The 56,507-nt window shown below is 62.9% G+C and carries 54 protein-coding genes and 2 pseudogenes (1 of these 56 running past the window's edge); 35 read left to right on the top strand and 21 right to left on the bottom strand.

The window, feature by feature from the left end; translation table 11 throughout:
• From V7S54_RS25365 to V7S54_RS25350, 4 genes are all read left to right on the top strand, one after another.
• Window positions 1-1,480, top strand: partial view of a phosphoethanolamine transferase gene (locus V7S54_RS25365; protein WP_065374856.1) — the 3' portion only. It extends 233 nt beyond the left edge of the window; the window shows 1,480 of its 1,713 coding nt (coding positions 234-1,713); its start codon lies beyond the left edge, outside the window; its stop codon occupies window positions 1,478-1,480.
• A gap of 165 nt (window positions 1,481-1,645) precedes the next feature.
• Window positions 1,646-2,017: a hypothetical protein gene (locus V7S54_RS25360; RefSeq protein WP_065374800.1), complete on the top strand. Its 372-nt coding sequence runs from the start codon at window positions 1,646-1,648 to the stop codon at window positions 2,015-2,017.
• 265 nt (window positions 2,018-2,282) lie between these two features.
• On the top strand, window positions 2,283-2,951 hold the full coding sequence (locus V7S54_RS25355; protein WP_065374801.1) for a metallophosphoesterase family protein: 669 nt from the start codon (window positions 2,283-2,285) through the stop codon (window positions 2,949-2,951).
• An 80-nt stretch (window positions 2,952-3,031) separates the two neighbouring features.
• Entirely contained in the window at window positions 3,032-3,745 is a 714-nt protein-coding gene (locus V7S54_RS25350; protein WP_065374802.1) for an HAD family hydrolase, read from the top strand.
• Window positions 3,746-3,796: 51 nt separating this feature from the next.
• Here the strand turns inward: V7S54_RS25350 and V7S54_RS25345 are convergent, their stop codons facing one another.
• Both V7S54_RS25345 and V7S54_RS25340 read right to left on the bottom strand, forming a co-directional pair.
• The gene (locus V7S54_RS25345) at window positions 3,797-5,386 is read right to left on the bottom strand and encodes an ABC transporter substrate-binding protein (protein ID WP_065374803.1); all 1,590 of its coding nucleotides are present in this window, start codon (window positions 5,384-5,386) and stop codon (window positions 3,797-3,799) included.
• 169 nt (window positions 5,387-5,555) lie between these two features.
• A complete protein-coding gene (locus V7S54_RS25340; protein WP_234793035.1) occupies window positions 5,556-6,242 on the bottom strand; it encodes a GntR family transcriptional regulator in 687 nt (228 codons plus the stop codon).
• A gap of 240 nt (window positions 6,243-6,482) precedes the next feature.
• On the opposite strand from V7S54_RS25340, the gene V7S54_RS25335 reads away from it, so the two are divergent.
• From V7S54_RS25335 to V7S54_RS25320, 4 genes are all read left to right on the top strand, one after another.
• Window positions 6,483-7,514 carry an amino acid ABC transporter substrate-binding protein gene (locus V7S54_RS25335; protein WP_057248512.1) on the top strand — a complete coding sequence of 344 codons (1,032 nt, stop codon included), beginning with the start codon at window positions 6,483-6,485 and terminating at the stop codon, window positions 7,512-7,514.
• A 125-nt stretch (window positions 7,515-7,639) separates the two neighbouring features.
• A complete protein-coding gene (locus V7S54_RS25330; protein WP_058324940.1) occupies window positions 7,640-8,788 on the top strand; it encodes an amino acid ABC transporter permease in 1,149 nt (382 codons plus the stop codon).
• Window positions 8,789-8,791: 3 nt separating this feature from the next.
• Entirely contained in the window at window positions 8,792-9,898 is a 1,107-nt protein-coding gene (locus V7S54_RS25325) for an amino acid ABC transporter permease (protein WP_065374804.1), read from the top strand.
• Entirely contained in the window at window positions 9,891-11,333 is a 1,443-nt protein-coding gene (locus tag V7S54_RS25320) for an amidohydrolase family protein (RefSeq protein WP_065374805.1), read from the top strand. Before V7S54_RS25325 ends, V7S54_RS25320 begins: the two co-directional genes overlap by 8 nt.
• 41 nt (window positions 11,334-11,374) lie before the next feature.
• On the opposite strand, the pseudogene V7S54_RS25315 reads toward V7S54_RS25320, so the two are convergent.
• Both V7S54_RS25315 and V7S54_RS25310 read right to left on the bottom strand, forming a co-directional pair.
• Window positions 11,375-11,539, bottom strand: a pseudogene (locus V7S54_RS25315) (YqaA family protein); the annotation flags it as partial.
• Window positions 11,540-11,564: 25 nt separating this feature from the next.
• The gene (locus V7S54_RS25310) at window positions 11,565-12,467 is read right to left on the bottom strand and encodes an AraC family transcriptional regulator (RefSeq protein WP_065374807.1); all 903 of its coding nucleotides are present in this window, start codon (window positions 12,465-12,467) and stop codon (window positions 11,565-11,567) included.
• A 99-nt stretch (window positions 12,468-12,566) separates the two neighbouring features.
• Between V7S54_RS25310 and V7S54_RS25305 the strand changes: the two genes are divergently transcribed.
• Window positions 12,567-13,310, top strand: coding sequence for an SDR family oxidoreductase (locus V7S54_RS25305; RefSeq protein WP_065374808.1), 744 nt, complete (start codon window positions 12,567-12,569; stop codon window positions 13,308-13,310).
• 45 nt (window positions 13,311-13,355) lie between these two features.
• Here the strand turns inward: V7S54_RS25305 and V7S54_RS25300 are convergent, their stop codons facing one another.
• Complete coding sequence (locus tag V7S54_RS25300) at window positions 13,356-15,626, bottom strand: methyl-accepting chemotaxis protein (protein ID WP_065374809.1); 2,271 nt, start codon at window positions 15,624-15,626, stop codon at window positions 13,356-13,358.
• A 155-nt stretch (window positions 15,627-15,781) separates the two neighbouring features.
• Window positions 15,782-16,429 (bottom strand): TetR/AcrR family transcriptional regulator, encoded by a 648-nt coding sequence (locus V7S54_RS25295; protein WP_065374810.1) that lies wholly within the window; start codon window positions 16,427-16,429, stop codon window positions 15,782-15,784.
• Window positions 16,430-16,698: 269 nt separating this feature from the next.
• On the opposite strand from V7S54_RS25295, the gene V7S54_RS25290 reads away from it, so the two are divergent.
• The 7 genes from V7S54_RS25290 to V7S54_RS25260 all read left to right on the top strand — a co-directional run bounded on the left by V7S54_RS25290 (window position 16,699) and on the right by V7S54_RS25260 (window position 23,714).
• Window positions 16,699-17,295, top strand: coding sequence for an SIS domain-containing protein (locus tag V7S54_RS25290; RefSeq protein ID WP_065374858.1), 597 nt, complete (start codon window positions 16,699-16,701; stop codon window positions 17,293-17,295).
• Window positions 17,296-17,445: 150 nt separating this feature from the next.
• Complete coding sequence (gene ligD, locus V7S54_RS25285; protein ID WP_065374811.1) at window positions 17,446-19,908, top strand: DNA ligase D; 2,463 nt, start codon at window positions 17,446-17,448, stop codon at window positions 19,906-19,908.
• Window positions 19,909-19,934: 26 nt separating this feature from the next.
• Window positions 19,935-20,825, top strand: coding sequence for a non-homologous end joining protein Ku (gene ku, locus V7S54_RS25280; protein ID WP_065374812.1), 891 nt, complete (start codon window positions 19,935-19,937; stop codon window positions 20,823-20,825).
• Window positions 20,825-21,910, top strand: a complete 1,086-nt coding sequence (locus V7S54_RS25275) for a tetratricopeptide repeat protein (protein ID WP_336409049.1) — start codon at window positions 20,825-20,827, stop codon at window positions 21,908-21,910. Before ku ends, V7S54_RS25275 begins: the two co-directional genes overlap by 1 nt.
• Before the next feature lies 1 nt (window position 21,911).
• Window positions 21,912-22,553 carry an alpha/beta hydrolase family protein gene (locus tag V7S54_RS25270; RefSeq protein WP_336409050.1) on the top strand — a complete coding sequence of 214 codons (642 nt, stop codon included), beginning with the start codon at window positions 21,912-21,914 and terminating at the stop codon, window positions 22,551-22,553.
• 13 nt (window positions 22,554-22,566) lie between these two features.
• The gene (gene xth, locus V7S54_RS25265; RefSeq protein ID WP_336409051.1) at window positions 22,567-23,340 is read left to right on the top strand and encodes an exodeoxyribonuclease III; all 774 of its coding nucleotides are present in this window, start codon (window positions 22,567-22,569) and stop codon (window positions 23,338-23,340) included.
• 167 nt (window positions 23,341-23,507) lie between these two features.
• On the top strand, window positions 23,508-23,714 hold the full coding sequence (locus tag V7S54_RS25260; protein ID WP_034799649.1) for a TOBE domain-containing protein: 207 nt from the start codon (window positions 23,508-23,510) through the stop codon (window positions 23,712-23,714).
• Between the two features lie 58 nt (window positions 23,715-23,772).
• Here the strand turns inward: V7S54_RS25260 and tsaA are convergent.
• The 4 genes and pseudogenes from tsaA to V7S54_RS25240 form a co-directional block, all read right to left on the bottom strand.
• A pseudogene (gene tsaA / locus V7S54_RS25255) lies at window positions 23,773-24,290 on the bottom strand (tRNA (N6-threonylcarbamoyladenosine(37)-N6)-methyltransferase TrmO).
• Window positions 24,274-25,089 carry an ABC transporter ATP-binding protein gene (locus V7S54_RS25250; RefSeq protein ID WP_336409052.1) on the bottom strand — a complete coding sequence of 272 codons (816 nt, stop codon included), beginning with the start codon at window positions 25,087-25,089 and terminating at the stop codon, window positions 24,274-24,276. The pseudogene tsaA and the gene V7S54_RS25250 overlap by 17 nt, the downstream one beginning before the upstream one ends.
• Complete coding sequence (locus V7S54_RS25245) at window positions 25,086-26,093, bottom strand: FecCD family ABC transporter permease (protein WP_336409053.1); 1,008 nt, start codon at window positions 26,091-26,093, stop codon at window positions 25,086-25,088. The genes V7S54_RS25250 and V7S54_RS25245 overlap by 4 nt, the downstream gene beginning before the upstream one ends.
• A gap of 23 nt (window positions 26,094-26,116) precedes the next feature.
• The gene (locus tag V7S54_RS25240; protein ID WP_336409054.1) at window positions 26,117-27,154 is read right to left on the bottom strand and encodes an iron ABC transporter substrate-binding protein; all 1,038 of its coding nucleotides are present in this window, start codon (window positions 27,152-27,154) and stop codon (window positions 26,117-26,119) included.
• Between the two features lie 274 nt (window positions 27,155-27,428).
• Here V7S54_RS25240 and V7S54_RS25235 point away from each other — a divergent pair, with 274 nt between their 5' ends.
• The 17 genes from V7S54_RS25235 (at window position 27,429) to V7S54_RS25155 (ending at window position 46,003) form a co-directional block, all read left to right on the top strand.
• The gene (locus V7S54_RS25235; RefSeq protein ID WP_336409055.1) at window positions 27,429-28,448 is read left to right on the top strand and encodes an aldo/keto reductase; all 1,020 of its coding nucleotides are present in this window, start codon (window positions 27,429-27,431) and stop codon (window positions 28,446-28,448) included.
• 27 nt (window positions 28,449-28,475) lie between these two features.
• On the top strand, window positions 28,476-28,982 hold the full coding sequence (gene fae / locus V7S54_RS25230) for a formaldehyde-activating enzyme (RefSeq protein ID WP_065374822.1): 507 nt from the start codon (window positions 28,476-28,478) through the stop codon (window positions 28,980-28,982).
• A gap of 3 nt (window positions 28,983-28,985) precedes the next feature.
• The gene (locus tag V7S54_RS25225; RefSeq protein ID WP_336409056.1) at window positions 28,986-30,434 is read left to right on the top strand and encodes an NAD-dependent succinate-semialdehyde dehydrogenase; all 1,449 of its coding nucleotides are present in this window, start codon (window positions 28,986-28,988) and stop codon (window positions 30,432-30,434) included.
• A gap of 36 nt (window positions 30,435-30,470) precedes the next feature.
• Entirely contained in the window at window positions 30,471-31,421 is a 951-nt protein-coding gene (locus V7S54_RS25220) for a LysR substrate-binding domain-containing protein (RefSeq protein ID WP_336409057.1), read from the top strand.
• Between the two features lie 27 nt (window positions 31,422-31,448).
• Window positions 31,449-33,077, top strand: a complete 1,629-nt coding sequence (locus V7S54_RS25215) for an ABC transporter substrate-binding protein (RefSeq protein ID WP_336409058.1) — start codon at window positions 31,449-31,451, stop codon at window positions 33,075-33,077.
• Between the two features lie 62 nt (window positions 33,078-33,139).
• Window positions 33,140-34,099 (top strand): ABC transporter permease, encoded by a 960-nt coding sequence (locus V7S54_RS25210; RefSeq protein WP_336409059.1) that lies wholly within the window; start codon window positions 33,140-33,142, stop codon window positions 34,097-34,099.
• 9 nt (window positions 34,100-34,108) lie between these two features.
• Complete coding sequence (locus V7S54_RS25205; RefSeq protein WP_336409060.1) at window positions 34,109-34,954, top strand: ABC transporter permease; 846 nt, start codon at window positions 34,109-34,111, stop codon at window positions 34,952-34,954.
• Window positions 34,951-36,537: an ABC transporter ATP-binding protein gene (locus V7S54_RS25200; RefSeq protein WP_336409061.1), complete on the top strand. Its 1,587-nt coding sequence runs from the start codon at window positions 34,951-34,953 to the stop codon at window positions 36,535-36,537. Before V7S54_RS25205 ends, V7S54_RS25200 begins: the two co-directional genes overlap by 4 nt.
• A gap of 281 nt (window positions 36,538-36,818) precedes the next feature.
• A complete protein-coding gene (locus tag V7S54_RS25195; RefSeq protein ID WP_336409062.1) occupies window positions 36,819-38,588 on the top strand; it encodes a cytochrome c biogenesis protein DipZ in 1,770 nt (589 codons plus the stop codon).
• 10 nt (window positions 38,589-38,598) lie between these two features.
• Window positions 38,599-39,318 (top strand): peptide-methionine (S)-S-oxide reductase MsrA, encoded by a 720-nt coding sequence (gene msrA / locus V7S54_RS25190; RefSeq protein WP_336409063.1) that lies wholly within the window; start codon window positions 38,599-38,601, stop codon window positions 39,316-39,318.
• A 223-nt stretch (window positions 39,319-39,541) separates the two neighbouring features.
• Window positions 39,542-39,757 carry a hypothetical protein gene (locus tag V7S54_RS25185; protein ID WP_336409064.1) on the top strand — a complete coding sequence of 72 codons (216 nt, stop codon included), beginning with the start codon at window positions 39,542-39,544 and terminating at the stop codon, window positions 39,755-39,757.
• Between the two features lie 371 nt (window positions 39,758-40,128).
• Entirely contained in the window at window positions 40,129-40,929 is an 801-nt protein-coding gene (locus tag V7S54_RS25180; protein WP_336409065.1) for an SDR family NAD(P)-dependent oxidoreductase, read from the top strand.
• 88 nt (window positions 40,930-41,017) lie between these two features.
• Complete coding sequence (locus V7S54_RS25175; RefSeq protein WP_336409066.1) at window positions 41,018-42,361, top strand: epoxide hydrolase family protein; 1,344 nt, start codon at window positions 41,018-41,020, stop codon at window positions 42,359-42,361.
• 53 nt (window positions 42,362-42,414) lie between these two features.
• A complete protein-coding gene (locus V7S54_RS25170) occupies window positions 42,415-43,053 on the top strand; it encodes a VOC family protein (RefSeq protein ID WP_336409067.1) in 639 nt (212 codons plus the stop codon).
• Window positions 43,054-43,131: 78 nt separating this feature from the next.
• Window positions 43,132-44,073, top strand: coding sequence for a GlxA family transcriptional regulator (locus V7S54_RS25165; protein ID WP_065374832.1), 942 nt, complete (start codon window positions 43,132-43,134; stop codon window positions 44,071-44,073).
• A gap of 162 nt (window positions 44,074-44,235) precedes the next feature.
• Entirely contained in the window at window positions 44,236-45,288 is a 1,053-nt protein-coding gene (locus tag V7S54_RS25160) for an alpha/beta fold hydrolase (RefSeq protein ID WP_065374833.1), read from the top strand.
• A gap of 298 nt (window positions 45,289-45,586) precedes the next feature.
• Complete coding sequence (locus tag V7S54_RS25155) at window positions 45,587-46,003, top strand: organic hydroperoxide resistance protein (protein WP_336409068.1); 417 nt, start codon at window positions 45,587-45,589, stop codon at window positions 46,001-46,003.
• A gap of 141 nt (window positions 46,004-46,144) precedes the next feature.
• On the opposite strand, the gene V7S54_RS25150 is transcribed toward V7S54_RS25155, so the two are convergent.
• The 7 genes from V7S54_RS25150 to V7S54_RS25120 all read right to left on the bottom strand — a co-directional run bounded on the left by V7S54_RS25150 (window position 46,145) and on the right by V7S54_RS25120 (window position 51,758).
• On the bottom strand, window positions 46,145-47,479 hold the full coding sequence (locus tag V7S54_RS25150) for a sensor histidine kinase (RefSeq protein ID WP_336409069.1): 1,335 nt from the start codon (window positions 47,477-47,479) through the stop codon (window positions 46,145-46,147).
• Window positions 47,476-48,216, bottom strand: a complete 741-nt coding sequence (locus V7S54_RS25145; RefSeq protein WP_058324920.1) for a response regulator — start codon at window positions 48,214-48,216, stop codon at window positions 47,476-47,478. The genes V7S54_RS25150 and V7S54_RS25145 overlap by 4 nt, the downstream gene beginning before the upstream one ends.
• Before the next feature lie 240 nt (window positions 48,217-48,456).
• Window positions 48,457-48,696 (bottom strand): tautomerase family protein, encoded by a 240-nt coding sequence (locus V7S54_RS25140; RefSeq protein WP_065374836.1) that lies wholly within the window; start codon window positions 48,694-48,696, stop codon window positions 48,457-48,459.
• Between the two features lie 121 nt (window positions 48,697-48,817).
• Window positions 48,818-49,531 (bottom strand): SDR family NAD(P)-dependent oxidoreductase, encoded by a 714-nt coding sequence (locus V7S54_RS25135; protein WP_336409070.1) that lies wholly within the window; start codon window positions 49,529-49,531, stop codon window positions 48,818-48,820.
• Between the two features lie 143 nt (window positions 49,532-49,674).
• Window positions 49,675-50,607 (bottom strand): LysR family transcriptional regulator, encoded by a 933-nt coding sequence (locus V7S54_RS25130; protein ID WP_336409071.1) that lies wholly within the window; start codon window positions 50,605-50,607, stop codon window positions 49,675-49,677.
• Between the two features lie 124 nt (window positions 50,608-50,731).
• Window positions 50,732-51,250 carry an NAD(P)H-dependent flavin oxidoreductase gene (locus tag V7S54_RS25125; RefSeq protein ID WP_336409079.1) on the bottom strand — a complete coding sequence of 173 codons (519 nt, stop codon included), beginning with the start codon at window positions 51,248-51,250 and terminating at the stop codon, window positions 50,732-50,734.
• Window positions 51,231-51,758 carry an NAD(P)H-dependent flavin oxidoreductase gene (locus V7S54_RS25120; protein ID WP_336409072.1) on the bottom strand — a complete coding sequence of 176 codons (528 nt, stop codon included), beginning with the start codon at window positions 51,756-51,758 and terminating at the stop codon, window positions 51,231-51,233. The genes V7S54_RS25125 and V7S54_RS25120 overlap by 20 nt, the downstream gene beginning before the upstream one ends.
• A gap of 242 nt (window positions 51,759-52,000) precedes the next feature.
• Here V7S54_RS25120 and V7S54_RS25115 point away from each other — a divergent pair, with 242 nt between their 5' ends.
• A complete protein-coding gene (locus V7S54_RS25115; RefSeq protein WP_058324916.1) occupies window positions 52,001-52,195 on the top strand; it encodes a hypothetical protein in 195 nt (64 codons plus the stop codon).
• Window positions 52,196-52,210: 15 nt separating this feature from the next.
• On the opposite strand, the gene chrA is transcribed toward V7S54_RS25115, so the two are convergent.
• The 4 genes from chrA to V7S54_RS25095 form a co-directional block, all read right to left on the bottom strand.
• A complete protein-coding gene (gene chrA, locus V7S54_RS25110; RefSeq protein WP_336409073.1) occupies window positions 52,211-53,617 on the bottom strand; it encodes a chromate efflux transporter in 1,407 nt (468 codons plus the stop codon).
• 1 nt (window position 53,618) lies between these two features.
• Window positions 53,619-54,440: a sulfurtransferase/chromate resistance protein gene (locus V7S54_RS25105; RefSeq protein ID WP_336409074.1), complete on the bottom strand. Its 822-nt coding sequence runs from the start codon at window positions 54,438-54,440 to the stop codon at window positions 53,619-53,621.
• Between the two features lie 203 nt (window positions 54,441-54,643).
• Window positions 54,644-55,399, bottom strand: a complete 756-nt coding sequence (locus V7S54_RS25100; protein WP_065374840.1) for an alpha/beta hydrolase — start codon at window positions 55,397-55,399, stop codon at window positions 54,644-54,646.
• 196 nt (window positions 55,400-55,595) lie between these two features.
• Window positions 55,596-55,862 (bottom strand): hypothetical protein, encoded by a 267-nt coding sequence (locus V7S54_RS25095; protein WP_057248480.1) that lies wholly within the window; start codon window positions 55,860-55,862, stop codon window positions 55,596-55,598.
• 130 nt (window positions 55,863-55,992) lie between these two features.
• On the opposite strand from V7S54_RS25095, the gene V7S54_RS25090 reads away from it, so the two are divergent.
• Window positions 55,993-56,244, top strand: a complete 252-nt coding sequence (locus V7S54_RS25090) for a transcription initiation protein (RefSeq protein ID WP_336409075.1) — start codon at window positions 55,993-55,995, stop codon at window positions 56,242-56,244.
• Window positions 56,245-56,507 lie beyond the last annotated feature (263 nt).

Raw genomic sequence — 56,507 nt, 5'->3', positions numbered from 1 at the left:
CATCATGGTGTCGGCGTCGGCCTCCTATTTCATCGACACCTTTGGCGTCATCATCGACAAGGACATGATCGGCAATGCGGCCGTAACGACGCAGGCGGAAGCCGGTCATCTGCTGACCGGCAGCCTGGCGATGCACCTGCTGCTCTATGGCTTGCTTCCCTCGCTTGTCGTCCTCTGGCTCAAGGTTCGCCGTCGCCCCTTCCTCGCCAATGCCGCAGTCAATCTTGGGGTAATCATCCCCTGTCTCATCGTCAGCAGCGGGCTGGTCTATGCGAACTTCGCGAACGTCGCCTACGTGATCCGCGAGCACAAGGACCTGATGAAGCGGTTCAATCCGACGGGGCCGGTCTCGGCGGCCGTGCGGTATGCCGCGTCGACCTACAAGGAGCGCAACATCGTCGTGCAGCCGCTCGGCACCGACGCCCGCCAGGGCTCGCGGATTGCGGCGGCCGGCAAGCCGGTGGTAGTTGTCGTCGTTGCCGGCGAGACCGCGCGCGCAATGAACTTCTCTTTGAACGGCTATGCGCGCGAGACCAATCCGGAACTGAAGGCGCTCGGCGTCGTGAACTATACGGACACCACGAGTTGCGGCACGGCAACGGCGATTTCGCTTCCCTGCATGTTCTCCGTCTATCCGCGCAATGAATACAGCGACTGGAAAGCGCGTTCGACGGAAAATCTGATGAACGTGCTGACGCGTGCCGGCGTCTCGACCACCTGGTGGGACAACAACACTGGCAGCAAGGGCATTGCCGATCTCATCAACTTCGCCAGCATGACCAACCAGAAGAACAGCCCCCTGTGCAAGAACGGGGAATGCCTGGATGAAATCTTCCTCGGCGAACTCGACAAGAAGCTCCAGGCTACCACATCGAACAGCGTGATCGTCCTGCACCAGCTCGGCAGCCACGGCCCGTCCTACTATCTGCGCTACCCTGAGAAATTCCGCCGGTTCACGCCGGATTGCCGTACACCGGAACTGATGAAGTGCTCGGTCGCCGAGATCACCAACGCCTACGACAATTCGATCCTTTACACCGACTACGTGCTGGCAAGTGTTGCCCGTCTCTTGGAAAAGCACCAGGACCGCGTCGCCGGCGCGATGATCTACATGTCCGACCACGGCGAGTCGCTCGGCGAAGACGGTATCTATCTGCACGGTGCGCCCTACGCGATTGCCCCGCGGGAACAGACGCAGGTACCGTTCGTCGCCTGGTTTTCGAAGCCCTATCAGGCGGCCATGGGGGTCGATACGGCCTGTCTCGCCAAGGACACGGCGCAGCCGAAGTCGCACGACAATCTCTTCCATACTGTTCTCGGCATGATGAACGTCGAGACGAAGGTCTACAAACGTGACCTCGACGCTTTCGCAAATTGTACGCGGAAGCCGGCCGGTGGCCCGATATTCCAGTCGGCAGATACCGCCAACGATCTGCCGGCCAATACAACGCGCGCCGTCGCATTGCCGGGCGCACTCTGAGCGCAACCGCGACCGGTTGCCGCGATTTTTCCAGGGTCTCGGAACAAAAGCGCGTTTCGACGCTTCCTTGCTTACATGTCCTCGACTCCGCGCGGACGGTCGGCGACCCCATTTGCCATATCAGTCCGGTGGACAGAGGCGCCAATCCGTACGCAGGAGGATTAGATGCGCGTCGTCGGTATACAGGTTTCCCCGGAAAGAGCCGGTCGAGCCGGATTTAGCGTCGAGTTCGTCGGTGATGGCGGGGAAGTGGTGACCGTGATGTGCCCGCAGGATGATGCCGGCTCCTTGAACCGGCTGAACGCCATCGCAAAAGCAAAGGATATGCTCAGAACGGCGCTCGACGCAGACGAAGCGCTTCAGGCTGCGGGCGGTGCGAAGGGGGCCTTTCGCGGACCGCTGCCGAATGCACGTCACGCGCATGATCGGGATGTGATGGAAGAGCAGCTCAACGAGGGGCTCGAGGATACATTTCCGGCGAGCGACCCGGTATCGATCGCCGCTTCGACGATCGCAAAGGGCCATTCCCGCCGCTGACGGCTCAGCGACGGTGCCGCCTGTCCCTACAGACGGCGAATATGGCTTTCGTGATTTCGTTCGAAAGCGTCCCTCCGCCCAGTTTCGGCCACCTCGGCGGACTATCGGCAAAATTGTCGGGCACTTTGGCGTGAGTCGGTTGTTTCGATCGACATCGCGCGCATACGTTTCGACGACAGACTTGTTATAGTGTTTTGATTTATCGATATTTTCCCCCTGGATCAGCCCGGTTCGAGGGTTTGGAGTATGTGTGGAGAGTAGACGCATGGCCGGCCGGCAACTCACTTTCGCTATCGGCGACATTCATGGTTGCCTCGACCAGTTGCGCGTGCTTTTGGGCGAGATCGAAACCTATGCGCCGGCGGGCAGGGTCATTTTTCTCGGAGATTTGATCGACCGGGGGCCGGACAGCCGTGGTGTCGTCGAGTTTGTCATGGCCGGCCCGTCAAAACCCGGTTGGACCTGGCTGACACTCAAGGGCAACCATGAAGAGATGTTATGGGGCGCCAGCAGCGGCGAGAGCGACGTTGATTGGTGGCTCATGAACGGTGGCCAGGAGACGCTGGTTTCCTACAATGGCGTCGTTCCCGGTCGGCATCTGAAGTGGATCAAGGAGCTTCCCACGATCCTTGTCGAACGGCATCGCATTTTCGTGCATGCGGGTATCGATGAGACCTTGCCGCTCGAACAGCAAGGCGACGAGATCTTTCTCTGGATCCGGCGTCCAGAGGACTATTCGGGCGAGTACTTTGGAAAACATCTCTGCCATGGGCACACACCCAGCGCAGCCAATCCACGCACGATCGGAAACCGGACCAATGTCGATTCCGGCGCCGTCTTCAGTGGCGTGCTGTCCTGCGCGGTCTTCGATGACGATCAGCCCGGTGGCCCGATCGATTTCCTCATGACAACGCAGATCCAGGCCGCAAGCTGAGCGACGTCGCTGGTGGTTGCGGCGCAAATGTCATTGTGCGTCTGGCCGTGCAGTAGTAGGTGTGCCTTCTCCATAGGGCGATGTTGCTGCCGCCCGTTTCACCATCTCAGGGGATTGCCTTGGACGCCGCGCCTTCATCCGTGTTCACGAAGAATTTTGCTGCTCTGCTGTTCGATATGGATGGCACCTTGCTGAACTCCATGGCCGTCGTCGAGCGCGTCTGGGGCGCCTGGGCGGTGCGCAACGGGATCGATCCGATCGAATTCATAAAGACCGTTCATGGCGTCCGCGCCGTCGATACGATCCGCAACCTCGAACTGCCCGATATCGATCCGGAAAAGGAAGCCTATGACCTGGCGCTCGCCGAGATCGCCGACGTCGAGGGCATCGTCGAAATTCCCGGCGCCGTCGCCTTCCTGAATTCACTGCCGCCGGAAAAATGGGCGATCGTCACGTCCGCGCCGCTCGACCTGGCGGTGCGTCGCCTTGCTGCTGCCGGCATCCCGACGCCGCAGTTGATGATTACGGGCGAAGATGTTTCGGTCGGCAAACCCGATCCGCAGGGCTACCGGATGGCTGCCGAGCGCCTGGGCGTGCGGCCGGAGGACTGCCTGGTCTTCGAAGACGCACCCGCTGGCATTCTCGCGGGCATTGCTGCCGGCGCCGACGTCGTCGTCGTTACGGGGGCCCATGAGGCTGCCGCCGACACCCCGCACATGACGCTTGCCCGCTACCATGACATCGCGGTCGAACTCGCAAGCGACGGCATGCTTTCGCTGCGTCAAACGTTCTGAGCGCTTCAAAGAAGCCGAAGGTCGGCGACGGCCCTCGGCTTCCCATTTGATTCAGGCGTTAAGCCAGCACTTCGTCAGTGCATGCCCGCCCATCAGTTCGCCGTTCGGATCATCGATCCAGCCGCCGACCCTGTCGCTCGTCGCGTCGATGTAGTTGTTGAACATCGGCACGATGACCCCGCCTTCATCACGCAAAATCATCGCCGACTGGCGATAGAGCGCCTTGCGCTTGGCTGTGTCGAGTTCGCCGCGCGCCGTAAAGATCAGCTTGTCGAAATCCTCGCGGAGGAAGCGCGTGTCGTTCCACTCTGCCTTCGACAGATAGGCGATGGAATAGACCTGGTCCTGCGTCGGCCGCCCGGTCCAGTAGGACATGCTGAAGGGCTGCTTGTTCCAGACATCCGACCAGTAGCCGTCGCCCGGTTCGCGCTTCAGGTCGATGGTGATCCCGCATTTGGCGGCGCTCATCTGGAAGAGCTGCGCTGCGTCGACGGCGCCCGGGAAGGCGACGTCCGAAGTTCTCAGCAGAACCGAGCCGCTGTGGCCGGACTTCTTGTAGTGGAACTTCGCTTTGTCCGGATCGAAGACCCGCTGTTCGATGTCGTTGTCGAAGAGCGGATAGCCCTTGATCATCGGCGTGTCGTTGCCGACGGTGCCGTAGCCGGCGAGCACCTTGGCGACCATCTCTTCGCGGTCGACAGCGTATTTCAGCGCCAGGCGCAGGTCGTTGTTGTCGAAGGGCGCCGTATTGCAGTGGGCGATGAAGACATAGTGACCCTTGCCCGGCACGTTGCGGATGACGACCCCGGGCAGGCGCTGGATCAGGGCCACGACCTTGGGCTCGATGCGGTTGATCATGTGGATCTGGCCGCTCTGCAGCGCGGCGGTGCGCGCCGTCGAATCGTTGATGACGGCGATTTCGATCTGCTCGGCATGGCCGCGTTCGGCGGAGCCCCAATAGCCTTCGTGTCGTTCGGCGATGTGTTTGACGCCTGGCTCATTGGAGACCACCTTGTAAGGACCGGTGCCGATGCCTGCCGTCGGATCGTCCTTGCCACCGTTCGGTTGGATCATCAGGTGATAATCGCTGACGACATACGGCAGGTCGGCGTTGGGTGCGCGCAGCGTGATGACGACGCTGTCGCCGTCGGCCTTGATCGTCTCGAATTCCTGGACGAAGGGCAGGGCCGCCGATTTGGAATCGGCGTCGCCGTGACGCTCGAGTGTCGCCACCACGTCGGCCGGGGTCAGGTCCTTGCCGTTGTGAAAGGTGACGTCCTTGCGGATCTTGAAGCGCCAGGTCTTGGCATCAGGTGTTGCCTCGTAGGATTCCGCAAGCCGGTACTCGATTTCACCGGCCGGTGAGACCTCGAGAAGCTGCTCCCCCCAGCAACGCCCGAGTGTGTAGGGGACCTGGCTTGCCCAGGTCGCGGGATCGAGGCTGTTCGTCGATTCGCCGCCGACGAGGCCGGCTTTCAGTGTTCCTCCTTTGACGGGCCCGGCCGCTCGGGCTGCCTGGCCGAGCAGCAGGTTCGCTGACGCGACCGTAACGCCAAGCGCTGCGGCGCGCCCGAGAAACTCCCGTCGCGACAGCCGCCCTGCGGCCACCTGTTGGCTCATGAATTCCAGTTCTCTTGGCATGGCTCACTCCCTCCCTTGTAAGACCCGCCCGGCGCACCGGTATCGTTGCAGGATATTGGAGGCAGATATCGCGTCTGGATTCTTGCCGCGCGACAGTTGGTGCCGCAGATCGACTTGAGAACGTCGTATCCTCGACTACCCGCGCTGCCGATGGCGAGGGGCGGCAGCGTCAGCCCTTGCTCGCGTAACGTTGCAGAACGGCGGAGATATCCGGCTCGGCCTTGTCGATATCGAGTTCGGCGCGTAGCTCGACGGCGTGGAGATGCTCGAGCATGATCCGCTCTGCCGTGGCAGTGTCGCGCGACCGCAGCGCGCGGATGATCTGCACGTGTTCATCGACTGCGCATTCCGGAGAATGCAGCCGTGCGAAACGCGCTAGGATCAGCGAGCAGCGCGAGACGATCTCGCGGACAAAGCGCGCCAGGGCCTGCGAGCCCGTGAGTTCGGCGAGCAAGATGTGGAATTCGCCTGCGAGGCGGATCGAAAGCGGGCCGTGATCGGAAAGGGCTGCTTCTTCTTGCCTCACGTGCTGCTCCAGCCGCTTGACATCGGCGCTGCCGAGATCGGCCACCAGCCGGCGGATCACTTCGGCTTCCAGCATGCGCCTCAGCGCGAAGATATCGCGGGCTTCTTCCAGCGTCGGCTCCGCGACGCAGGCGCCCTTGTTGGCTCTGAGATCGACAATGCCCTCGGCGTTCAGCCGGACCAAGGCTGCGCGCACGCTGGTGCGGCTGACCTTGAAATGATCGGCGATCGTGTCTTCGGCAAGCTTCGTTCCCGGCCTTAATGCCTGCTCCAGGATCGCCTGGCGCAGGAGCCTGTAGACAACGTCGCTGCGGCTCGATTTCTCAGACAAGGTTGCCTCCCCCGACGGGCCGATCGAGGATCGGCCAAACATGTCCTGCACTTCGATAACGCCCGAATATTTCGTCGTCAATATTGTATACAATCATGTTGATGTTTGTATCCGTCTATCGTATGCAATTGATGGCGCTGACAATTACGGGTTGGTGTCGATCGGTTCGGGAGGAGGCGTGCGACGAAGACCGCACGACCAGGACCGGTCAGGACAAGGATAACCAAAGGGAGGGAATTCATGAAAAACAGGATCCTACAGCTTTGCGCGACCGTTGCGGGCATCGCAGTCGGGCTTGTGGCCGCAACGTCTGCGAACGCGGCGACGACGCTTGAAACGGTCAAGGCGCGCGGCAAGCTGATCTGTGGCGTCTCGATGAGCACGCCGGGCTTTGCCACCGCGGATGCCAAGGGTCACATGGGGGGCTTCGACGTCGACGTCTGCCGTGCCGTGGCCGCCGCCGTTTTCGGCGATCCGGAAAAAGTCGATTTCGTCCTGACGAACATCAACACGCGCTTCCAGGCGCTCCAGTCCGGCGAGATCGACATGCTGTCGCGCCAGACGACCCTTACCTTCTCGCGCGAAGTCTCGCTTGGCCTCGATTTTGGGCCGACCGTCTTCTACGATGGTCAGGGGCTGATGGTGCCGAAGTCGCTCGGCGTCAACAGTGCCAAGGAGCTGACGGATGCCGCGATCTGCACGCTGCCGGGCACCACGACCGCGCAGAACCTCAGCGACTTCTTCCGTTCGATCGGCGGCAAGTTCGAACTGGTCGTCTTCGAAAACCCGGACGAAAACCGCAATGCCTTCTTCTCCGGTCGTTGCGAAGCGATCTCGTCCGACCGTTCGGACCTCGCTTCGATCCGTGCGGTTGCCAACAACCCGGATGATTACGTCGTTCTGCCCGAAACCATCTCCAAGGAGCCGCTGGCGCCTGCTGTTCGCCAGAACGATTCCAACTGGCGTGACATCGTATCCTGGTCCGCCTGGATGCTGATGGCGGCCGAGGAGCGCGGCATCACCCAGGCCAATGTCGACGAGATGGCCAAGAGCGAGGATCCGGAGATCCAGCGCATGCTCGGCGTCAACGAAGAACTCGGCAAGATGCTGAACCTCGACAACAAGTGGGGCTACAACATCATCAAGGGCGTCGGAAACTATGGTGAAGTGTTCGAGCGCAACCTCGGCACCAAGACCGCTCTCGGCCTGACGCGCGGCCCGAATACGCGGTGGAGCGAGGGTGGCCTGCTCTACGCACCGCCGTTCCGTTGAGGATTGACGGGCCCGCGCTCAAGCGCGGGCCTACCTTTCTGCTGCAGAAATTCAAAGTGCCAAAGCGACCTCTGCGCCCGGCAAGACCCGCGGCGCTGTAGATCCTGTCTAAGGGACGGGTGCCGATGCCCCTGTTTTATGATGCGCGCATTCGCGCCTATCTCTATCAAGTGATCGCCGTCGGCGTCGTGCTGCTCATCGCCTGGGTGATGTTCAGCACCGCAAGCGCCAATCTTGCCAAGCAGGATATCGCGACCGGTTTCGGCTTCCTGGCGCGCCAGGCCGGTTTCGTCATCACGGAAACCGCGATCACCTACGAGCCGACCGATCCGATCGGTCGTGCGATCCTCGTCGGCATTGCCAATACGGTCAAAGTCTCGCTGCTCGCGGCACTGCTGGGCACCATTCTCGGTCTGCTGGTCGGCATCGGGCGGCTGTCGCACAATCCCGTGCTGTCGCGACTGATGCTTGCCTATGTGGAGGCCCTCCGCAACGTGCCGCTGCTGCTCTACCTGCTGCTCTGGTACTCGCTGATCATCTCCACCTTTCCGCCGGTCAAGCAGGCGATCCAGATGCTTCCGGGTGTGTTCCTGTCGAACAGCGGCCTGGTCATGCCCGCCCTGCACTGGGAGAGCGGATTTTCGGCAATGGTCACGGCTCTCGTTGTCGGCATCGCTGCGGCCGCTTCCGTTGCACGGATTCTCGGCCGCAGGCGCGTCGTCACCGGCAAGGACAGACCGATTGCCTTGATCGCGACGATCGCGCTTCTTCTGCCGCTCGTGGCAGCATTGCTGCTCGCCAACATTTCCGTCACCTGGGATGTGCCTGAGCTCGGCCGGTTCCGCTTGAGCGGCGGCTATCATCTGCGCCCGGAGTTCGTGGCGCTTCTCCTCGGGCTGACGCTTAGCGTGTCGGCCAACGTTGCGGAGATCGTCCGGGCCGGCATCCAGGCGGTCAGCAAGGGACAGTGGGAGGCCGCGACGGCGCTTGGTCTGTCACGCGCGCGCACCCTGAAGCTGGTGATCCTGCCGCAGGCGCTGAGGATCATCATCCCGCCTCTAACCAACACCTATCTGACCGTCTTCAAGAACAGCTCGCTCGCGATCGCCATCGGCTATCCGGACCTGGTGATGGTTTCGAACACGATTATGAACCAGACCGGGCAGGCGATTGAATCTATTGCCATTTTCATGGGCGTCTATCTCGGGCTGTCGATCCTCATCTCGCTGGTGATGAACTGGTACAATGCCAAGGTCGCGCTGAGGGAGCGCTGAGCAATGACACAGGTCGATACCCTCATCGGCGACGCATCGCTTACGTCCCATCGCGAGGCGCCACCGGCACCGAAAGGTCGCTGGCTCAGCGCCTATTTCGGAACACCCGGCAACGCGCTGATCACCATCCTTTGCCTCGGCACGATCTTCGCGGTTGCGAAACTGGCGATCGGCTGGCTGTTCATCGATGCCACCTTTGTCGGCACGCCGGCGGAATGCAAGGTGACAAATGGCGCCTGTTGGCCGTTCCTGTCGGCGAAGATGCGCTACATCTTCTTCGGCTTCTATCCGTTCGAGGAGCAATGGCGACCGCTGACGGCGATGCTCTTGTTTCTCGGCGCCTGTGTCGTCTCGATGGTCCCGAAGGTCTGGGGACGGGCGCTGTTGATCGCCTGGATCGCAGTCGTCCTGCCGGTGCTCTATATGCTGATGGCGGGCGGGTTCTTTGGCCTGACGGTCGTGCCGACGACGCAATGGGGCGGGCTGCCGCTCTCCTTCATGCTTTCCTTCATCGGCCTCGCCTGCGCGCTGCCGCTTGGGATCGCGCTCGCGCTTGCGCGCGCCTCCAGCCTTCCGGCCATCCGCATCCTGGGAGTGAGCTTCATAGAGATCGTGCGCGGCGTGCCATTGATCAGCATCCTGTTCATGGCAACGGTCATGCTGCCGCTGTTCATGCCCGATGGCATCACCATTGATAAGCTCATCCGCGCACAGGTGGCGATCATCCTCTTTGCCGCCGCCTATATCGCCGAGATCGTCCGTGGCGGCTTGCAGGCGGTGCCCAACGGGCAGGTGGAGGCCGGACACTCGCTCGGCCTGCACTACTGGCAGATCATGCGCAAGATCGTGCTGCCGCAGGCGTTGAAGAAGGTCATCCCGCCGCTCGTCAGCCTCTTCATCGGGTTCTTCCAGGATACGACACTGGTGACCATCGTCGGCCTGCTCGACTTCCTCGACACCGTCCGCACCGCCATGCGCGATCCGGAATGGCAGGGCATCGCAGTGCTGGAAGGTTATGTCTTCGCGGCCGTCGTCTATTTCATTTTCAGTGCTCTCATGGGAGCTTACAGCCGTTTCCTCGAACAATACTTCAGGACCTCGCATGACTAAAGAGATCCATGTCATCCGCAATGTGCACACGCTCGTCGCCTTCGACAGCGAGCGCGATGGCCACGTCTATCTGCACAACGCCGACATCGCCTATGACGACAAGGGCTTCGTCCATGTCGGCGGTCACTACGAAGGTCCGTTCGACAGCGAGAGTTCCGGCCGTGACCGGATGATCATGCCGGGCTTCGTCAATGTCCATTGCCACTCCGGCGAAGAGCCGATCTCCAAGGGCATCTTCGAGGACATGGGCACGGCAGGCCTTTGGGGCAATGCGCTCTACGAATACTCCAACCTTCTGGAGATCGACGACGACGCGATCGAGGCATCGCTGACCGTCATGGTCGGCGACCTGATGCGCAGCGGCGTCACCACGCTGCTCGATATTGCCGGCCCGCATGAAAGCTGGCTGCCGACGCTCGCGCGAAGCGGCGCACGCGCCTTCGTCGCGCCAGGCTTCCGCGAGGCGCAGTGGCATGTCGAAGACAGCCACCGTCTCGATTTCCGCTGGGACAAGGCGCGTGGGCGCGACGCTTTCGCTCGGGCTCTGGAGGTCGTCGATGCCGCGACAGCGCACCCCTCCGGTCGGCTTGGCGGCGTCGTCGCGCCATCGCAGATCGAGACCTGCTCGCCGGAGCTGCTGCAGGATGCGGTGGCGGCGGCGCGCAAGCGCGGCGTTCCGGTCACCATCCACGCCGCCCAGACCATGGCCGAGCACGAGGAACTGTTGCGCCGGCACGGACTGACGGCCGTGCAATATCTCGAAAGCCTGGGCTTGCTCGGCAAGGACCTGATCCTCGGCCATTGCATCTTCGTCGACGTCCATTCCTGGACGCGCCAGCGCACGGAGATCGACCTACGTCTTCTGGCCGATCGCCAAACGACCGTCGCCCATTGCCCCGTCACCTTCTCGCGCAGCGGCATGGCGCTGGAATCTGTCGGCCGTTACCGTCGGGCCGGCGTCAACGTCGCGCTCGGAACGGACAGCTATCCTTTCAACATGCTGGAAGAAATGCGCCAGGCGATGATCTGCGCACGATTGTCCGGCAAGTCCGTCTTCGATGTCGCGACCGGTGATATCCTGGAGGCTGCGACCATCGCCGGCGCCAGGGCGCTCGGCCGTGATGACATCGGCCGCATCGCCGTCGGTTCCAAGGCGGATTTCCTCGTGGTCGATCTTCGCCACCACGCGATGCAGCCGGTCTACGATCCGCTGCGCAATCTCCTGCATTGTGCAGCCGAGCGGGCGATCGAGCGGGTCTATGTTGACGGAACCTGCGTCGTCAGCGGCGGACGGCCGACCCTGATCGACTATGACGGTGCGCTTGCGAAGCTTCAGGAGGCGCAGGACTACGCCTGCCGGAAGGCGCCCGAAAACGATCCGAAGGGCCGCGGGATGCGGACGCTCGCGCCGCTGTCCTTACCCATCGCCGGTTAGTCTAGGGAACGTCGTAGCCCCAGAAAGCGGATGGGAAAAGATCAGTAGAAAAGGCGGTGGGCGGCGAAGAGGCAGATCAGGATCGCCGCCGCCCCACCGGCCAACGCGCTCAGCCGCCGCTCGAGAAAATCACGGATCTCCTCGCCGAAGCGGCGCAGCAGCCAGGCAAGCAGGAAGAAGCGCGCGCCACGTGCAACGATCGCCGACACGAAGGGCGAGGCGTGGCCGCCGCTAAGCATCAGCCATGCGTGCATAACGGCTTGGCGGCTGCCCAACATGACGGCTGAAGGCTGTGCTGAAGGTACTGGCTGAACTGTAGCCGACACGTTCGGCGACGGAGGCGAGATCGACGTCGCGTTGCCGCAGCAGATCCTTGGCGAGCGCCATGCGCCAGACGAGCAGATATTCCATCGGCGGCACGCCAACAGCGCGGGTGAAGCGCTCGAAGAACACGGAGCGGGAGAGTGCCGCCTCGCGCGCGAGTTCCGCCACCGTCCAGGCATGGGCCGGATCGGCGTGGATCTGCCGAATGGCCGCCGCCAGCCGCGGGTCACCCAGGCCGCGCAACAGGCCGGGCGTTGCGCTTTCGCCTTGAATAGACCGAAGGGCCTCGATCAGCATGACTTCCACAAGCCGTGCCAGCACCAGGTCCCGGCCTGGTCGTTCGTCACGCGCCTCTTCGCCCACCAGACACACGAGTGTCGAAAGTCGGTCGATCCCGCGCAGATGCATCAATGTCGGCAGCAGCGAAACAAGCAGTCCGGCATCGGGCGAATCGAGGACGAAATAGCCGCCGAGCAGGCGCACGTCCGGTTCGCCGTGTTGCCTGCCGTGGCGAACCTCGCCGGTCGGCGCCGGCATCCCCTTGGGGTCGATGAAGGTCGGCTGAACCGGATCGAACCCCGAAAGGGTGAAACCCGGCGTTGCCGGCAGCAGCACGAAATCTCCGGCCTCCAATGTGGCCGGTACCTCGCCATCGACAGCCAGCCGGCAAGCCCCCTCGATGACGGTGCAGAAGCTCGGCTGCCCGAAATCGGCATAGCGCACGGCCCAGCGGCCGGCGCCGCTGATACCCTTTGTGAAGACCGTGCGCGGACGAAGAAGCTGAATGAGTTGCGAGAGTGGATCGACCATGTCAGGACGATAGCAAATGAAATCAGGACTTCAAGCTGTAGAGCGTCCAGAGCGGAGGCGATATCTCTTTTCCATCGAAACAACTGACAGGAAATCGCGATGAATACCGTACTGATTACCGGCTGCTCTTCCGGTTACGGGCTGGAGACGGCGCGGCGCTTTCATGCCGAGGGCTGGAACGTGATCGCCACGATGCGCCGACCGCAGCGAGACATTCTGCCGAACTCCGACCGGTTGCGTGTCTTGGCCCTCGATGTCACCGATCGCGACAGCATCGCGGCTGCGATCGAGGAAGCCGGTCCGATCGATGTGCTTGTTAACAACGCCGGTATCGGCGTGGTTGGCGCCTTCGAGGCGACTCCGATGTCCCATATCCGCAAGGTTTTCGACACCAATACCTTCGGTGTGATGGCCATGACCCAGGCGGTGATACCGCAGTTCCGTGCCCGCCGGTCGGGCGTCGTGGTCAACGTTACGTCCACCGTGACGCTTGCTTCCATGCCGCTCGCCGCAGCCTATACCGCCAGCAAGTCGGCGATCCAGGGCTTCACCGGCTCGCTCGCCCACGAATTGGAAGCGTTCAAGGTGAGGGTTAAGCTGGTCGAGCCCGGCTACGCACCGACTACCCGCTTCGCCCACAACACCACTATGCGCGTGGAGGATCTGATCCCGGCGGCTTACGCGGATCTCGCCGCACCCATCTTCGCGCAGTTTGCCGCCCCGCCCTTGGTCACGACCGAGACCGATGTGGCGGGCGCTGTTTGGCAGGCGGCGAACGATCTGTCCGGCCAGCTCCATTTCCCGGCCGGCGCCGACGCCCTGGCGCTTGCCAAGGCGAGCTGATCTCGCCTTCCTTTGAGAGCCACGGCAGCCCGGTTCGGGCAGGTGTCAAGCGATCAGACGGAGACGAGCGTCCGTCTCCGTTTGGTTGCGCGCGCCGGATGTCGTGCGGAAGCGTTCGACGAGATCGAAGAGGCCGGATGCCTGGTTTGAGAGCCGAAGAGTCATGGCGGTGCTGTCTTCGACCATCGCATTGTTCTGCTGCGTCACGGCGTCCAGCGACAGCATGGTCTGGTTGATGTGCTGCAGGTCGTTCGCCTGGTCGCGCGCGTCGCCGGCAATCTGCTGTGTCTGCTCGTTGATGGCATGGATCTGGCCGGAGATCTCGTCGAGCGCATCGCCTGCCGCCCGCACCAGCGAAACGCCCTTCGTCACTTCCTCTGCCGACGTGGTGATAATCGCCTTGATTTCCCGGGCGGCGAGGGCGGATTTCTGTGCCAGCTCCCGCACTTCATGCGCGACGACCGCAAAGCCCTTGCCCGCTTCGCCGGCACGGGCCGCTTCGACCCCCGCATTCAGGGCCAGCAGGTTGGTCTGGAACGCGATGTCGTTGATGGTGCCGATGATCTGGGAAATGGCGACCGATCCCTTTTCTATCTGGGCCATGGCGCCGACGGCGTTGATGACCACCTGACCGGAGCGGTCGGAGCTCGCTTTAGCCGCAGCGGCGATTGTCGTGGCCGATGAGGCGTGTTCGGCCGTGCGCCCGATGGTGGCGGTGATGGCGCTCAAGGCCGCAGTTGCTTCCTCCAATGTCGCCGCCTGATGTTCGGTGCGCTTGGCGAGCTGGCCGATGGCGTCGCGCATCTCGCCGGTCTCGCCGTCGATCTCAGCGCTTCTCGCCTTCACGTCACCAAGCGTGACGGCAAGGCTTTCCAGCGACAGATTGAAGTCCGAGCGCAGACGGTCGAAACCGGCTCCGAAGGGCCGGTCGATGCGTGCGGTCAGGTCGCCTTGTGACAACCGTTCGAGCCCCGACGCGAGCATCTCCACGGCCTCGTTGATCTGGCGCGACACCTCGGACTGGGTCATCTCTCGGACTTGTCGTTCCTCTTCGATCATCGTCCGTGTTTCCGCCGCCTCGGTTTCAAGGCGGGCGCGATCGAGAAGCGCGTCGCGGAAGACGAGGACGGAACGGGCCATGTCGCCGATCTCGTCCTTGCGGTCCCGGCCGACGCCGCCGATCGTCGTGTCGCCGTCGGCGAGTTGGCTCATGTCCTGAACGAGACCGGTGATCGGGCGCGTCAGCCGGCGTGAATACCAGATGGAAATTGCCAGCGCCGCCGCGAGGACGGCCAGAGCCGTCGCGAGCGTCCAGTTGCGCAAGGCGGTGACGGCGGCAAAGGCTTCCCGTGAAGTCATGACCGCGGCCATGGTCCAGCGGGTGCCGAAAGCATCGAGGCTGGTGGCAGCCATCTGCGCTTCCTCACCACGGAAATCGGCGAGCTTGCTGCTGACGATGCCATCTTTCGCCGGCTGGTCCGGCGCGATTCGGGCCTTGAGGATATCGTTGTCGGGTGTGGTAGCGCTGTCAGTGAGGAAAAATCCGTTGCCGTCGAGAAGGATCGTTTCGCCAGTCTCGCCAAGGCCCGTGCGGTTGCCGACGATCTCTCCGATGCGCGCGTCCGGCATCTCCAGGATCAAGGCGCCGATCTTGCCGTCGATCGATTCCAGCGGGATGGCGATGAACGCCGCAGGGCTGTCGCCGAGCGGCGCATAGGCCTCATAGGACGCAAAGGCCAGTTTGGTCTTGTCTGTTCCCTCGGCCGTCTCGCGGAAGATGCGGCCAAGCCCCGTGTCCTTCCAGGATCCGTCCTTGAGGCTGACGGCAAAGTCGCCCTTCTTGTTGAGGGAGTAGACAACGTCACCGCTGAGATTGGCGAGCAGCACGTCGCGATAGCCGTGGGCTTCCGCGAAGCGGCGGAAAAACGGGTGATAGCGCGCATGCAGCACGTCGTAGTCATCGACGCCAGCGGTACTGTAGAGGGCGCGCTTGTCATCGGGATTGGGGTTTTCCGTCAGATAGCGGCGCTGCAATTCGCTCTCGGTCTTGTCGCCGAACTTGGCGGCAGCGCCATTCAGGTCGCTGAGCGCCTTGGCGACAGATTTCTGCGCTTGCAGATTGCGCAAGTCGTTTTCCACGGTGGTGAGATAGTGGCGAAGCTCGTTGCGGCGGGCATCGGCGAGCGCCTCCAGCTTCTCGATTGCCGCGCGCGACGACAGGTCGCCGCTGACCGTCAGGCTGGCAAGACTGGTGGCAGCAATGGAGAAGGCAGCCAGAGCCGCCGCTGCGAGGGGTAGCTTCGCGGACAAACGCATAACAATCACCGGGCTTGAAGGGGAGGAGGCCATGCCAAAGGGCTGGTCGCGACGCCTCATGCGCCCGGCGGGACAGCTCCCGCGCGGAGAGTTATACGGTCGCATGTTACAGTTTGATGACGTCCGGATGACAAGGCGAAAGTTTAGCCGTGGACTTATCTCGGCAGGGTGCCGGTCAGAAAGACCTGCGCGCAGCTCTCAGCGCGCGCCATGATCGTCGCTTCGTCAATGCTGCCGATGCGGCCCATCATGACGGCGCGTTGCGGCTCCATCGCCATCATGCCGCGCAGCATGCCCGCCGCCAGATACGGATCGTCGATCACGAGGCGACCGAGAGCCGCTTGCGCCCTGAGCCAGCGCTCCAGCGTGGCGTTTGTCCGCTCGATTGCCTGCTCCCAGAAGGTGGCGGCGATCTCCGGAAAGCGCTCCGCCTCGGCGAGCACCAGACGTATGATGGCGATCGTGTCTGCCGCCAGCACGAGGTGCCCATAGGCGGCAAGCAACTGCACGAGACCGGTCTTCACGCTCACGGCGTCGAGATGCTCTTCGTCGGCTTCGAGCGCGAACTCAGAGATCCTGAGCGCGATGACACGTTCGAAGAGATCGGCCTTGGTGGGAAAGAGGCGATAGAGCGTCTTGGTGGAGACGCCGGAATTCTGGGCGATGACGTTGATGTTGGCTGTCTCATAACCGAGGTCGCAGAATTGCCTTTCGGCGGCAAGGATGATCACCTTGCGGGTCTCGTCGTCGGATCGGACCTGGGGTCGGCCGCGGGAACGCGGCGATTTCTTCTTTTCGACCATGATGACTTTCCAAATTCCTTGGCGATTTTTAGTCGTTGCCAGATGGGAAAGCAAATGTTTTCCGAAGTCGGCGTGTGGATAGCCGCACAGTTCCCCGGTGGCGGATATTCTGGTAAACGGGCCGATTGTGCCGTGCCGCGTTGATTGTTGCCGGATCTCTTTCGATGTGCGTAACGTGGCAGACGCCTTTTGCAAAGAATAGTTGTAATCAGCTTGGCGCGGTCCTTGGGGGAGCCCCGGCAATCGTCCTCGTAAGAAAGGCTATATCATTGGATATAAAGCAACGTATGCGAAAGGTGCTCGAGGCCGAAGCCTCGGCAATCCTTGCAGTAGCGATCGATGAGCATTTTGAGGAGGCGGTCCACGCCATCTTGGGATGCCAAGGAAAAGTACTCACCACCGGTATCGGCAAGGCAGGGCATATAGCCAACAAGTTTGCAGCGACGTTGTGCTCCACCGGTACACCTGCTGTGTTTCTGCATCCGGCCGAAGCGGCACACGGCGATTTGGGAGTCGTAGGTAGGAACGATATAATGATCGCGTTCTCGACCAGCGGCAAATCCCGCGAAGTGTTGGAGATCATCGAACTTTCGAGCCATCTGGGTGTAGCGAAGCATATCGGCGTCACATCGCACCCAGACTCTTCGCTTCGAGAAAGCTGTGACGTCATCCTCAACATGGGAGAAGTTGAAGAGTCGGGATGCCCGATCGGCATGACGCCCACCTCCAGCATCGCGGTTATGTTGGCGGTGAGCGATGCCATCGCCATGGCCGTTATGGAAACCAGAGGATTTACCAGGAGCGAGTACGGAGCGCGCCATCACGGCGGCTATCTGGGGCGTTCGGCTCGCATAGACAACGTGTAGCGCGGTAATCGGGCGGGTTGGCCCACCCACGGCTCCGCCCCCTTTTCTCGCCCGCTTATGCATAGGTCAGCGCGGCGGCGGAGAGGCCGCCACCCAATCTACTCCGGCTACGATATTGCGACCTCCGCGAACACGCCCTAGCTTTGCGATATGGCGACGTCGAAGCTCACGGCCTACCGCGCAAAGCGGGATTTTTCCAGGACGCCGGAGCCTGCTGGGAGAACCGGCGGGGAGGGCAACCGTTTTGTCGTGCACAAGCACCACGCCACGGCCGATCACTATGACCTCAGGCTTCAGGTCGGTGATGTGCTGAAAAGCTGGGCGGTCCCCAGGGGGCCGTCGCTCAATCCCGCCGACAAGCGTCTGGCGGTCGAGACCGAAGATCATCCGCTCGACTATATCGACTTCGAGGGCGTCATTCCGGAAGGCGAATATGGCGGCGGGCCAATGATCGTCTGGGATACCGGCGTCTGGGCGCCGATGGACGATATCGACAAGAGCCTCAGGACAGGCGCCTTCAAATTCCGCCTGGCCGGTGAAAAGCTCAATGGCGGCTGGATGCTGACGCGGCTGAAACCGAAGCAGGGGGAGGAAGACCAACGTAACTGGCTGCTTTTCAAGGAACATGACCTTGCAGCCGAAGCTGATGTCGACATCCTGACGTCGCGTCCCGAAAGCGTGAAAAGCGGCAGGCGGATCGAGGAACTGGTCGAGCCGCCGAAGAAGCCGGCAAAGCGGGTAGTTCTCAAACCCGGCGCGCTGCCGGGTGCGGTGAAGGGCCCGAAGCCGCAGCGGATCGAGCCGCAGCTTGCCAGCCCAACACCGAAGCCGCCGGGCGGCCTGCCGGACGGCCAAGTCTGGCTGCATGAAATCAAGTTCGATGGCTACCGGACGATGGCGGATGTCTCGGACGGCAACATCAAGCTGATCACCCGCAGCGGGCTGGACTGGACGAAGCGCTACGGCGACCTTCCCGATGCCTTCCGGAAGCTGCCCTGCCGCGAGGCGATCATCGACGGCGAGATCGTCGTTCTCGACGACAAGGGCATCAGCCGTTTCGCGCTGCTGCAGGACGCGCTTTCGACCGGTGTCGACAGCAAGCTCGTCTTCTATGCTTTCGATATCCTCCATCTCGATGGGTGGAATCTGACCGAGGTCCCGTTGGAAAGGCGCAAGGCGCTGCTGGCGCAACTGCTCGAGGGGCAGGTCTCCAGCCGTTCGGCCATCCAGTTCAGCGACCATGTCGAAGGCGATGGACATGGGCTCTACGACCAAGCCTCGGAGCTGGGGCTGGAGGGGATCGTGTCGAAGCGCGCCTCGGCACCCTACCGGAGCGGTCGCACGCAGACCTGGGCCAAGACGAAGGCGCTCCAGTTCGGTGATTTCGTGATCGCCGGATACACCACTTCCGAGGCGGCCGAAGGCCTTGCTTCTCTCGCTCTCGGCGAATGGGAGGAGGGCGAGCTGCACTATCGCGGCAAGGTCGGAACCGGTTTCGATGCGGCGACGGCCAGGCAGTTGCTCATCCGGCTGGAGGCGCTGCGCGGCGACGCGGCGGCGCTGGAAGGCGCGCCGAAGGAAATCACCTGGGTTCGGCCGGTGCTGAGCGCCCGCATCCATTATTCCAACCGGACGACCGACAATGTCCTGCGCCATGCGGTGTTCAAGGGGCTGCGCGACGTCGAGCTTTCGGCACCGGCGCGCGCAACGCGCAAGCGGCTGATCACGGATGCCGATCTCGCGAGTATCCAGGTCACCAATGCTGATCGCCGGGTATTCGGCAGATCCGGACCGACCAAGCTCGATATAGCCGTCTACTACGCGCTCGTTGGCGACTTCATGCTGCCGCATATCCTCGGTCGGCCGGTGTCTCTCTTCCGTTGCCCGACGGGAAAGCGTGCAGACTGCTTCTTCCAGCGTCATCCCTTTACCGGCATGCCGCCCTCGATCATCAGCTTCAACTCGACCAACTCCGAAGGCGAAACCAATTCCTTCCTCTCGATCGAAGGCACGAAGGGCTATCTCGCGCTCGCTCAGTTCGGCGTGATCGAGCTTCATAGCTGGGGCACGAAGCGTGAGCGGCTGGAAAAACCCGACCGCATCGTCTTCGATCTCGATCCCGGCCAGGGCATCGCCTGGCGCGATGTGGTCGAGGCAGCCGTCCATATCCGCGGTGAGCTGGAAGCGCTCGGCCTCGTTCCCTTCGTCAAGACATCCGGCGGCAGCGGCATCCATGTGGTCGTGCCGGTCACGCCGAAACTCGACTGGAAGAAGACGCACCAGGCGACGAGCGCGATCGCGACACGGCTGGCTGCGACCGCGCCACAAACCTTCACCACCACCATGGGCAAGGAAAACCGCATCAAGCGCATCTTCATCGATTTTCACCGCAATGCCCGCAGCCATACGGCGGCCGCACCCTATTCGCTGCGGGCGCGCACGAACTTACCCGCCTCGACGCCGCTCGCCTGGGCGGATCTGGAGACTATCGACGCTCCTGAGGATTTGAACTATTCTTCGCTGCCTGGACTTCTGGATACATTCGGCGATCCCTGGGCGGATATCGACGACTTTGCCAAGGATTTGCCGCTTCTGTCCGAAACGAGGACGTAGTGCGTTTGGCCGCGTAGGAGACAATCATGGCGCCCAGGGCAAGTTGGAAAGGTTACCTTAAACTCAGTCTCGTCAGTTGCCCCGTGAGGCTCTATCCGGCGACCAGCTCGAGCGAACGCATCAGCTTCAATCAGCTTCATAAGGACACCCACAACCGGATCAACATGAAACCGGTCGACCCGGAGCTCGGCCTCGTCGAGCGCTCGGACCTAGTCAAGGGTTACGAATACGAAGACAAGAAATACATCATCATCGAGGACGCTGATCTCGATAGCGTCAGGATCGAGTCCAACCACACCATGAACATCGAGGCCTTCGTCGATGAAGGGTCCGTCGATGTGATCTACCAGGACGCGCCCTATTACCTGGCGCCCGACGGCGCGATGGCGGAGGAAACCTTCGTCGTGCTGCGTGAGGCGTTGAAAAAAAGCGGCAAACTCGCGATCGCGCGTCTGGTGCTTTCGAGCCGCGAGCGGGTTGTGACGATCGGTTCACGCGAAACCGGAATGTTCGTGTGTACTCTGAGAAATCCGAGCGAAGTGCGTGGAACTGCTGAGTATTTTGGCAACATCCCTGTCGGTCATCCAGATCCGGAAATGCTGCAGCTTGCCGAAGCGCTGATCCAGCAGAAGATGACGGTCTTCGATCCGAAGAACTATGAGGATCGTTACGAGATCGCGCTGATGAAGATGATCCGCGAGAAGCTCAAAGGTCATAAGCCGATCATTGCGGCAGCACCGGAACGTGGCAACGTCATCAATCTCATGGATGCCCTGAAGGCGAGCCTGTCGCAGTCGAAGCCACCGGCGAAGAGCAAGTCCAAGGCCGAGCCGGCGGCGAAGGAAACGGCCAAGGCGGCAACCCCGGCTGCGGCCAAGCGGACGGCGGCAAAACCGACCGCGAAGAAGAAAGCCTGATGGCCGTTGCAGGCCAGACATTCGGTATCGTCGGGGGCCTCTCGGCCTTCCCGCGGCGACTTGTGGCGCGGGAAGTGGAGCGACAGTTCGGTCACTTGCGGCGCGGCGTCACGCGCCAGACGACGTATCTGGTGTTCGGCCGGAACCTGCTAGCGAAGTCGAGCGAAGCGGAGATCGAAGCCCGTTTCGATGCGGAACATGCGGCGGGGCGATGGCTCGTCAGCGAGAACGGATTCCTTCGTCTCCTCGGGCTGATGTCGGTGCCTATAGCGTCCGCACTCACACGTCAGTCTCTGATCGATCAGGCCAAACTTTCTCCGCGGACCTTCGATCTCCTATGCTTGTTCGATGCTTTCGAGCATGACAGCGAGCCCTTTTCTTTCCGCGACCTCATCCTCGCCAGAAAGTATGCGGAACTGATTGGAAGCGGCGCGAATTGGAGTGCAATCGCCCGATCCGTTCATCGTTCGGGACAGGTCGCTTCGTTGACGGCGCTTTCGCTGCATAGTGGCGGTCCCGATGCGATCTACGCGCGGAGTGCCGAGGGGCTGAGCGAGCTCAACGGGCAATTGCTCTTCGATCTCGGCACGCCCGATGATGCCGCCCTGGAAGATCTCTTCGACTTGGCCGAGGAGGCGGAGGCGAATGGCGACTACGAGGAGGCTGCCGCCTTCTATCAGCGCTATCTCGCCATGGACCGGACGGATTCGGTTGCGGCTTTCAACCGTGCCAATTGCCTGAAGGCTGCGGGACGGGAGCTGGATGCGGCGCATGACTACGCCCGCGCCATCAAGCTCGATCCATCCTTCGTCGAGGCGTGGTTCAACCTTGCCGGGCTGATGAGTGAACGGGGACGGATCGACGCTGCCCGCAGGCACCTCAGGAAGGCAATCGAGCTCGACGGCGACTATGCCGACGCCATATTCAATCTGGCGAAACTCGAATTCGATGCCGGTGATCTCGGCGAAGCCAGGCGCTGGTGGAGCCGCTATCTCGAACTCGATAGCGATAGCGAATGGGCGCGAACGGCGGAACGCGGCGTGCAGTATGTCGATCTGCAAGGCCGTCCAAGGACAGCGGGCTGATATGGGCGACAAATTCCTTTTCGACGGACCTGATGATGCTGATGTCACCATCCTTCTAGCCCATGGCGCCGGCGCGCCGATGGATTCCGCCTCGATGACCGCGACCGCCAGGGCGCTTGCAGCCGTCGGCTTCCGCGTCGCCCGCTTCGAGTTCGGGTACATGGCGGCGCGGCGGACGTCGGACGGGCGCAAGCCCCCGCCGCGCGCCGAGACGCTCAATCCGGAATATGTCGCCGCCATCGAAGCGCTTGATTCGAAGGGGCCGCTCATCATCGGCGGCAAGTCGATGGGTGGGCGAGTTGCGAGCATGGTCGCCGACCAACTCCACGCGTCCGGCAAGATCACCGGGCTGCTCTGCCTCGGCTATCCCTTCCACCCGCCGGCAAAGCCCGAACAGTTGCGCACCAAACATTTGGCTGGGCTGAAGACGCCAACCCTGATCTGTCAGGGGACCCGTGACGAGTTCGGCACCCGCGAGGAGGTTCCGGGCTATACGCTTTCCGACGCGATCGAAGTCCTGTGGCTCGAGGACGGCGACCATGACCTGAAGCCGCGCAAGAGCCTTTCCGGCTTTTCGGCGGCCGATCACTTAAGGACCGTGGCCGATGCGGTGGCGGCCTGGGCCGCCCGACTGACGCGCTGATCTGACCGCCGGGATGAAGATCGCCACCTTCAACATCAACGGCATCAACAAGCGGCTCGATAACCTGATCGCCTGGCTAGACGAGGCGAAGCCTGACATCGTTTGCCTGCAGGAATTGAAAGCGACCGACCGCCAGTTTCCGCGCTCGGCGATCGAGGCGGCCGGCTATGGCGCGGTCTGGCAGGGGCAATCCGCCTGGAACGGCGTGGCGATCCTCGCTCGCGACAGCGAGCCGGTCCTGACCCGCGTCGGGCTCGACGGTGATCCCTCGGACAACCAGGCTCGCTATATCGAGGCTGCCGTCAGCGGCGTCCTGGTTGCCTGCCTCTATGCGCCCAACGGCAACCCGCAGCCTGGCCCCAAGTTCGCCTATAAGCTCGCCTGGCATGAGCGCCTGGCCAAACATGCCGCCGAACTCTTCGCTCTCGATGTGCCTGTTGTGCTTGCCGGCGACTACAACATTGTGCCGGAGCTGCGCGACATCTACCCGACAAGCTCCTACGACGACAACGCGCTGGTGCAGCCGGAAAGCCGTGAGGCGTTCCGTGCGCTTCTTGATCAGGGCTGGCTCGATGCGCTGCGCAAGGTCTATCCGAAGGAACAGCTTTTTACGTTCTGGGATTATCGCCGGAACCGGTGGCAGCGCGACGCGGGGCTCCGGCTCGATCATATGCTGCTCAGCCGCAAGCTGTCCCGCAAGCTCATTGGCGCCGGCATCGACCGCGAGGTTCGCGGCATGGAGGGCGCGAGCGACCACGCGCCGGTATGGATCACGCTGCGCGATTGATGTGGCGATATCGCGGGAGTGAAGCTGAGAGTCTGCGCGCAGCGATGACAGTGTTTCGCATCGTCAGCGGCTATTCGCAGACTTCATCCGGATTACACCCGGTCCGGCAGGTGGATGGATGCGCCGAACCGCGAACGTCCAAGCTAACCAACACAAAGGAGAACCGCATGAAAATCAGTGCACGCAATCGCCTCAAGGGCAAGATCGTCGAAGTGATCAAGGGCGCTACCACCGCCCACGTTCGTATCGACGTCGGCGGCTCGATCGTGACTGCAGCAATCACCAACGAGTCGGTTGACGAGTTGGGTCTGAAGGTCGGCGGCGAGGCCTACGCGGTCATCAAGGCTTCGGACGTCATGGTTGGGATTGACTGACAAGTCTAAGGAAGGGCGCGTGGGGTCTTCCGTCGCGCCCATCCGGATCGGCATCGGATCACGCCTTCTGGCAATGATGCGGGCCGCGGTCGTCGGTCTCGAAGTCGCCGCGCTGAGGCGGCGCGATCGGCTTGAACAGGGTCCGGTCGGGCTTCAGGTCAATAAGGGGTGTGCCGTCGAGGCAGTCGAGACCGCGCACGAGCAGCGTTGAGCCTTCCACAGCTTCAAGCTTGACGATCGACGTGCCGATCGGATTGGGGCGCACGGGCGAGCGCAGCGAAAACGTCCCATGCACTTCACCGTTGCTGGCGGGGCTTTGCAACACCAGGTCGCGCCGTGATCGGTCGAGCCAGTAGAGGATCTCCAGCCGCTCGAACGCTTCCACGCCCTTCAGCGCCAGAACCCAGGGATCGAAGATTTCGATGCGAGCGGACCGTCATGGCGGCCCTGGCGCGGCGTTTCCATGCGCGAGGTCCAGGGTGTCGCGATGCGGCCGATGAAGACGAGGCCGGCATCGGTTGCCGCGGGCGGTTCCACCGCCACCTCGTTCTCACGGATTTCATTCTGGCGAACCATAGTCTGCTCCTTTCCCTATAGAGTGTTCGGCCAACCGTGGCGCACACAGGCAGGCCGCGCTGCCGTCGATCGAGCCGATCACCACATCGATGTCGTAGAGTTTTTTCAGGGCAGCGGGTGTCAACACGGCCTTCGGCACGCCGAGTGCTGCAAGCTTCGAGGCGTGGAGGAGGGCGACGCGATCTGCGACCAGAAAGGCATGATCCGGATTATGCGTCGAGAGCACGACCGAGAGCCCGCGCGCCGCCAGCGCCCGGATGTGCGAGAGAACCCGCATCTGGTTGCCGTAGTCGAGATTGGCCGTCGGCTCGTCCATGACGAGGATGGAGGGTTCCTGCGCAAGCGCGCGGGCAATCAGAGCCATCTGGCGCTCGCCGCCACTGATCTCGGTGTAGGGCCGTGCCGCGAGCTGAGTCATGCCAAGCCCGTCAAGCGCTTCCATTGCGATCCGGTGATCGCGGGAGTCAGGCGAAGAAAACGGTGCGAGGTGAGGGGCTCGGCCCATCAGCACTACCTCCAGCACTGTGAAGGGGAAGAGCGCCGCATGCGCCTGCGGAACATAGGCGATTTGTTTGGCGCGCTCACGTCGGGACCAGGCGGAAAGCGGCTTCTTGTCCAGGAGAATGTCGCCGGCCTTGACCGGCAGAAGGCCGAGAACGGTCTTGAACAGCGTCGTCTTGCCGGTGCCGTTGGGGCCGAGCAGGGCCAGAACCTCTCCGGCCGCAAGCGACAAGGAGATATCCTCACCCACGGTCCGAGCACCATAGCCAAAGGCGAGATCCCTGATCTCGAGCGTCATTGCCAGGCCCTCCGGCCGGAAGCGAGCAGCCACAGGAAGAACGGCGCGCCGACGGCGGCCGTCAGGATGCCGAGCGGCACTTCGATAAGCGCGATGCTGCGCGCCAGCATGTCGACGATCAACAGGTACGCGCCCCCTAAAACCATCGAGGCGGGCAGCAGCCGGCGGAAATCCGGACCGACCAGCATGCGCGCAATATGCGGGATGACGAGGCCGATCCAGCCGATGATGCCGCAAATGGAGACGGCGGCCGCGGTGATCAGCGTTGCCGCAGCGACAAGGGCCGCGCGGGTGAGGCGCGTGTCGATGCCTAGCGTCTGGGCCTCCTCGTCACCGAGCGTCATCAGGTTCATGCGCCAGCGAAGCAGCACAAGCGGCACCAGCCCGATCAGCAGCGCCGGCAGGATCGATGCCACGTCGAGACGGGTGATCGCCGTCAGGCTGCCGAGCAGCCAGTAAGTGATCGCCGGCAACTGGTCGTAGGGATCGGCAAGGATCTTGATCAGCGCTATGCCTGAGCCGACCAGGGCGCCGATGGCGATCCCCGCCAGCACCAATGTCAGGGCCGGATCGCGTCCGGGGATCGCCACGCCCACGGCATAGACAGCGGCGACCGCCAGCAGCCCTCCGGCAAAACTCATCGCCTGGATTGCGAGGACCGGCACGGAGAGAAAGATGCCGACGACGGCGCCGAGGCTCGCGCCGCCGGAAACGCCGAGAATGTCGGGGGAGACAAGGGGATTGCGGAACAGTCCCTGATAGGTGGCGCCCGCTGCCGCGAGCGCCGCGCCGACCAGCAGTGCTCCCACGACCCGCGGCAGCCGCACGTTCCAGAGCACTGTTGAGAGCACGGGGTCGGTTGCCTCCCCCGAGGCGGCGGCGCGTAGCGCGCGCCAAATCTCCGACGGGCCGGCATATTTACCGATCGACATCGACACCAGAGCCAGCAAGAAGAGCCCGCCGACGAAAAGCCAGAGGCGGCCCTTGCTCTCGTCCGCGATCATTTCCGACGTTTCCTGTCTCCGGTTCATTTCGAAGCGGGCACCGCCCCCTTCAGCAGCATGGCCACTTGTTCGTCCGTCAGATCGACCTGGTAGAACAGCTTGTAAAAATCGCGGGTCTCAGCCACGAGATCACCGTTGAAGCTATCGGGATAGAACAGCTTCTGCAGCCACACGACGCCAATCAATCGGTTGATGGCGGGCGGCGAATCGAACCAGCCATAGGGCAGGGACGGCGCGGTGAACACCCGGCCGTTGGCGACTGCCTTGACGTCGCCCCAGAGCGGATCCTTCTTCACCGAGGCCGCAAACTTGCCGCTTGCGGCGATGACGAAATCCGGGTTCCAAGACAGGACCTGTTCGAGTGAGACCTGAGTCAAGCTGCCCTTGCCCGCGGCAGCCGCCACGTTCTCGGCGCCAACGGCTTCGAGGATCTCGACATTGATCGAACCGGAAAGGCCGGTTTCCAGCCCTTCCGGGCCGCGGCCATAGTAGACGCGTGGCCGCTGATCCCCAGGGATTTTGGCAAGGCTGGCGTTCAGGCCCTTGATCCGCTGATCGGCATAGGTCGCGAGCGTTTCTGCGCGTTCGGTCACGCCAAACAGGGCGCCTACATCGCGCAGCGTCTTGCCGCTCTCGGCGAAGCTGCCGTCGATCAGCACGTAAGGAATGCCGGTCTGCGCCTGCACCTTGTCGGCGAGCGAACGGTAGGTCTCGTTCACAGCACCGACGTCGAGAATGATATCCGGCTTGGCGGCGAGCACCGCCTCGACATTGGCGCTGCCACCTTTACCGGTCAACTGGCCATAGGTCGGCAGGTCGCGGACCGACGGCATCAGGTATGCCTTTTGCTCATCTGTTGGCTCACGCACCCAGCCGGCGAGCTTGTCCGGCGCCAGTACATAGGTCAGCACCGAAGCCGGCGGACCGGCGGCAAGCACGCGGGTGATGGTGTCTGGAATCTCGACTGTTCGTCCGGCGGCGTCGGTGATCGTACGCGCCTCGGCAGCGGCCGAGGCAAGGCCGAGCATGGCAGAGAAGATTATCGCAAGAGATTTCAACATGGAGGCCACGATAGCGAGAGGGATCGGTCGGTGCGCACTATGGCACGCCGTTATATCTCATGGAATATATTGCCTGAAAAATCGCAGCGAACGAACGGAACGATGCGGCGCAGGCGGTGCGCATTGCGGCATCCCGGCAAGCGGCGGTCGGCCGTTGCCATCCTCTTCTTTTCCAATCTCTTTTTGAGATGGCGCGATCGAATAAGTCTATTTGTCAAATCGGCGAGCCATCGACATTGTCCCGGTCGAGGAGAAACTCTTTTAGGACATCGCCGTGGAATACACTCGCTTTGGCCAGACCGGCCTGAAGACGTCATCCCTTTGCCTTGGCACCATGGGCCTCGGTTCTTCCAAGTGGAAGGGCTGGGTTCTCGATGAAAGCCGCTCTGTGCCGGTCTTGAAGGCCGCGCTGGACGCGGGCATCAATTTCTTCGACATGGCCGACTGGTACTCGACCGGGCTCAACGAACGGGTCGTCAGCCGCACGCTGCTGTCGATGACCAGCCGCGAAAACCTGGTGCTGACGACCAAGGCCTTCTATCCGATGAGCGACAGCCCGAACGACAAGGGCCTTTCGCGCAAGCACCTTTTGAAGTCGATCGACCGTTCGCTGGAGCAGATGGGCACCGACTATGTCGATATTTACATGGTCCATGCTTTCGATCCGGACACGCCGATCGAGGAAACCATGTCGGCGCTGCACGACATCGTCAAATCCGGCAAGGCGCGCTACCTCGGTGCCTCGACCATGTATGCTTGGCAGTTCGCCAAGATGAACCACATTGCCGAGAAGAACGGCTGGACGCCGTTCATCAACATGCAGTGCCAGTACTCGCTGCTCTACCGCGAGGAAGAGCGCGAGATGATGCCCTACTGCAAGGACGAAGGCATCGCGGTCACGACCTTCTCGCCGCTGGCACGCGGCTATCTTGCCGGCGGCGGCTCCGCCCCCCGCATCGCGCATGATCTTTACCTCGATTGGTTCGGCGACGAGATCGACCAAGAGATCGCCCGCCGGGTGAACGAACTGGCGCGCAAGTACGGCAAGACCGCAAGCCAGATCGCCCAGGCCTGGGTCATCGGCTCCGGCAACAGCACGGTACCGATCTTCGGCGCCGAAAGCGCCGAGCAGGTCGGGGGCGCGCTCGAGGCGGCGAAGATCGAACTCGACGCCGGCGACCGCGCCTATCTCGAGGAGCCCTACCGGCCGCGCGACATGATCAACGATTACAACCCGGTCCGCCGTCCGCGCGCGCTTTCGGTGCCGGCTGCGCCCCTGGCCGTGGCGTCCTGATCGATTTCCTCATTCTGGAGAATACCCGTGCTTTACATCGGCGAAGGTTTCGAGGGCTCCGGCCCCAATGCAGCGCATATCAATCTCTATCTCGGTCCGAAGGATGGTCCGATCGCGGGCGCTCTGGCGACCGCTGCGGCAAGCCCTGGCCCCGGCCACCTGCCTTTCCAGGCGATCCTGAAACCCAACCTGCCGGCAAAGCCGGTGACGCTCTTCATTGCCAAGGCCGTGCTGCAGCCCGGTACGCATGAGACGATGACCTGGGGCCCGGCCCAGGCGGGCGTTGCAGCGGGGATCACCGCGGCACTGCTCGACGGCACGCTGCCCGCCGAAGCCGAGGATGATTGGCTGGCGATCGCGGCGGTTTGGGTGAACCCGACGGCCGATGACGCAGAAGCGGTATACGCGCACAACAAGACTGCGACGCACATGGCCGCCAAGCGCGCACTGACGCGCAACTGGCCCTCGCGCGACGAGTTGAAGCAGGGTCTGCTGACCGTCGGCAATCCTTTCTTCACGCCGAAGGCTGCCTGATCCATGCAGCTTATCGAACGCCAGGCCCTGGTGGGCGGAGAGTGGAAAGACGCCACCTACGAGAAGCGGTTTTCCGTCCTCAACCCCGCCGACGGGAGCGAGATCACACGGGTTGCCGATTGCGGAGCCACGGAGGCGCAGCAGGCGCTGGATGCTGCTGAGATCGCATTTCGGAGCTGGCGGCAGACCACGGCCGCCCAGCGCTCCGACGTGCTGCGCCGCTGGGCCGGGTTGATGCTCGCCCGGCAGGAGGAGCTTGCACGCCTCCTGACTGCCGAGCAGGGCAAGCCGCTGGCGGAGGCCCGTGGCGAAGTCGCCTATGCCGCCGGCTTCCTGACCTGGTTTGCGGAAGAAGGCCGCCGCTCCCACGGCGGCGTCGTGCCGCCGCACCGGAGCGACGCTCGCATCGTCGTTATGAAGGAACCGGTTGGCGTCGTCGCGGCGGTCACGCCCTGGAATTTCCCGCTGGCGATGATCACCCGCAAGATCGGTCCGGCGCTTGCGGCCGGCTGCACGATCGTCATCAAGCCTGCTGAAGACACGCCGCTTTCGGCACTGGCGCTCGCCCGTCTTGGCGAGGAGGCCGGCGTTCCCGCCGGCGTCGTCAGCATAGTCACGACCAAGAGCCCGGCAGACGTCGTCGGCGTCTGGATGGCAAGCCCGGTCGTGCGCAAGTTTTCCTTCACCGGGTCGACTGCGACCGGCAAGCTGCTGATGCGGCAATGCGCCGACACGGTGAAACGCGTCAGCCTCGAACTCGGCGGCAACGCGCCGCTGATCGTCTTCGACGATGCCGATATCGAGCTTGCGGTTCGCGGCACGATCGCCTCGAAGTTCCGCAACACCGGACAGACCTGTGTCTGCGCCAACCGAATCCTGGTCGAGGACGGGATCTACGACCGCTATGCCGCCGCCCTCAGCGAGGCCGTCTCGGCGCTGAAGGTTGCACCCGGTGTGGAAGATGGTGCCGCGCAGGGGCCACTGATCAACGCGGTCGCACTTACCAAGGTCGAGCGCCACGTCGCCGATGCGACGGGCAAGGGCGCGCGCGTCTTGACCGGAGGCAGGCCCCACCAGCGCGGCGGTCTGTTCTACGCCCCGACGGTTCTTCGCGACGTGACGCCGGACATGGCATTGGCGCAGGAGGAAACCTTCGGACCGGTGGCCGGTCTCTTCCGGTTCCGCGGCGAAGACGAGGCGATCGCGCTGGCAAACGCAACGGAAACAGGACTTTCTGCCTATTTCTTCACACGTGACATCGGCCGCGCCTGGCGTGTTGCCGGTGCGCTCGAAGCGGGCATGGTCGGCATCAATGAAGGGGTGATTTCGACCGAAGTCGCGCCCTTTGGCGGAATCAAGCAATCGGGTCTCGGCCGTGAAGGCGCAAGCGAAGGCCTCGATGAGTATTTGGAAAGCAAATACGTGCTCTTCGGAGGGCTCTCGGTACTGTAAGAGATCGCTCCCCGCCCGAACAGAAAGGATCCGACCATGGATCGCCGTCGCCTCCCTCTCAATGCCCTGCGCGCCTTCGAGGCCGTGGCGCACTACAACAGCTTCACCGACGCCGCGAATGCTCTCAACATTTCGCAGAGCGCGCTCTCGCGCCATGTCATCGGGCTGGAGGAAACGCTCGGCCACAAGCTGTTCGAGCGGGGGCACAAGTCGATCGCGCTGACGGTCGAAGGCCGGGCGCTGCTGTCAGGCGTGGTCAAGGGTTTCGACCGGATCGAGCAGGCGCTCCGGGAGGTTGGCCAAAGCGACGGGCAGAAGCGCAAGCTGCGCATCAACCTGCCGCCGAGCTTCGCCATGAAGCTTACCGTGCCGCTGCTCACCGATTTCCGGCGCAGCTTCCCGGAGGTGCTGCTTGAGGTCTCGACGCCTTATGGCGGGCCGAACAGCGAGTTCGATCTTGCCGTGGTCTATACGCGGCCGACAGTCGACGAGTGGATCACCGACCTTCTTTGGGAGGAGCGTCCGACGATCCTCTGCCACCCGGATCTGACGCGCAATGGTTCGGCCGATATCGCTGCCTTCATCGCCGAAAACGAGATCGTCCATATCAAGATCGTCGATCTCGATCCGCACCACATGTGGCAGCGTTTCGTGCTGCAGAACGGCATCACCGATGTTTCGACCGATCGCGGCGTGACCTTCGACAGCGCCAGTCTCGCCGTCCAGTACGTGCTTTCGGGACACGGCCTTGTGCTTGTCGATCCGGTGCTCTTCCGGGAGGAACTCGAGAGCGGGCGGCTCGCCGCACCCTTCGATGCCGACTACTACGAGGGCTTTGGCTACTACCTCAAAATCGATGCCGACGGGCTGGCGGACCCGCTGATCGCCGGGTTCCGCTCCTGGCTCATCAGTCGGTTCAGAAACAACGGTCGGCCGGATGGCCACCGCAGAGGCTTGCGCGTGATCGGTGGGACCGACAGCGCCTAAACAAAATCAAATCATGGAGGAGGAAACATGAAAGATCTGAAGACAAACAGCGGCCAACCGCTTCATTCGTCCGTCAAGGACCTGGTTGAGCAAGTCCGCTCCGGCGCGATCGACCGCCGCTCGTTCCTGCGCGCCAGCGCCTGGCTCGGCGTCTCCGTCGCATCGGCCAGTGCCTTTGCCGGCATGAAGGGCGAGGCGTTTGCCCAAACGGAAACGCCCGTTGACGGTGGCAAACTGCGCTTTGCCTGCCAGACCCAGGAGCTGACCGATCCGATGCTTTCGAGCTGGATCGAGGCTTCCAACCTCTATCGCAACTGCCTCGAATTTCTGACCTACGTCGATGCCGACAACATCACCCATCCCTACCTTGCCAAGAGCTGGACGCCGTCTGAGGACCTGAAGGTCTGGGACTTCGAACTGGACGAGCGCGCCAAGTGGTCGAACGGCGACGCCTTCACTCCCGAGGATGTGATCTTCAACATCGAGCGCTGGATAGCGCCGGACTCGCAGTCTTCGAACAAGACGGCATTTTCCGCCGTCGAGAAGGTGGAGAAGACCGGCGATCACAGCGTACGCATCACGCTGTCGCGTGGTGTGTCCTCGCTGCCCGAGCAGCTTTATTCCTACACCTGCCCGATGGTGCATCTTAATTTCGTCAAGGACGGCGCGAACTGGCCGGCGAACCCGATCGGAACTGGTCCGTTTAAACTCGCGAGCTTCGAGGTCGGCCGTCAGGCCGTGTTCACCAAGCGGGCGGACTATTGGGGAACGCCGGCGCACCTCGACGAGATCCACTACATCGACATGGGCACCGATGTGACGACGCATCTGGCGGCTCTCGCAAGCGGGCAGATCGACGTGATCTATCGCGCCAGCATTGCCGAATACGACCTGATGAAGTCGCTGCCGAACATCCATGTGTTGAAGGCCAATCCGGCGCATACGCTGGTCATGCGCATGCAGGTGGACGCCAAGCCGTTCGACGACGTCCGCGTCCGCAAGGCTATCCAGCTCGCGGCCGACAACAAGCAGATGCTCGACGTCGCCTATCGCGGCGAGGGGGTGATCGGTGCCAACGTGCACGTCTCTCCGACGCAGCCCGACTATTTCCCGCTGGAACCGGTCACCCGTGATGTCGAGAAGGCGAAGGCATTGCTTGCCGAGGCCGGCTACAAGGACGGGCTCGACATCGAGATCACGCTCGGCAATACGCAGGGCAAATGGGAGCAGGACACCGCCCAGGTACTGCAGCAGAACCTGGCCGAAGCCGGCATCCGGCTGAAGCTCAACGTGCTTCCGGCCTCGCAGTACTGGCCGGTCTGGGACAAGGTTCCCTTTGGTCTGACCTACTGGGCCCATCGCCCGCTCGGCTCGATGACGCTGGATCTTGCCTATCGCTCCGGCGGCGCCTGGAACGAGAGCCGTTTTGCCAGCAAGGAATTCGACGCAGCGCTCGACAAGGCGATGGCGGTGGTCGATCCGGCAAAGCGCAGCGAGGCGATGAAAGAGGTCGAGCAGATCCTCCAGGACAACGCCGTCATGGTGCAGGCCTACTGGCCGAGCCGCTTCTGCGCAACGTCCAAGAAGGTCAGAAATTACAAGCTGCACCCGGCGGACTATTTCCGCATGGACGGCATCTGGCTCGCCCAGGCGTAATTTCTTTGCACGGGGCCGCAGATTCTGCGGCCCTATACCCACCCGGTAAGGAGTGGTTCCCAGTGACCCTGATCCTGTTTATCGCGCGCAAGCTCGGCGGCGCGGCGGCCGCCATGCTGACCGTGTCCTTCCTCGTGTACCTGGCGCTTGAGGTCAACGTCCAGGACGTTGCCGTCAAGGTGCTCGGCCAGTTCTCGACGGACGCTCAGCGTGCCGCCTGGCTGACGGCCAACGGCTATGACAATCCGTTTTTCATTCGCTATGGCCGTTGGCTGTGGTCCTTCATCACCGGAAACTGGGGCGAATCCACCTATTACCGGGCGCCGGTCATCGACCTCGTTCCCGACCGACTGGCCGCTTCCGGCCTTCTCGCCGGCGGGGCTTTGCTGGTCATGGTTCCGGTCGGCCTGCTCGCCGGTATTCTCGCCGGCATGCGGCCTGGCTCGCTCATCGACCGGGCCGTTTCGCTGCTATCGATCGTCACCACATCGATCCCAGATTTCGCTTCGGCCGTGTTTCTCTCGGCGGTCTTCGTCTTCTGGCTCAACTGGCTTCCGGGTGCGAGCACGATGCTCTCGGGCTTCTCGCTGAGTGAAATGGTACTGCCCGTGCTGGTCCTTGCCTTCTATTCGACGGGCTACCTGGCGCGCGTGACACGCGCCTCCATGGTGGAAGTCATGGGCACGCATTATATCCGCACCGCGCGTCTGAAGGGGGCGAGCCCGGCGCGGATCGTCTGGCGCCATGCGCTCAGAAATGCGCTGATCACGCCAGTCACCGTCATCATGCTGCAACTGCCGTGGCTGCTTTCCGGCGTCATCGTCGTCGAGGTCTTTTATGCCTACAAGGGTTTCGGCACGCTCCTCTACGACGCCGCTCTCAACAGCGACATCCGCCTCGTCGAAGCCTGCGCCATGGTCAGCGTTCTGGTGGTGGTCGCCACCCAGATCCTCTCCGACATCGCATATGGCTGGCTCAATCCCCGCGTTTCGCTTCTCGAAGCGGCCATGGGCAGCAAATAGGTCACCGACATGCGCAAATTTCTGCTTCCCTATCTTTCGAGCCCGATCACCGTCGTCGGCGGCCTGCTGAGCCTCGGCTGGCTGCTCACCGCGCTGCTCGCGCCGGTTCTCGCTCCCTATGATCCGATCAAGACGCTGATCCCGCTCGCAAAACCTGGCGCGCTCAATCCGGCCGGCGGCACCTTCTGGCTCGGCACCGACATGCTTGGTCGCGACATCCTCTCGCGGCTGATCTATGGCGCCCGCACCGTCGTGGTCTTTGCGACGCTCGCGACGTTGACGGCCTATTTCGTCGGCGTGACGCTTGGCCTTGCCGCCGGCTACTGGCGTGGCCGCTTTGATGCCGTGCTCTCCTATTTCGCCAACGTCGTGCTCTCCTTTCCGGTGCTGGTGCTCTACATCGTCATCATCGTGGTGATCGGCTCCTCGCCGTTCAACATCATCCTGGCGGTGACCTTCGGCAGTGGGCCGGCGATCTTTCGTATCGTGCGCGGCATCACCATCGATGTGGCGAGCCGCGACTATGTTTCGGCTGCAATTACGCAGGGCGAGAGCGCCTGGCGCATCATGCTCTTCGATATCCTGCCCAATGCCAGTGGTCCTCTCGCCGTCGATTTCTGCCTGCGGCTTGGCTACACCGCGATTACCATCGGCACGCTCGGTTTCCTGGGTCTCGGCCTGCCGCCGCCGACGCCGGATTGGGGCACCATGGTCAACGAAGGCCGCGGCATGGCGATTGCCTTCCCGCATCTAGTGATCTTTCCCTGCCTTGCAATCTCCTCGCTGATGCTTGGACTGAGCCTGCTGGCGGATGGATTGCGGGAAGTTTCCGACGCACAAGGACGGCGAGCATGACGACGGATGAAAGAAAACCGATCCTCAAGGTTGAAAACCTGAGCGTCACCTTGCCGAAGGGCGCCGATCGTCCCTTTGCGGTCAACGATGTCAGCTTTGACCTCAGGCCGGGCGAAATCCTCTGCGTCGTCGGCGAGTCCGGCTCCGGCAAGTCGGTGCTGTCGAGCGCATTGATGGGCGCGGTTCCGGAGGGGTTGAGGCTTGCCGGCGGGCAGGTGCTGCTCGAAGGCCAGGATCTGACGCGCCTGTCGGAGAAAGCGTTTCGGGCCATTCGCGGTCGCGACATCGCGATGATCTTCCAGGAGCCGATGGCTTCGCTCAATCCGGCAATGACCGTCGCGGCGCAGATCGAGGAAGTCTTCCTGCTGCATTCGGACTTCGATGCTGCCGAAAGGGCGAAGCGGGCGCGAGCGCTCGTCGAGGCGATGCGGCTGCCTAATCCGGACCGCATCCTCAAGGCCTATCCGCATCAGCTCTCGGGTGGCCAGTGCCAGCGCGTGGTGATCGCCATGGCGCTTGCCATGAGCCCGCGCATTTTGATTGCCGACGAGCCGACGACGGCGCTGGACGTGACGACCCAGGCACAGGTGCTCAAACTGATTGGCGAACTCAGGGACGTCCACGGCCACGGCATCGTCTTCATCACCCACGATTTCGGGGTCGTTGCCGATATCGCTGACCGGGTCGCGGTGATGAAGCACGGCGAGATCGTCGAGATCGGCGAGGCGAAGCAGGTACTGACGGCGCCGCAGCATCCCTACACCCAGGCGCTGATCGCGGCGGTCCCGAGCCTCGATCCGCACGATCGTCCGGCCGCACCGGCGGCCGAGCCCGTGCTTGCCGTGCGCGGCCTGCAGCATTCCTATGGCGCGCTTGCCGTCCTGAAGGATATCGATCTCAGCCTTGCGCCAGGCCGTGTCGTTTCGATCGTCGGAGAATCCGGTTGCGGAAAGTCGACGCTTGCCAAGGCGATGATCCGCCTGATTGAGGCAAAGGGCGGGCGTGTCGAGGTCGCGGGCACCGATATTCTGGCTCTGCCCGGCAAGAAGCTCGAGAAATATCGGCGCACGATCCAGATGATCTTCCAGGATCCCTTCGGGTCGCTCAATCCGCGTAGACGGGTCGGCCCGATGATCGCGCGCGCCGCACGCCTTGCGGGCGCGAGTTCGGGCGAAGCGCGGCGGCGGACGGAGGAGCTGCTTGATCTCGTCGGCCTGCACAAGAGCGCCTATTGGCGCAAGCCCGGCGCCTTCTCCGGTGGCCAGCGGCAGCGCATCGGCATTGCCCGTGCACTTGCCATGCAGCCGGATGTCCTGATTGCCGACGAAAGCGTCTCGGCGCTGGATGTCTCGGTGCAGGCGCAGGTGCTGGCGCTGCTTCGCGACCTGCAGGAGCGATTGCAACTCGCCATCGTCTTCATCACCCACGATCTTCGTGTCGCCGCCCAGATCAGCGATGAGATCGTGGTGATGCAGAAGGGCGAGATCGTCGAGCGCGGTACGGCCGCTATGGTGCTGCAGACGCCGAGCCATCCCTATACGAGGACGCTGCTTGAAGCGGCTCCCGGCCGCAGCACCTTCTGAGCTGAAAGTGAAAACCTTCGAACAGTCTGGCCGGGACCACCCCGGCCCTTTCTGTTTTTGTTGGCTGCCGCTCGCGAGCGGGGGAGGCGCTATGCCCGGCCGCAACGCACTCGAAGTCGATCAGCGCGGTGGGCTATGCCGGTGTCGCGGGCCCTTAACTTGATGCAGTAAGATACAAATCCGCTCCCGCCGGAAACATCGGCGATACGTGCCGATGGTTCTCTGCCGCGCATATCGCGATCGCTGCACGCCGTGCATCGGTCCAGCGCGGAGAGACGATGATGATCCTGTTTGTTGTAGCCTATCTTGCCGGGGTGTTGACGATCGTCAGCCCCTGTATCCTGCCGGTCCTGCCATTCGTGTTTGCCCGCGCCGGCCAGCCTTTCTCCACCAGTATTCTTCCGATGCTGCTTGCCAAGATCGTGACCTTCGCGGGCATTGCTTCGCTTGCCGCGCTCGGCGGCAACTGGGCGGTACAGGCGAACGAGTACGGCCGCTTTGCTGCGATCGCTCTGTTGGCGCTTTTCGGCGTAACGCTGCTCTCCACCCGCGCGGCCACCTACGTGACCGGTCCGTTCGTCACGCTTGGCAACCGTCTTTCGCGAAAGGCGGCGACCGGGGAGAAGGGCAGCGTCGGCGGCGCCATCCTGCTTGGTGTCGCGACCGGATTGCTCTGGGCGCCCTGCGCCGGTCCGGTGCTCGGCCTTGTGCTGACCGGCGCGGCGCTGAACGGGGCGAACGTACAGACGACACTGCTGCTTGTTGCCTATGCGGCTGGGGCAGCGACCTCGCTGGCGCTTGCGGTCCTTGTCGGTGGCAGGGTGTTTACGGCGATGAAGCGCTTCCTCGGTGTCGGCGACCGCATCCGCCAGGGGCTCGGCGTCGCAGTGCTTGCCGGCGTGGCGGCGATCGCGCTCGGCCTCGATACCGGGCTGCTGGCTCGCCTTTCCTATGCGAGCACGGCCGGCTTCGAGCAGTCGATCCTTGATCGCCTGCGCGGCGATACCTCTCCGGTGGATGTGGCGAGCACCCGCATGGCGCTCGCGGCAAAGGACACGCGGCAGACCGCCTATCGCAGCGATCTTCCGGTCGAAGGCACATTTCCGTCGCTCGATGGCGCGGTTCAGTGGCTGAACTCCAAGCCCCTGACGCCGGCGGAACTCCGCGGCAAGGTCGTGCTCGTCGATTTCTGGACCTATTCCTGCATCAACTGCATCCGCACAATCCCCTATGTCCGGGCCTGGGAGGAGAAGTACCGGGATCAGGGCCTGGTCGTCATTGGTGTTCACGCGCCGGAATTTGCCTTTGAAAAGCAAATCGGCAACGTCGAAAAGGCGGTGCGTGACTTCAAGATTACCTATCCGGTTGCGATCGACAACGACTTCGCCATCTGGCGCGCGTTCTCCAACAGCTACTGGCCGGCCCACTACTTCATCGATGCCGAAGGGCAGATCCGCTACACGCACTTCGGCGAGGGCGACTATGAAGGTTCCGAGCGGGTGATCCAGGATCTGCTGGCGGAGGCCGCGGGAAAGCGGAAGGCCGAAAACAACTTCGTCAAACCGGATGCAAAGGGCGCCGAAGCCTCGCCCGACCTCTCCCGGCTTGGATCGGGCGAGACCTATGTCGGGTATGAGAGGGCCGCGAATTTCGTATCTCCGGAGGGCGTCTCCGCAGACAGCGCCAAGCGCTACACGGTGGATGGCCCGCGTCTCAACGAGTGGGGCTTTACCGGCAATTGGACAGTCGGAGCCGAGCAGGCACGTGTCAACGAAGCGGGCGGCGGTATCACTTACCGGTTCCGCGCCCGCGACCTGCACTTGGTTCTGGGGCCCGGCGCCGGCGGCAGGCCGATCCCGTTTCAGGTGACGGTGGATGGTGCGGCGCCCGCAACGGACCGTGGCTCGGATATCGACGCGTCGGGCAGGGGTACCGTCACGGAGACCCGCCTTTATCAGCTGGTGCGCCAGTCGGGCGCAGCGCGGGAACGGACCTTCGAGATCCGCTTTCTCGAACCCGGCGCAGAAGCCTTCGTTTTCACTTTTGGATGAGAGTTCACAGATGACCGACAAACAACAGAAGCGTGGGCGCCGCTCGCCCGCCTTTACCCGACGTCTGTTCGTCGCGCTGGCAGTGGTTGGCGGCGGTCTGACGTTCGCCTTCGACGAGCAAACGGCGGCGCAGCAGGCCAAACCCATTCCCAAGGCGCTCCATGACGTGTCTTCAACCGAGACAAGCCAGACGGCGGTGCTCGCAGGCGGTTGCTTCTGGGGTGTGCAAGCCGTGTTTCAGCATGTGGCCGGCGTCAAGGGTGTCAGGTCCGGTTATGCCGGCGGCAGCGCCGAGACGGCGACCTACGAGCTGACGGAAACCGGCACCTCGGGCCACGCTGAAGCGGTGGAGATTACCTTCGATCCCAGGCGGATCAGCTATGGGCAGCTTCTCGAGATCTATTTCTCGGTTGCGCATGATCCGACGCAGCTCGGCAGACAGGGGCCGGACAGCGGCCCGCAGTATCGATCGGCGATCTTCCCGCGCAATGAAGGGCAGGCGAAGGTCGCTTCCGACTACATCGCGCAACTGAACGCGGCGGACGTCTTTGCCCGGCCGCTTGTGACGACCATCGAACCCGGCAAGGCCTATCACCAGAATTACGTCTACAACAATCCAGGCCAGCCCTATGTGGTCATCTACGAACAACCGAAGATCGGAGCGCTGCAGCGCCTGTTCCCAGACTTCTATCGCGAGAAGCCGGTGCTTGTCGCAGACAGCGCGTCGTAGCCGATCGTGAGCTTGCGCGGATCGCGAGCACGAGCAGACCCGTGACGTTTCGAATGGATCTTGCAAGGGGCCGTGCCAGGTCGGCCTTCTACACAAGAATACAGTTTTGCGGCCGCCCGCACACATTCGCGATACGGCCAAAGGACACTCTGGCGGTGAGCAAGACTTGGGCCCGTGGTGACGGGACGAGTCGCTGCCGCCATGATCAACGGAAGGAGCCATCATGCGTATTTTCGCAACAGTTTTCGCCATAGTCGTCATCGCGGCGGCGCCATGCGCCTGGGACAGCGGCCCGGGAGAGCCCTCGCTTCTTGCGGCGCTCGTCACCAGCTCGGCGAGCGCAACGGTCGCGGCGCGGCCGCAGCCGGCCGCGATTGAGGACGGAAGATTGCTACCGGAGGCTCCGCACGAGGAGTTTGCCAATCCGCTCTTCGATTGATCACCGCACCGCGAAAACTGGCGGCGCGAACCATTGATAGGCGCATGAAGGTTCTAGAGCGGGGTCGACGCTGCGTCGGCCCCGTCTTCTTTTGCTGACCTCCGCGGTGCGGCCGCAGAATCCCAGATCATTTCGTATCGGTCTGCCGTCGTGCTCGGCCGTTCAAACATTGAGATACACTGACGCCGCTCCAGAACACATCTCGGATACACCGCTCCCGCATGGTCACGGCGAAGTTTGGTTCGCATCCCACCCACACGGCGCAGCAGTCGGTGGCCATGCCTATGTCTTAAATTGCAGGAATTACGACATTTGAGACATAGGCGTTTCGTCTTACCATCGAGGCTCCAACCAAGGCAAAGGAGCTTGAAATGAGCAGGAATTCCAAAGGTACGGCACTTATCACCGGCGCGTCCTCCGGTATCGGCGCAATCTATGCCGATCGTCTGGCGCGCCGCGGCTTCGACCTGATCCTCGTTGCCCGCAACCGTGAGCGTTTGAATGGTCTCGCCAGCCGGCTGGCGGACGAGACCGGGCGCGCCATCGAGGTCGTCGCTGCTGACCTCGGCAACAAGGACGATGTCAGGCGGGTCGAGAAGATCCTCCGGAACGATGCGAGCATCACGGTGCTGATCAACAATGCGGGTGTTGGTGCCACGGCACCGCTGCTCTCCTCCGATGTCGACAAGATGGAGGATATGATCACGCTCAACGTCAGCGCGCTGACGCGGCTGACCTATGCGGCCGCGCCCGGATTTGCCGCGCGCGGTGCCGGCACGATCATCAACATCGCCTCGATCGTCGGCGTTGCGCCCGAACTCCTGAACGGCGTCTACGGTGGCACGAAGGCCTTCGTTTTGGCGTTCACCCTGTCGCTGCAGAAGGAACTTGCCGACAAGAACATCCGCATCCAGGCGGTGCTGCCGGGGGCGACGGCGACCGACTTCTGGGGCATTGCCGGCACGCCGCTCGAACATGTTCCAAGCGAGATCGTCATGCGGGCCGAAGACATGGTTGATGCCGCCCTTGCCGGTCTCGACCAGGGCGAAGTGATCACCATCCCGGCGTTGCCGAATGCCGCTGATTGGGCGGCCTATGAGGCTGCCCGGCAAAAACTCATGCCGAACCTTTCCAGGAGCGCACCCGCCGCCCGTTACAACATCGGGGGATAGCCCCGATCTGCCTCCGGGCTCCTCCCATCCCGGAATTGCTCGGCGATGCCTCTGGCATCGCCTCAACACTCGAACCAGGAGAATGATGATGTCCAGACGCTATTTGCCAACTGCAAAGAGCAGTCGCTTGGCCGCCTTCGCGCTGTCCGGAGCGATCGCGATCCTGCTTCCTCCGCTCGCCGCCCAAGCCGCAGGTGCCTCCTCGGCGGGCGGTGCTCAGATCGCGGCCGCTGCAAAGCCCGCGGCCGACGAATCCATTCGGCCCTTCCAGTTCCATGCCAGCGATGCGGCGCTTGCCGACCTCAAGCAGCGCATCACGGCGACCAAGTGGCCGGACCGCGAATTGGTGGCGGACGGCACCCAGGGCGTGCAGCTCGCCACCATGCAGAAGCTCGCCGACTATTGGGCGACCAAGTACGATTGGCGGAAGGTGGAGAAGAAGCTCAACGACCTGCCGCAGTTCGTCACCACCATCGACGGCGTCGACATCCATTTCATTCACGTGCGGTCGAAGCACAAAAACGCGATGCCTCTTATCGTCACCCACGGTTGGCCGGGCTCGATCATCGAGCAGTTGAAGATCATCGATCCTCTGACGAACCCGACGGTCCACGGCGGCAACGACGCCGATGCCTTCGACGTGGTCATTCCCTCGCTGCCGGGCTACGGCTTCTCCGGCAAGCCCAATGAACGCGGTTGGGATCCGGTGCGCATCGCCCGAGCCTGGACGGTGTTGATGCAACGTCTCGGCTATACCCACTATGTGGCGCAGGGCGGCGACTGGGGCGACGCCGTCACGGAGCAGATGGCGCTGCAGCAACCGGCAGGCTTGCTCGGCATTCACACCAACATGCCGGCGACGGTTCCGGCCGAGATCCAGAAGAGCCTGGACGCCGGCGCTCCGGCGCCATCGAACCTTTCCGCGGACGAGCGCCGCGCCTATGACCAGCTCGACTTCTTCTACCGGAACGGGCTGTCCTATGCGCAGGAGATGAGCAAGCGTCCGCAGACGCTCTATGGCATCGAGGACTCGCCGATCGGGCTGGCCAGCTGGATGCTGGACCATGACGCCCGCAGCTACGAACTGATCGCCCGCGTCTTCGATGGTCAGTCGGAGGGCCTGAGCCGTGATGACGTGCTCGACAACATCACGCTCTACTGGCTGACCAATACCGCCGTGTCGTCGGCGCGTCTCTATTGGGAGAACAAGCTCGCTTTCTTCCAGCCGAAGGGCATTCAGATTCCTGTGGCCGTCAGCGCCTTCCCCGACGAGCTCTATCAGGCGCCGAAGTCCTGGGCGGAGAAGGCGTTCCCGAGGCTTATCCATTATAATCGCCTCGCCAAGGGCGGACACTTTGCAGCCTGGGAACAGCCGGAAGCCCTGGTCGATGAATTGAGAGCTTCCTTCAAGTCACTGCGTCAGCCGAGCTGACAGAAAAGGGCGTGCGAAAGCGCGCCCCACCGTCGCAACAAAGGAGAAGTGTCATGACAGGTGCAGGTAGCGACAACAGAGCGCCATCGGTCGATCTGAAGTTAGAGGTCGCCGTCATCCCGGTCTCGGACGTCGATCGCGCCAAGGATTTCTACGGCCGCCTTGGTTGGCGGCTCGATGCCGACTTTCCGGTCGGCGATACGTTTCGGGTCGTCCAGTTCACGCCGCCCGGCTCGCCGGCGTCGATCCACTTCGGCACGGGGTTGACCCCAGCCACTCCCGGTTCGGCAGGCGGGCTCTATCTCGTCGTCTCGGATATCGAAGCCGCGCGGGCTGAGCTCGTCGAACGCGGCGCTGAGGTCAGCGAAGTCTTCCACCGCGAAGGTCCCGGAAAGCCGCCCATCAGCGGCCGTGACCCCGGAGGCCGCAGCTACCGTTCCTACGCGACCTTTAGCGACCCCGATGGTAACGGCTGGCTGCTGCAGGAGGTGACCGAGCGTCTGCCCGGCCGCGTGGATGCGGATGTCACGGACTTCGCTTCGGTTGCCGATCTTGCGGCGGCACTGCGTCGCGCGGCAGCCGCGCACGGCGAGCACGAGAAGCGCAACGGCGGTCAACACGATCACAACTGGCCGGATTGGTATGCCGCGCACATGGTCGCGGAGCATGCCGGGAAGCCGTTGCCCGAATGAAGTAGAACCTATGACCGCCGCGTTCCCTTCATGGCGTAAATCTGCTATAAGCGATCATTCCGGACGGAGCGGTATGGCATGCACAGGATCGGGTACGTTGTCTTCCCGAGGTTTCAGCTCATGGGGTTCGCGGCGGTCACCGCCTTCGAGGTCGCTAATCTGACGCTCGGGGAACAGGCCTACGAGATCGAATTGCTGTCCGAGGCCGGCGGCGAGATCAAGTCGTCCGCTGGCTTCGGCGTGCTGACGAAGGCCTTCGACAACACCGCCTTTGATACCGTCATGTTCGGAGCTGGCACCGAGATCGAACCGGTAACACCCGGGCTGGTCGCCTTCGCGCGCCACGCGCTCAAGGCCTCGCGGCGGGTGGCCGCCCCTTGCACCGGTGCCTTCATCCTGGCCGAGTCCGGACTGCTCGACGGGCGTCGCGCCACGACCCATTGGGTGTTTGCGCGTCAGCTGCGGGAGCGTTTCCCAGAGGTGCGGGTCGAGGAGGATCGCATCTTCATCGTCGACGGCAGCGTGTGGACCTCTGCGGGCATGACGGCCAGCATCGACCTGGCGCTGGCGATGATCGAGAAGGACCATGGCGAAGATGTCGCCCGACAGGTGGCGCGCAAGCTCGTCGTCTATCACCGGCGTGCCGGCGGTCAGTCGCAGTTCTCCGCCTTGCTCGAGCTCGATCCGAAGTCGGACCGCATCCAGAAGTCGGTCAACTACGCCAAGGCGAACCTGCGCAACGTCTTGTCGGTCGAGGAACTGGCGGACGCCGCGGGCCTCAGTGCGCGGCAGTTCAGCCGCGCCTTCCGCTCCGAGACCGGCCAGTCGCCGGCCAAGGCGGTCGAACATCTCCGCGTGGAAGCGGCGCGCCTTTTGATGGAGCAGGGGCGTCACTCCATGGATGTGATCGCGGAGGAGACCGGCTTTGCCGACAGCGATCGCATGCGCCGCGCGTTCCTGCGCACACTTGGGCAACCGCCACAGACGATCCGGCGCAATGCGCGCGAAGGCATTGCCTGAACCTGACGGCACTGCGATTGGTCGCGCCTCGGGAGAATTGTATCGCCGTGTATCCGCCGCCTGCCGTTTCTACATGCGCTTTCAATAGGAGCCGCAGAGCACACGGCCGGGATACACCGGCACTCCATATCTGATGTCAGTTCAGTTCACCGGAGGCAATCAGTGTCGGACGAAATCAACCACCCACGCCGTCGTTTCATCGGCGCAATCGCGCTTTCGCTGGCCGCGACGCAATTCGCTTCGGCGGGCGCCGCCAGAGCGCAAGCACAAAACAGTGAGGCGCCGCGCCTGCCTGCCGTCACCCCCGGGACGAACAAATCCTTCACGACCCTCAAGCAGATCGATGCCGGCGTCCTGAACGTCGGCTACGCCGAACTTGGCGCGCGCGACGCGCCGGTCGTGATCCTCCTGCACGGCTGGCCCTATGACATCCACACCTATGTGGACGTGGCGCCGCTGCTGGCAGATGCCGGCTACCGTGTCATCGTTCCCTATCTGCGCGGCTACGGCACGACCCGGTTTCTCTCTGCCGACACACCTCGGAACGGCCAACAGGCGGTGATCGCCACGGACATCATTGCCCTGATGGACGCGCTCAAGATCGAAAAGGCGGTCATCGGCGGCTGCGACTGGGGTGCGCGAACCGCCAACATCATCGCCGCGCTCTGGCCCGAGCGCTGCAAGGCGATGGTCTCTGTCAGCGGTTACCTCATCGGCAGCCAGGAGGTGAACAGAAAGCCGCTGTCACCGCAGGCCGAACTTGCCTGGTGGTACCAGTTCTACTTTGCCACCGAGCGTGGGTATGCCGGCTACAAGCAGAACCACAAGGAGTTCGCCCGGCTGATCTGGAAGCTTGCTTCGCCCAAGTGGAATTTCGACGATGCCACCTTCGATAAGAGTGCCGAGGCACTCGAAAACCCCGACCATGTCGACATCTCGATCCACAATTACCGCTGGCGCCTCAGCCTCGCTGAGGGCGAGGCGAAGTATGACGGTCTCGAGAAGCAACTCGCTGCGTTCCCGACCATTACTGTCCCGACCATCACGCTGGAGGGCGATGCCAACGGCGCCCCGCATCCGGATCCATCGGCCTATGCCAAGCGCTTCTCCGGCAAGTACGAGCATCGGCTGATCACCGGCGGCATCGGCCACAACCTGCCGCAGGAGGCGCCGTCCGCCTTCGCCAAGGCGATTGTCGACGTCGACCGTTTCTAGTTTTTCTCTAGCAGATTGCGTGGAGGCGCGGGGTCCGGTTCGCCGGTCCCGCGTTTTTTTGTGCGCCGACTCGTGTTGGCAACGTGCCCGGCGCACTTGGTCCTCACTAGCGCGCACGCCCGCACACCGAGATGGCCGCCTTCGTATCAGCGTGTATCCGTTCCGGCCCTTGGCAGACTTGCACACATTTCCGCTTCTCGATGAAACATCCCATACACCTGCGAAGCGCCATCTGTGTCTCGACAGTCGCACAGGGCAATCGGGCCCGAAAGGAACACCTGTCGAAAGGAAGAACACGATGAGCGAAGCTGAAAAGGTACTCTACACCGGCAAGACCCACACGACCGGCGGCCGCGACGGCGCCTCCCGGAGCGACGACGGGCGTCTGGATGTCAAGCTCTCTACACCCGGCAGTTCGCGGCCGGGCACGAACCCGGAGCAGCTTTTCGCCGCCGGCTGGTCGGCCTGCTTCATCGGCGCAATCGGACTGGCGGCTGGCCAGATGAAGGTCGCACTCCCTGCAGACCTCGCCGTCGATACCGAAGTGGATCTGCGCAACCGCGACGGCGGCTATTTCCTCCAGGCTCGGCTCAATGTCAGCCTGCCTGGGGTCGACGCGGATGTGGCGCGTCAATTGGTGGATGCCGCGCACCAGACCTGCCCCTATTCCAAGGCGACGCGTGGCAACATCGACGTGACGATCAATCTCGTCTGATGGAGCTCCGGTTGCTGCAGCATCCTGCAACATGATCCAATGGAAGCGGCGGCCGATGCGGCCGCCGCTTTTTGATTGGAGGGTTGGCTGTTTCGAAGTGGAAAAGTTGGAGGCGTGTGAAGTGCCGCGCCTTGCTGTGCCTCATGCCCCATGATGACGAATGGCAAGCTCTGCAACCAAGCCACCGCCGTCGCGGTTCGTCAGCGTCAGCGAGGCGTTGATGGAGGCCGCGAGCTGCTGGGCGATGGCAAGTCCGAGGCCGGTTCCGCCGGTATCGCGGTTGCGGGAGTCCTCCAGCCGGACGAAGGGTTTGAGTACGGCATCCAGCTGATCATCGGGTATGCCAGGCCCGCGGTCGAGGACCTTGATTGTCACCGTGTCGTCCGCCAGCCGCCTGACCTCGATCTCGGCACTACCACCAAACTTGAGTGCGTTGTCGACCAGGTTGGTAAGGATGCGTCTGAGCGCCTGGGGCCGGGTGACGATCGCGCCGCTATCGACATCGCTGGCGGCAACCGCCTTGCCGGTGTCCTGATAGTCATAAACAAGGCTTTCGACGAAGGACGCAAGATCGATGCGCGTCGCCTTTTCGACATTGCCATGGGCGCTGCGTGCATAGGCGACGCCTTCCTTGACCAGGCTTTCGATCTGGCCGAGATCCTGGATCAGCTTTTCCCGGTCGGCGAAATCATCCGCCATTTCGGCGCGCAGCTTCATGCGTGTGATCGGCGTCTGCAGATCGTGGGAAATGGCGGCGAGAATCTGGACCCGCTCTTCGAGATACTGGGCGATGCGGTCACGCATGGCATTGAACGCGGTTGCCGCATAGGCGACCTCGGTGGGCCCGGTTTCACTGAGGCGCGGCGTGTTCCGGTTCGGGTCGAGTGTATCGGCAGCCGCCGCGAGATTGACGAGCGGGCGCACCGCCTGACGCATGGCGAACCAACTGCACAGGAGGAGCAGCGCGAGTTGGGCCACGAGCACGAAGGGCAGCCAGTCGGCCAAGGGCATGACACCCTTGGGAAAGACGTCGATCGTCAGCGGTGAGCCGTCGCTCAGCGTCAGATGCGCCTGAAGGTGGCGGCGGTCGCCCGGGATCGTTTCGACCTTGACCGGAAATTGAAGGCCAGTCGCCCGCTCGATCTTGGTCGCGATCTCGCTGGCGGCCGGGTCGAGCGACGGATTGCCCGCAATGCCGGGGCCGAGAAGGAAGCCATAATTGTCGCGGTCGAGGCGAGCGAGCCACGAGGGACGCTCGGGCGCGGGCAGGCGATCGAGTATGGCGATCGACGTTGCGATTTCGTTTTCGAGCGTATCGAACATGACCGATCTGGCGGCCATGTAGCGCTCGAGGAACAGAACGGTGAACGACATGACATGCGCGATGGTGAGACCGGCCAGCAGGATAACGAAGAGCCGCGCCCTGAGCGTGCGCGGCCATAGTCGAAATCCTTTTGGGTCTGCGCTTGCCGTCATTCGCGCGCCTCCACGATCTCAATCGGGACCGAGAAGACATAGCCTTCGCTGCGCACCGTCTTGATGTAGGTCGGTTCACGGGCATCATCGCCGAGCCGCTGGCGAACCCGGCTGACGAGCAGATCGATGGATCGGTCGAAGAGCTCGGCCTCACGACCCTGGGTGAGATTGAGCAACTGGTCGCGATTGAGCACCCGCTGGGGGTGGTCGATGAACACCTTCAGCAGCCGATACTCGGCGCCGCTGAGTGCAATCACCGTGCCGTCAGCATCGATCAGGTGACGGGCGGTCGTGTCGAGTTTCCACTGGCCGAAGCGCAGCAGCTGTCCGGCCTCCGAGATCTGCAGGTTCGGCGGCAGCATGCGCGCGCGCCTGAGCACCGCCTTGATACGTGCGAGCAGTTCGCGCGCGGAGAACGGCTTGGAGAGATAGTCGTCGGCACCCATCTCGAGGCCGAGGATCCGGTCCATCTCGTCGCTGCGGGCCGTCAGCATAATGATCGGGATCGCCTTGTGTTTGCCGGCGCGCAGCTCGCGGCTGAGCACGAGCCCGTCGTCGCCCGGCATCATCACATCGAGTACGATGAGATCGACGGTATCTCCCTCGAGGAAGCTGCGCATCTGTCGCCCATCGGCGACGGCCGTTGCGCGCAGCCCGTTCTTCTTGAGGTAACCAGACACGAGTTCCCGGATCTCACGGTCGTCATCGACAATCAGTACATGGTCGATATGCTCCATCGAGCAAACTCCTCAAATCCGGTTTGGTCTTCGCATCCTTGCGGCATCACCCGGTCAGGGCCGGGGAACATCCGCTCAGTTTCATTGGCGTCCAGGATATGTCCTCGGTGTGTTCGCGATATCCAGACTTGCATGCGAAAGTAATGCAAGCACCTCCGGATACATTTCGACACAATTTCGCAAACGAAACCCGCCGCTTGTTGTCGAGCGGCGGGTTGCAAGAACGTCTGACCGGCGATGTCAGGCTTTTGCCTGAGCTGCCCGTTGGGCGCGGTATTGCGCGGTCGGCAGGCCGCCCCAACCCCAGTTGTCGAGCTCGACTTCCTCGATGACCACGTAGGTCGATTCCAGCGGCTTGTTGAGCACGTCGAGCAGGACCTGGCTCACGCCCATGATGATTTCGGCCTTTTCCTCGGCCGTGACCGCCTTGCGGTCTGGAGTGGTGCCTTCGCGGGTCACCTGTACTGTAACGATCGGCATTGCCTTCTCCTCTTCAGATCTGGATGTTGGCGGCTCAATCAAGGTGCCGCATCTGCAATGGACGGGGAGGGGAGGAGCGGCCAGGATTGGGAAACGGTCGCTCCCGGACATACCTGCGCTGTTACCAGCGCCCGGCGTTTTGCCCACCGTCGACGCGAAGGATCTCACCGGTGACGAAGCCGGCATTCTCCAGGTAGAGGACGGCGTCGACGATATCGCGGATCTCGCCCATCCGGCCCACGGGATGCAGCGTCGAGAGCGCCGCATGCGTTTCCGGCGCATGCATCGGGGTCTTGATGATGCCCGGCGAGACGGCATTGACGCGAACGCCGGTCTTGGCAAATTCAATGGCGAGCGCCTGGGTCACGGAATTCAAACCACCCTTCGTGATAGACGCCAGGGCCGCCGGGACGCCGGCAATCGGCTGGTTCACGAGGCTGGTCGTGATGCTGACGATGTGGCCGGAGCCCTGCTTCAGCATCTCGCGGGCCGCGTGCTGGGTAATGTGGAAGAAGCCGGCAACGTTGACACCCATGTTCAGATCATAGTCTTCCTGAGTGAACTCGGTGAACGGCTTGGCGGTGAAGACGCCGGCATTGTTGACCAGCGTATCGATACGGCCGAACCGTTCCAGGCCCTGGCGAACGACCCGCTCGGCGGTCTCAGGCTTGCTGATATCGCCGGCGACACTGAGGATGCCAGCGTCCGAACTTTCCTGAATGGAGCGGGACGTGGCGATGACGCGATAGTTGCGATCGCGGTAGGCCTGAACCAGGGCGGCGCCGATACCCTGCGATGCACCGGTGATGATGGCGACCTTCTGTTCGTTGCTCATGGATGTGGTCCCTTTTCGATTGCAACGGGCGCTTGGCGTGGCCCGTCCTCCGCCCTCGGCGTTGGTGCAATCAGATTTAGACCCATCCGATGATTGGGAGAATTGGCGCCGTTCGGCAGTCAGTCAACCGATAATTGGCATAATCAGCCGAGCGTGCCAGCTTCCGTTGCCATGCGTGCGAACTCGGTCCGCAGACGTGGCAGCGCAAAATCAGCAAAGGCGCGAACCTTCGGAACCGACATGCGGCCCTGCGGTGCAAGAAGATGAACCGGCATCGGGGGATGCTCGGCATCAGCCAGCACGATTTTCAACCGCCCATCGCTGACGTAGCGCGCGACATGATAGGAGTAGAGCCGGGTCAGGCCGGTACCCGCGGCGGCGGAGTCGGTCGCGGCACGCACACTGTTGACGATGCAGCGCGGTGTGAACTGCACCGTGCGAGGGATCAACGAGCCCTCGGCTGGCGTGAATGTCCAGGAATCGAGGCCGAAGTTGGTAAAGGCGACGATCTGGTGTTTGGCGAGATCGGCCGGCTCGTCAATCCGCGGGTGGTTGGCGAGATAACGAGGCGAGCCGACGACGACACGCCGGACATCGCCACCGATTCGTGTCGAAATCAGCGAAGAGTCGGCGAGATGGCCGATGCGGAGCGCGATATCGACACCCTCATCGACAAGGTTTACGAAGCGATCGAGCAGGAGGAGCCGGGCCGAAACCGAAGCGTAGAGGTTGAGGAAGTCGTCGAGGATCGGACGCAGCACCTCTTCGCCAACGATCGGTGGCGCGGAGATCGTCAGCGTGCCGCGAGGGGCCGCACGTTCGCCACCTGCGAGCATGTCGGCCTCTTCGAGATCGATCAGCACCCGCCGGCAGGCAGCCGCATAGCGCTGGCCGGCTTCGCTGAGCTTCAACGATCGCGTCGTTCGATGGAGCAGTTCGACCCCGACATGGGCTTCAAGCAAGTTCAGGGCGCGGCTGACCGCCGTCGGCGATCGCTTCAGCCGCCGGGCTGCGGCCGCAAGGCTGCCTTCATCGACCGCGGTCACGAAGACCTTCATTGCGTCGATACGATCCATTCTGCCGACTTTCGCGATGATCATTACCAATCGGCAAGAATTCACCCGCAACTGGGCAGAAGTAAAGAGGCCCCCTCCCTCCTCTCGTCAGCGGTGTCGGGGCACAATTCGGGCAGCGGGGCGATCAATCGGCAAACAGCTTCTCGATCAGTTCGGCCGCCGAGCCCTGCCAAAGCTCTCCCTTGCCGGTTCCCGCCCAAAGGGAGAGGAAGTCCGCCGAGCCTTTTGCTGCGGACGCGCCTCTGATATCGCGCGTGAACTTGTTCTGGGCCGGGAAGGGCATGACCGCGACGGCGTCCAGCTCGTTCATGAAGCGGTTCTCGATGCCACGGGCAAACCGGCCGGAGAAGGCGCGCGTTGTCCGCGTTGCGCGTTCCGTGCCCTGGAGTGCGGCGCGATAGGCTGCCGAGGTTCCTGCTTCGGCGGTCGCGAGGAACGCCGTTCCCATCTGCACCGCGCTGGCGCCCATGGCGAGGGCCGACCGGATATCCACGGCCGTCATAATGCCGCCTGCCGCGATCAGTGGCACCTTCGCCTTCGGGAGGGTTCGGGTCAGCAGATCCCGAAGGCCGATTTCACTGTCCGCGGCCTCGGGATCAAATATGCCGCGGTGCCCGCCAGCCTCAAAGCCCTGGAGCGTGATCGCATCGACGCCGCTTTCTCGAGCGCCTCTGCTTCCTCCGTGTCGTCGCCGTGCCGATGATCAGCATCCCCGACTTGCGCGCGGTCCGCATGTACTCGGCAGGCAGCACGCCGAAGACGAAACTAAGGACTGCCGGCTTCGCCTTCAGCACGGCCTCGAACTGCTGATCGAAATCCTCTTCATAGGGTGCGGCGAATTGCGGCGCCGGCAGATCAAGTTCCGCACGGTGCTTCGCCGTCGCCGCCACGGCCCGCTCGACCGTCGCCGCGTCGATCTGCGGCTGCGGGTGCTGGATGAAGAGGTTGATCGCAAAAGGACGGTCGGTGCCCGCACGAACCTTGTCGACGAACTCGGTGATGGCCGCCGGGCTCGAATAGACTGCACCGATCGACCCCAGCGCTCCGGCTGCCGAAGACGCGATGACGAGCTCCGGCGACGAGGGGCCGCCGGCCATCGACGCGACGATCAACGGGTGCTTCAGGCCGAGTCTCGCCAGGGGATCCTGCATATTCGATTCCCTCAATGAAGGTGCGTTCTTGCGTGCCGGCGGCGTGCGGGCTGAGGTGAAGGTCGACGAGCGGTCGCATTGATCGCCCGAATATGCCGCACCATAAAGGAGACCCGGAGCGGCCAGAGGTCAACTGTACAATGGTCGCACTGTTGGACGGCGATCATGCCGCCGAGCAGTTGCGGCGAGATCGATTGGCTGGCACAGTCGCTCCGTGACGAGAGTTGCCCATGAGGACCCTGATGTCGCGACCGACGGACAAGCAAGACCCATCTCCTAGCCTTGTCGAACACTATCGGCCAGTGCAGCTCAAGGCCGTGCTTGCCGCCTGCGCGGTGAAGCATCGCGAACCTCCGCCGCCGCCACCGGAGGAACGCTTCTATGGATCGCAATTGCCGGAGGGATTCCACCTCCCGCAATCGGTCTACGACGACTAGGCGCGGCTTTCGCAATCAGTTCGTTGCCAGCGTCCAGGCCATGCCTGCAAGCGCGCAGGCAAACAGCGTCGTGATCACCGAGGCGTTGAAGCGGAAGATCGCCACGCCGGCGGCAAGCGTCAGCAGGAGCGACGGCAGTACCAGCGACCCTAGCACCGGTATGTCGAGCGCGGACGGCCCGAATTGCCCGCTCACGAGCTCTCCAAACAAGGTGTGCAGCCCGAACCAGACGGCAAGGTTGAGAATAACTCCTACAACGGCGGCGGTGATCGCCGACATGGCGCCCGTGAGCGCGATATTGTTCCGCAGCCGCTCAATGAAGGGGGCCCCAAGAAAGATCCATAGGAAACACGGGACGAAGGTGACCCAGGTGGTCAGTATCGCCCCCAAGGTCGCCGCCATCATCGGATGGAGCGTGCCCGGGTCGCGGTAGGCGCCCATGAAGCCGACGAACTGGACGACCATGATCAGCGGCCCCGGCGTCGTCTCGGCCATGCCGAGGCCGTCCAGCATTTCGCCGGGCTTCAGCCAGCCATAGTGCTGGACGGCTTCCTGGGCGACGTAGGCGAGCACGGCATAGGCGCCGCCGAAGGTGACGACCGCCATCTGGCTGAAGAACAGGCCGATCTGGCTGAAGACGCTGTCCCGACCGAGGACGATGATGAGCAACGCCAGGGGCACGAGCCACAGCGCAAGCAGCACGCCGGAAATCCGCAGCGACCATGCAAGGTTGGGGCGCGCATGCGCGGGGATTTCCTCGTCGAGCGCGGAGTCCTCGTCCTTCAGAACCGGGCCCGTGCCGCCCTTGTGTCCACCGCCAATGCGAAAGAGCGGCGAACCGGAGCGAGCGCCGATATAGCCGAGCACGCCGGCTGCCAGGATGATCAACGGGAAGGGAACGCGGAAGAAGAAAATGGCGACGAAGGCGGCGGCCGCAATGCCGATCATCATTCGGTTCTTGAGTGCTCGGCCGCCAATGCGGAAGACAGCCTGGACGACCACCGCGAGCACGGCGGCCTTCAGGCCGAAGAACAGCCCTTCGACGACGGTGACATTGCCGAAGGCGGCGTAGATGTAGCTCAGACCGAGGATCGCCAGGAAACCCGGAAGCACAAAGAGAAGTCCGGCAACGAGGCCGCCGGCGGTCCGGTGCAGGAGCCAGCCGATGTAGACGGCGAGCTGCTGCGCCTCGGGTCCGGGCAGTAGCATGCAGTAGTTCAGCGCATGCAGGAAGCGATGCTCGCCGATCCAGCGCTTCTCATCGACAAGGATGCGATGCATCACCGCGATCTGTCCGGCAGGGCCACCGAAGCTGAGGGCCGCAATGCGTGCCCAAACCCGGACGGCTTCGCCAAACGGGATGCCGTGGCTTTGCCGTTGCCGCGCCACTTCGGGCGCGGCCTTGTCAGCAATATCGGTCATCTCAGAGGTCCTTCTTGGGCGAGGGCCAGTTGTGCGTCTCGTTGGTAGCATCCCGGCACCAGCGATAGAAGGCGTCGTAGAGCAGCATCCCCGCATCCAGTTGCTCCAGGTCGTCGGCATACATGCGCGAGAGACCGAGGGAGGCGGCAAGCAGGCCCGGCGCCTCGGGCGCAAGCTCGGGACGGGCGGTGTCGGCCCCGCGCACGATGGTGGCTAGCCGCAGAAGCGGAGCGGTTGCAAGGCCGAACTGCTCGACCATCACGTCAAAGGTGCAGAGTTCACCGCGATGGCTCCAGCGGATCGGAGCATCGATATCGAAGGGCGTAGCGCCGAAGCGCTCGCCGACCATCTCGACCTCTGACGGCGCCACGTACAAGAAGACAGCCTTCGGATCGACGAAACGACGGATCAGCCAGGGGCAGGCAATGCGGTCGATCTTCGGTCGTGCCCGCGTAACCCAGACGGTCCGTCCGCCGGCGTCCCGTTCGGGTATCGCGGAAGCGGGCACGGCCGGATAGCCGCCTTCCGCCCAAGCCTCGAAACCGCCTTCGAGCACGTCGGCAGCAATGCCGGCATTGCGAAGCCAGGCGGCAACGCCATGGCTGAGCTTCTTGCCCTGCTGGCAGATGATGATTGCCGATGCCTTAGCGACGTCGTCGATCCAATCCTGAACCTGGCGGTAGTCGCGCCTGTACGAACCTGGGATGAGGCGGGGATCGGCGTCGAAATCTTCGTCGATCCTGACATCGATCAGTGCGGGACAGTTCGGCGTGCCGATGAGGCGAGAGAGTTTTTCCGAGGATATTTCGAGAAATGACGACATGACGCGTCCTCCGGATGAGCGGTTGAGTGGACGCGATGCTTCGGCTGGCGCCTCATGGGGTGATCGCACCCCCATGCGCGAAGTTTTCCGCTCTTTGAGCGGACTGTCAAGCCGGCAATCAAGAATGGAAGAACGTCGCCGATCCGCTGTCCTGAGTGCGGAAGGGCGCCGCACTCAGGACGCAGACGCTCGGCGTGTTCGGGCTATTTGCCGGCGTCCTCGGCTGCGGTCTCTATGATCTTGGCAACCTTTTCCGCTTGCGAGGCAAAGACGGCGTGGCTCGCCTTGATTTCGCTTACCTGGCTGCCGGCGCGCTTCGCCATGCTTCGTTCAAGGTCCGGATTGATGGCGCGATCTTCGGTCGCCACGACCGCCCAGCTTTTCTTCGTCCGCCATGCCGGATCGCCGGACTTGGCGGTGAAAACCTCTTTCGCGGCAAAGACCTGCGACTTCGCCGCAAAGGCCGCTTCCGCCTTGGGAAGGTCGGCGGCGAAATCAGCAGCAAACGCTGTCGGATCGAGATAGAGATACTTGCCGTCGGTGGTTTCCTTGATGCTCATTGCCGCCGGCGGCTTCGATCCGGCAAGCGTTGCCAAATCCTCGCCCTTGTCCGGCTGAAACGCTGCGACGTAGACCAATCCTTCGACCTTCTGGTGATGTCCGGCTTCGCTGATCACCATACCGCCGTAGCTGTGCCCGACGAGCAAGGTCGGCCCATCCTGCAGGTCCAGAACACGGTTCGTCGCCTCGACGTCGGCGGCAAGCGAGGTCAGCGGTTCCTGCACGACCGTCACGTTGAAGCCGCGCCGCTCCAGGATATCGCTGGCCTGTCGCCAGCCCGAACCGTCGGCGAAGGCGCCGTGCACGATGACGATATTCTTGATGTCCGCAGCCTGGGCGGCGAAAGCAACCACGCTCGTTGCAAAGGCGAGGGCAAGAGTAGGGATGATTCGGCGCATGCGATCGTTCCTTTCGGGGCCGTTGAGGTGACGATCGCAATCTGGCCCGGCGAGGTATCCCGGATATGTCGGCCGCCACCAGCAATTGTACCGCAATGTATGGGGTCGGCTCAGGTCGCAGCGAAGCACCGCGGGAAGGGCGGCTCCCCGGGGCGTTCCGTCTGGCCTCAATGGCTGAATACGGGCGGACTGTGCCCTATGATTCAACCAGGATCACGATTGATTCCGGCACGACGCCATCAAAGACCATCGCATCGGCCGCGGCCTGGGTCTGCATGGCTTTCGACAGGGCGTCCAGATCGGGGACATCCATGAGAATGGCCACCCGGGTCTGGTCCTGGGGATCGACGAAGGTTCGAATGCTGGTCACGCCGAGCGTGCTGAAGAACTCCTTGCGCTTCGGTGATTTCAACCAGTGTTCCGCGCTTTTCGTGATCTTGTGGTGGGCGATGATGGTCGGCATTGCATTCTCCCTGTCGCGGCATGGACGAACTTTTTCCTGTGCAGCCGCGTTCCCTCACGGAAGGCTCCGTCGGCCCGACTGTCAATTAGCCCGTCGGAAGTAGGGTGCCGTCACCGAGAGGATACTGCTGATGCCTAAATTCGTGACCATTGGATATGGAGACCGTGCAGGCTACGACCGCACAGCGGCGGACGTCCGTGATGCGGCGCACGCGCATGATGCGGAACTTCGTGCAAGAGGAGCCTTGATGGGGATCGCCGGAGCGCCTGTTCAGGTGCGCAACGCCAACGCCGCGCATGTCGAGAAGCGAAGCGGTCCGTTCATGTCGTCTTCGCTTCCTGTGGCCGGCTTCGCGGTGATCGAGGCCGCAGACCTGGCCTGAGCCATCGATATGGTGTCACGCACCCCGTGCGCGGTGGCTCATGGGGTGGTCGAGGTCTGGCCGCTCGAGACTCCTTAAGTCCGACGATATGTCGCCCCTGCTTAAGAGGCCTGGGCGACCAATGTTGGTTCCTGTATCTCGATGGCGCGGCTCTCGATCTTTGCCTCGGCGGCTACAGCCTGCTCTCTGTTGTCGCGGAAGAGTTTCCACTTTGTCGGCCGGAAGGCGATGCGGCTGTGGTCGCCGGCGGCGGCGCGTTCGGG

Origin of the sequence: Ensifer sp. CCNWLY38, from assembly GCF_037120565.1 — a bacterium.
In the GTDB taxonomy this organism is placed as follows: domain Bacteria; phylum Pseudomonadota; class Alphaproteobacteria; order Rhizobiales; family Rhizobiaceae; genus Ensifer; species Ensifer adhaerens_H.
Note: the sequence above shows the minus strand (reverse complement) of the source record. Positions and strands in the feature narration are given on the sequence as shown.

Bases quoted from the DNA above. Each gene is read 5' to 3' on its own strand.
- V7S54_RS25360 (WP_065374800.1), top strand. From the start codon at position 1,646: ATGCGCGTCGTCGGTATACAGGTTTCCCCGGAAAGAGCCGGTCGAGCC.
- V7S54_RS25355 (WP_065374801.1), top strand. From the start codon at position 2,283: ATGGCCGGCCGGCAACTCACTTTCGCTATCGGCGACATTCATGGTTGC.
- V7S54_RS25350 (WP_065374802.1), top strand. From the start codon at position 3,032: ATGTTGCTGCCGCCCGTTTCACCATCTCAGGGGATTGCCTTGGACGCC.
- V7S54_RS25345 (WP_065374803.1), bottom strand. From the start codon at position 5,386: ATGCCAAGAGAACTGGAATTCATGAGCCAACAGGTGGCCGCAGGGCGG.
- V7S54_RS25335 (WP_057248512.1), top strand. From the start codon at position 6,483: ATGAAAAACAGGATCCTACAGCTTTGCGCGACCGTTGCGGGCATCGCA.
- V7S54_RS25330 (WP_058324940.1), top strand. From the start codon at position 7,640: ATGCCCCTGTTTTATGATGCGCGCATTCGCGCCTATCTCTATCAAGTG.
- V7S54_RS25325 (WP_065374804.1), top strand. From the start codon at position 8,792: ATGACACAGGTCGATACCCTCATCGGCGACGCATCGCTTACGTCCCAT.
- V7S54_RS25320 (WP_065374805.1), top strand. From the start codon at position 9,891: ATGACTAAAGAGATCCATGTCATCCGCAATGTGCACACGCTCGTCGCC.
- V7S54_RS25310 (WP_065374807.1), bottom strand. From the start codon at position 12,467: ATGGTCGATCCACTCTCGCAACTCATTCAGCTTCTTCGTCCGCGCACG.
- V7S54_RS25305 (WP_065374808.1), top strand. From the start codon at position 12,567: ATGAATACCGTACTGATTACCGGCTGCTCTTCCGGTTACGGGCTGGAG.
- V7S54_RS25300 (WP_065374809.1), bottom strand. From the start codon at position 15,626: ATGCGTTTGTCCGCGAAGCTACCCCTCGCAGCGGCGGCTCTGGCTGCC.
- V7S54_RS25295 (WP_065374810.1), bottom strand. From the start codon at position 16,429: ATGGTCGAAAAGAAGAAATCGCCGCGTTCCCGCGGCCGACCCCAGGTC.
- ligD (WP_065374811.1), top strand. From the start codon at position 17,446: ATGGCGACGTCGAAGCTCACGGCCTACCGCGCAAAGCGGGATTTTTCC.
- ku (WP_065374812.1), top strand. From the start codon at position 19,935: ATGGCGCCCAGGGCAAGTTGGAAAGGTTACCTTAAACTCAGTCTCGTC.
- V7S54_RS25275 (WP_336409049.1), top strand. From the start codon at position 20,825: ATGGCCGTTGCAGGCCAGACATTCGGTATCGTCGGGGGCCTCTCGGCC.
- V7S54_RS25270 (WP_336409050.1), top strand. From the start codon at position 21,912: ATGGGCGACAAATTCCTTTTCGACGGACCTGATGATGCTGATGTCACC.
- xth (WP_336409051.1), top strand. From the start codon at position 22,567: ATGAAGATCGCCACCTTCAACATCAACGGCATCAACAAGCGGCTCGAT.
- V7S54_RS25260 (WP_034799649.1), top strand. From the start codon at position 23,508: ATGAAAATCAGTGCACGCAATCGCCTCAAGGGCAAGATCGTCGAAGTG.
- V7S54_RS25250 (WP_336409052.1), bottom strand. From the start codon at position 25,089: ATGACGCTCGAGATCAGGGATCTCGCCTTTGGCTATGGTGCTCGGACC.
- V7S54_RS25245 (WP_336409053.1), bottom strand. From the start codon at position 26,093: ATGATCGCGGACGAGAGCAAGGGCCGCCTCTGGCTTTTCGTCGGCGGG.
- V7S54_RS25240 (WP_336409054.1), bottom strand. From the start codon at position 27,154: ATGTTGAAATCTCTTGCGATAATCTTCTCTGCCATGCTCGGCCTTGCC.
- V7S54_RS25225 (WP_336409056.1), top strand. From the start codon at position 28,986: ATGCAGCTTATCGAACGCCAGGCCCTGGTGGGCGGAGAGTGGAAAGAC.
- V7S54_RS25220 (WP_336409057.1), top strand. From the start codon at position 30,471: ATGGATCGCCGTCGCCTCCCTCTCAATGCCCTGCGCGCCTTCGAGGCC.
- V7S54_RS25215 (WP_336409058.1), top strand. From the start codon at position 31,449: ATGAAAGATCTGAAGACAAACAGCGGCCAACCGCTTCATTCGTCCGTC.
- V7S54_RS25205 (WP_336409060.1), top strand. From the start codon at position 34,109: ATGCGCAAATTTCTGCTTCCCTATCTTTCGAGCCCGATCACCGTCGTC.
- V7S54_RS25200 (WP_336409061.1), top strand. From the start codon at position 34,951: ATGACGACGGATGAAAGAAAACCGATCCTCAAGGTTGAAAACCTGAGC.
- V7S54_RS25195 (WP_336409062.1), top strand. From the start codon at position 36,819: ATGATCCTGTTTGTTGTAGCCTATCTTGCCGGGGTGTTGACGATCGTC.
- msrA (WP_336409063.1), top strand. From the start codon at position 38,599: ATGACCGACAAACAACAGAAGCGTGGGCGCCGCTCGCCCGCCTTTACC.
- V7S54_RS25185 (WP_336409064.1), top strand. From the start codon at position 39,542: ATGCGTATTTTCGCAACAGTTTTCGCCATAGTCGTCATCGCGGCGGCG.
- V7S54_RS25180 (WP_336409065.1), top strand. From the start codon at position 40,129: ATGAGCAGGAATTCCAAAGGTACGGCACTTATCACCGGCGCGTCCTCC.
- V7S54_RS25175 (WP_336409066.1), top strand. From the start codon at position 41,018: ATGTCCAGACGCTATTTGCCAACTGCAAAGAGCAGTCGCTTGGCCGCC.
- V7S54_RS25170 (WP_336409067.1), top strand. From the start codon at position 42,415: ATGACAGGTGCAGGTAGCGACAACAGAGCGCCATCGGTCGATCTGAAG.
- V7S54_RS25165 (WP_065374832.1), top strand. From the start codon at position 43,132: ATGCACAGGATCGGGTACGTTGTCTTCCCGAGGTTTCAGCTCATGGGG.
- V7S54_RS25155 (WP_336409068.1), top strand. From the start codon at position 45,587: ATGAGCGAAGCTGAAAAGGTACTCTACACCGGCAAGACCCACACGACC.
- V7S54_RS25150 (WP_336409069.1), bottom strand. From the start codon at position 47,479: ATGACGGCAAGCGCAGACCCAAAAGGATTTCGACTATGGCCGCGCACG.
- V7S54_RS25145 (WP_058324920.1), bottom strand. From the start codon at position 48,216: ATGGAGCATATCGACCATGTACTGATTGTCGATGACGACCGTGAGATC.
- V7S54_RS25140 (WP_065374836.1), bottom strand. From the start codon at position 48,696: ATGCCGATCGTTACAGTACAGGTGACCCGCGAAGGCACCACTCCAGAC.
- V7S54_RS25135 (WP_336409070.1), bottom strand. From the start codon at position 49,531: ATGAGCAACGAACAGAAGGTCGCCATCATCACCGGTGCATCGCAGGGT.
- V7S54_RS25130 (WP_336409071.1), bottom strand. From the start codon at position 50,607: ATGGATCGTATCGACGCAATGAAGGTCTTCGTGACCGCGGTCGATGAA.
- V7S54_RS25120 (WP_336409072.1), bottom strand. From the start codon at position 51,758: ATGCAGGATCCCCTGGCGAGACTCGGCCTGAAGCACCCGTTGATCGTC.
- V7S54_RS25115 (WP_058324916.1), top strand. From the start codon at position 52,001: ATGTCGCGACCGACGGACAAGCAAGACCCATCTCCTAGCCTTGTCGAA.
- chrA (WP_336409073.1), bottom strand. From the start codon at position 53,617: ATGACCGATATTGCTGACAAGGCCGCGCCCGAAGTGGCGCGGCAACGG.
- V7S54_RS25105 (WP_336409074.1), bottom strand. From the start codon at position 54,440: ATGTCGTCATTTCTCGAAATATCCTCGGAAAAACTCTCTCGCCTCATC.
- V7S54_RS25100 (WP_065374840.1), bottom strand. From the start codon at position 55,399: ATGCGCCGAATCATCCCTACTCTTGCCCTCGCCTTTGCAACGAGCGTG.
- V7S54_RS25095 (WP_057248480.1), bottom strand. From the start codon at position 55,862: ATGCCGACCATCATCGCCCACCACAAGATCACGAAAAGCGCGGAACAC.
- V7S54_RS25090 (WP_336409075.1), top strand. From the start codon at position 55,993: ATGCCTAAATTCGTGACCATTGGATATGGAGACCGTGCAGGCTACGAC.